General features: G+C 68.9%; 44 protein-coding genes, 1 tRNA gene and 4 pseudogenes (1 of these 49 only partly in view). 23 read left to right on the top strand and 26 right to left on the bottom strand.

Annotated elements, in window-relative coordinates; all coding sequences use genetic code 11:
• The first annotated feature begins 128 nt into the window (after positions 1-128).
• From ACIOGX_RS04350 to ACIOGX_RS04340, 3 genes are all read left to right on the top strand, one after another.
• The gene (locus ACIOGX_RS04350; RefSeq protein WP_401910543.1) at positions 129-875 is read left to right on the top strand and encodes an ABC transporter ATP-binding protein; all 747 of its coding nucleotides are present in this window, start codon (positions 129-131) and stop codon (positions 873-875) included.
• A 143-nt stretch (positions 876-1,018) separates the two neighbouring features.
• Complete coding sequence (locus tag ACIOGX_RS04345; RefSeq protein WP_240045988.1) at positions 1,019-1,558, top strand: helix-turn-helix domain-containing protein; 540 nt, start codon at positions 1,019-1,021, stop codon at positions 1,556-1,558.
• On the top strand, positions 1,555-2,079 hold the full coding sequence (locus ACIOGX_RS04340) for a GNAT family N-acetyltransferase (RefSeq protein WP_401910188.1): 525 nt from the start codon (positions 1,555-1,557) through the stop codon (positions 2,077-2,079). Before ACIOGX_RS04345 ends, ACIOGX_RS04340 begins: the two co-directional genes overlap by 4 nt.
• Positions 2,080-2,217: 138 nt before the next feature.
• Here ACIOGX_RS04340 and ACIOGX_RS04335 read toward each other — a convergent pair whose 3' ends face one another.
• From ACIOGX_RS04335 to ACIOGX_RS04325, 3 genes are all read right to left on the bottom strand, one after another.
• A complete protein-coding gene (locus ACIOGX_RS04335) occupies positions 2,218-3,096 on the bottom strand; it encodes a sugar phosphate isomerase/epimerase family protein (protein ID WP_401910185.1) in 879 nt (292 codons plus the stop codon).
• Between the two features lie 17 nt (positions 3,097-3,113).
• Positions 3,114-6,638, bottom strand: coding sequence for a ThuA domain-containing protein (locus ACIOGX_RS04330; protein WP_401910182.1), 3,525 nt, complete (start codon positions 6,636-6,638; stop codon positions 3,114-3,116).
• 345 nt (positions 6,639-6,983) lie between these two features.
• Positions 6,984-7,841, bottom strand: a complete 858-nt coding sequence (locus tag ACIOGX_RS04325; RefSeq protein ID WP_401910179.1) for an aldo/keto reductase — start codon at positions 7,839-7,841, stop codon at positions 6,984-6,986.
• Between the two features lie 290 nt (positions 7,842-8,131).
• Between ACIOGX_RS04325 and ACIOGX_RS04320 the strand changes: the two genes are divergently transcribed.
• A complete protein-coding gene (locus ACIOGX_RS04320) occupies positions 8,132-9,139 on the top strand; it encodes a LysR family transcriptional regulator (RefSeq protein WP_401910176.1) in 1,008 nt (335 codons plus the stop codon).
• Here ACIOGX_RS04320 and ACIOGX_RS04315 read toward each other — a convergent pair.
• The 3 genes from ACIOGX_RS04315 to ACIOGX_RS04305 all read right to left on the bottom strand — a co-directional run bounded on the left by ACIOGX_RS04315 (position 9,111) and on the right by ACIOGX_RS04305 (position 11,602).
• A complete protein-coding gene (locus ACIOGX_RS04315; RefSeq protein ID WP_401910173.1) occupies positions 9,111-9,623 on the bottom strand; it encodes a DUF664 domain-containing protein in 513 nt (170 codons plus the stop codon). The genes ACIOGX_RS04320 and ACIOGX_RS04315 overlap by 29 nt on opposite strands.
• Before the next feature lie 265 nt (positions 9,624-9,888).
• On the bottom strand, positions 9,889-10,791 hold the full coding sequence (locus ACIOGX_RS04310; protein WP_401910170.1) for a transketolase family protein: 903 nt from the start codon (positions 10,789-10,791) through the stop codon (positions 9,889-9,891).
• 109 nt (positions 10,792-10,900) lie between these two features.
• Complete coding sequence (locus ACIOGX_RS04305; protein ID WP_401910167.1) at positions 10,901-11,602, bottom strand: transketolase; 702 nt, start codon at positions 11,600-11,602, stop codon at positions 10,901-10,903.
• A 138-nt stretch (positions 11,603-11,740) separates the two neighbouring features.
• Here ACIOGX_RS04305 and ACIOGX_RS04300 point away from each other — a divergent pair.
• A tRNA-Pro gene (locus ACIOGX_RS04300) sits at positions 11,741-11,814 on the top strand.
• 99 nt (positions 11,815-11,913) lie between these two features.
• On the opposite strand, the gene ACIOGX_RS04295 is transcribed toward ACIOGX_RS04300, so the two are convergent.
• The 3 genes and pseudogenes from ACIOGX_RS04295 to ACIOGX_RS04285 form a co-directional block, all read right to left on the bottom strand.
• Entirely contained in the window at positions 11,914-12,273 is a 360-nt protein-coding gene (locus ACIOGX_RS04295; protein WP_401910164.1) for a tyrosine-type recombinase/integrase, read from the bottom strand.
• A 73-nt stretch (positions 12,274-12,346) separates the two neighbouring features.
• Positions 12,347-13,129 (bottom strand): hypothetical protein, encoded by a 783-nt coding sequence (locus ACIOGX_RS04290; RefSeq protein WP_401910161.1) that lies wholly within the window; start codon positions 13,127-13,129, stop codon positions 12,347-12,349.
• 1,512 nt (positions 13,130-14,641) lie between these two features.
• Positions 14,642-15,268 (bottom strand): annotated as a pseudogene (locus ACIOGX_RS04285) (transposase).
• 22 nt (positions 15,269-15,290) lie between these two features.
• On the opposite strand from ACIOGX_RS04285, the pseudogene ACIOGX_RS04280 reads away from it, so the two are divergent.
• The 6 genes and pseudogenes from ACIOGX_RS04280 to ACIOGX_RS04255 form a co-directional block, all read left to right on the top strand.
• Positions 15,291-16,475: pseudogene (locus tag ACIOGX_RS04280) on the top strand (mobilization protein); the annotation flags it as partial.
• Between the two features lie 83 nt (positions 16,476-16,558).
• Positions 16,559-17,005, top strand: a complete 447-nt coding sequence (locus tag ACIOGX_RS04275) for a hypothetical protein (RefSeq protein ID WP_401910159.1) — start codon at positions 16,559-16,561, stop codon at positions 17,003-17,005.
• Between the two features lie 79 nt (positions 17,006-17,084).
• A pseudogene (locus ACIOGX_RS04270) lies at positions 17,085-17,774 on the top strand (hypothetical protein); the annotation flags it as partial.
• Positions 17,775-18,178: 404 nt separating this feature from the next.
• On the top strand, positions 18,179-18,919 hold the full coding sequence (locus ACIOGX_RS04265; RefSeq protein WP_401910157.1) for a hypothetical protein: 741 nt from the start codon (positions 18,179-18,181) through the stop codon (positions 18,917-18,919).
• A gap of 174 nt (positions 18,920-19,093) precedes the next feature.
• On the top strand, positions 19,094-19,567 hold the full coding sequence (locus ACIOGX_RS04260) for a hypothetical protein (RefSeq protein ID WP_401910155.1): 474 nt from the start codon (positions 19,094-19,096) through the stop codon (positions 19,565-19,567).
• The gene (locus ACIOGX_RS04255) at positions 19,564-20,043 is read left to right on the top strand and encodes a hypothetical protein (RefSeq protein WP_401910153.1); all 480 of its coding nucleotides are present in this window, start codon (positions 19,564-19,566) and stop codon (positions 20,041-20,043) included. Before ACIOGX_RS04260 ends, ACIOGX_RS04255 begins: the two co-directional genes overlap by 4 nt.
• A gap of 56 nt (positions 20,044-20,099) precedes the next feature.
• Here ACIOGX_RS04255 and ACIOGX_RS04250 read toward each other — a convergent pair whose 3' ends face one another.
• Positions 20,100-21,335: a WD40 repeat domain-containing protein gene (locus ACIOGX_RS04250; protein ID WP_401910150.1), complete on the bottom strand. Its 1,236-nt coding sequence runs from the start codon at positions 21,333-21,335 to the stop codon at positions 20,100-20,102.
• Positions 21,336-21,780: 445 nt separating this feature from the next.
• Here ACIOGX_RS04250 and ACIOGX_RS04245 point away from each other — a divergent pair, with 445 nt between their 5' ends.
• Complete coding sequence (locus ACIOGX_RS04245; RefSeq protein ID WP_401910147.1) at positions 21,781-22,650, top strand: hypothetical protein; 870 nt, start codon at positions 21,781-21,783, stop codon at positions 22,648-22,650.
• A 90-nt stretch (positions 22,651-22,740) separates the two neighbouring features.
• Positions 22,741-24,504, top strand: a complete 1,764-nt coding sequence (locus ACIOGX_RS04240; protein WP_401910144.1) for a PQQ-binding-like beta-propeller repeat protein — start codon at positions 22,741-22,743, stop codon at positions 24,502-24,504.
• Between the two features lie 643 nt (positions 24,505-25,147).
• Here the strand turns inward: ACIOGX_RS04240 and ACIOGX_RS04235 are convergent.
• The 3 genes and pseudogenes from ACIOGX_RS04235 to ACIOGX_RS04225 all read right to left on the bottom strand — a co-directional run.
• Positions 25,148-25,303, bottom strand: a pseudogene (locus ACIOGX_RS04235) (IS110 family transposase); the annotation flags it as partial.
• A gap of 92 nt (positions 25,304-25,395) precedes the next feature.
• Positions 25,396-25,935: an SMI1/KNR4 family protein gene (locus tag ACIOGX_RS04230; RefSeq protein WP_356518245.1), complete on the bottom strand. Its 540-nt coding sequence runs from the start codon at positions 25,933-25,935 to the stop codon at positions 25,396-25,398.
• Between the two features lie 18 nt (positions 25,936-25,953).
• Complete coding sequence (locus ACIOGX_RS04225; RefSeq protein ID WP_401910141.1) at positions 25,954-30,651, bottom strand: DUF6531 domain-containing protein; 4,698 nt, start codon at positions 30,649-30,651, stop codon at positions 25,954-25,956.
• Positions 30,652-30,850: 199 nt separating this feature from the next.
• Between ACIOGX_RS04225 and ACIOGX_RS04220 the strand changes: the two genes are divergently transcribed.
• Positions 30,851-31,666, top strand: coding sequence for an IS5 family transposase (locus tag ACIOGX_RS04220; protein ID WP_401910138.1), 816 nt, complete (start codon positions 30,851-30,853; stop codon positions 31,664-31,666).
• A 224-nt stretch (positions 31,667-31,890) separates the two neighbouring features.
• Here ACIOGX_RS04220 and ACIOGX_RS04215 read toward each other — a convergent pair whose 3' ends face one another.
• Positions 31,891-33,297 carry an IS1380 family transposase gene (locus ACIOGX_RS04215; protein ID WP_401910136.1) on the bottom strand — a complete coding sequence of 469 codons (1,407 nt, stop codon included), beginning with the start codon at positions 33,295-33,297 and terminating at the stop codon, positions 31,891-31,893.
• A gap of 213 nt (positions 33,298-33,510) precedes the next feature.
• Between ACIOGX_RS04215 and ACIOGX_RS04210 the strand changes: the two genes are divergently transcribed.
• The 4 genes from ACIOGX_RS04210 to ACIOGX_RS04195 all read left to right on the top strand — a co-directional run bounded on the left by ACIOGX_RS04210 (position 33,511) and on the right by ACIOGX_RS04195 (position 40,842).
• Entirely contained in the window at positions 33,511-35,031 is a 1,521-nt protein-coding gene (locus ACIOGX_RS04210; RefSeq protein ID WP_401910133.1) for a hypothetical protein, read from the top strand.
• Positions 35,018-35,164, top strand: coding sequence for a hypothetical protein (locus tag ACIOGX_RS04205; protein WP_401910130.1), 147 nt, complete (start codon positions 35,018-35,020; stop codon positions 35,162-35,164). The genes ACIOGX_RS04210 and ACIOGX_RS04205 overlap by 14 nt, the downstream gene beginning before the upstream one ends.
• Positions 35,165-35,551: 387 nt before the next feature.
• Positions 35,552-36,445 (top strand): hypothetical protein, encoded by an 894-nt coding sequence (locus tag ACIOGX_RS04200; RefSeq protein WP_401910128.1) that lies wholly within the window; start codon positions 35,552-35,554, stop codon positions 36,443-36,445.
• Positions 36,442-40,842 (top strand): caspase family protein, encoded by a 4,401-nt coding sequence (locus tag ACIOGX_RS04195; protein WP_401910125.1) that lies wholly within the window; start codon positions 36,442-36,444, stop codon positions 40,840-40,842. The genes ACIOGX_RS04200 and ACIOGX_RS04195 overlap by 4 nt, the downstream gene beginning before the upstream one ends.
• 570 nt (positions 40,843-41,412) lie before the next feature.
• Here the strand turns inward: ACIOGX_RS04195 and ACIOGX_RS04190 are convergent.
• Complete coding sequence (locus ACIOGX_RS04190) at positions 41,413-41,859, bottom strand: MarR family winged helix-turn-helix transcriptional regulator (protein ID WP_401910539.1); 447 nt, start codon at positions 41,857-41,859, stop codon at positions 41,413-41,415.
• Positions 41,860-41,954: 95 nt separating this feature from the next.
• Here ACIOGX_RS04190 and ACIOGX_RS04185 point away from each other — a divergent pair, with 95 nt between their 5' ends.
• Positions 41,955-43,220 (top strand): amidohydrolase family protein, encoded by a 1,266-nt coding sequence (locus ACIOGX_RS04185; RefSeq protein ID WP_401910123.1) that lies wholly within the window; start codon positions 41,955-41,957, stop codon positions 43,218-43,220.
• 6 nt (positions 43,221-43,226) lie between these two features.
• On the opposite strand, the gene ACIOGX_RS04180 is transcribed toward ACIOGX_RS04185, so the two are convergent.
• A complete protein-coding gene (locus tag ACIOGX_RS04180; protein WP_401759713.1) occupies positions 43,227-43,964 on the bottom strand; it encodes a MerR family transcriptional regulator in 738 nt (245 codons plus the stop codon).
• A gap of 47 nt (positions 43,965-44,011) precedes the next feature.
• On the opposite strand from ACIOGX_RS04180, the gene ACIOGX_RS04175 reads away from it, so the two are divergent.
• Entirely contained in the window at positions 44,012-44,488 is a 477-nt protein-coding gene (locus tag ACIOGX_RS04175; protein ID WP_387012142.1) for a DUF6194 family protein, read from the top strand.
• 7 nt (positions 44,489-44,495) lie between these two features.
• Here the strand turns inward: ACIOGX_RS04175 and ACIOGX_RS04170 are convergent, their stop codons facing one another.
• Together ACIOGX_RS04170 and ACIOGX_RS04165 are read right to left on the bottom strand one after the other, a co-directional pair.
• Positions 44,496-45,476: a D-cysteine desulfhydrase family protein gene (locus ACIOGX_RS04170; RefSeq protein ID WP_356510739.1), complete on the bottom strand. Its 981-nt coding sequence runs from the start codon at positions 45,474-45,476 to the stop codon at positions 44,496-44,498.
• Positions 45,477-45,526: 50 nt separating this feature from the next.
• Complete coding sequence (locus ACIOGX_RS04165) at positions 45,527-46,102, bottom strand: GNAT family N-acetyltransferase (RefSeq protein ID WP_356510737.1); 576 nt, start codon at positions 46,100-46,102, stop codon at positions 45,527-45,529.
• Positions 46,103-46,228: 126 nt separating this feature from the next.
• Between ACIOGX_RS04165 and map the strand changes: the two genes are divergently transcribed.
• The gene (gene map / locus ACIOGX_RS04160) at positions 46,229-47,011 is read left to right on the top strand and encodes a type I methionyl aminopeptidase (protein ID WP_383971501.1); all 783 of its coding nucleotides are present in this window, start codon (positions 46,229-46,231) and stop codon (positions 47,009-47,011) included.
• A 238-nt stretch (positions 47,012-47,249) separates the two neighbouring features.
• Here map and ACIOGX_RS04155 read toward each other — a convergent pair whose 3' ends face one another.
• The 7 genes from ACIOGX_RS04155 to ACIOGX_RS04125 all read right to left on the bottom strand — a co-directional run bounded on the left by ACIOGX_RS04155 (position 47,250) and on the right by ACIOGX_RS04125 (position 55,923).
• Complete coding sequence (locus tag ACIOGX_RS04155) at positions 47,250-48,344, bottom strand: glycoside hydrolase family 5 protein (RefSeq protein WP_401759708.1); 1,095 nt, start codon at positions 48,342-48,344, stop codon at positions 47,250-47,252.
• Positions 48,345-48,636: 292 nt separating this feature from the next.
• Positions 48,637-50,313, bottom strand: coding sequence for a hypothetical protein (locus ACIOGX_RS04150; protein ID WP_401910117.1), 1,677 nt, complete (start codon positions 50,311-50,313; stop codon positions 48,637-48,639).
• A gap of 287 nt (positions 50,314-50,600) precedes the next feature.
• Complete coding sequence (locus tag ACIOGX_RS04145) at positions 50,601-51,152, bottom strand: HPP family protein (protein WP_383963496.1); 552 nt, start codon at positions 51,150-51,152, stop codon at positions 50,601-50,603.
• A 227-nt stretch (positions 51,153-51,379) separates the two neighbouring features.
• A complete protein-coding gene (locus ACIOGX_RS04140) occupies positions 51,380-51,751 on the bottom strand; it encodes a hypothetical protein (protein ID WP_387011888.1) in 372 nt (123 codons plus the stop codon).
• A 37-nt stretch (positions 51,752-51,788) separates the two neighbouring features.
• Positions 51,789-53,597 carry a serine/threonine protein kinase gene (locus ACIOGX_RS04135; RefSeq protein ID WP_401910114.1) on the bottom strand — a complete coding sequence of 603 codons (1,809 nt, stop codon included), beginning with the start codon at positions 53,595-53,597 and terminating at the stop codon, positions 51,789-51,791.
• Positions 53,598-53,740: 143 nt separating this feature from the next.
• Positions 53,741-54,607, bottom strand: a complete 867-nt coding sequence (locus ACIOGX_RS04130; RefSeq protein ID WP_401910536.1) for an endonuclease/exonuclease/phosphatase family protein — start codon at positions 54,605-54,607, stop codon at positions 53,741-53,743.
• Positions 54,608-54,900: 293 nt separating this feature from the next.
• On the bottom strand, positions 54,901-55,923 hold the full coding sequence (locus ACIOGX_RS04125; protein WP_401910111.1) for an LLM class flavin-dependent oxidoreductase: 1,023 nt from the start codon (positions 55,921-55,923) through the stop codon (positions 54,901-54,903).
• A 224-nt stretch (positions 55,924-56,147) separates the two neighbouring features.
• Here ACIOGX_RS04125 and ACIOGX_RS04120 point away from each other — a divergent pair, with 224 nt between their 5' ends.
• Positions 56,148-56,315: a hypothetical protein gene (locus ACIOGX_RS04120; RefSeq protein WP_356510719.1), complete on the top strand. Its 168-nt coding sequence runs from the start codon at positions 56,148-56,150 to the stop codon at positions 56,313-56,315.
• 67 nt (positions 56,316-56,382) lie between these two features.
• On the opposite strand, the gene ACIOGX_RS04115 is transcribed toward ACIOGX_RS04120, so the two are convergent.
• The gene (locus tag ACIOGX_RS04115) at positions 56,383-56,907 is read right to left on the bottom strand and encodes a TetR family transcriptional regulator (RefSeq protein ID WP_356510717.1); all 525 of its coding nucleotides are present in this window, start codon (positions 56,905-56,907) and stop codon (positions 56,383-56,385) included.
• A 199-nt stretch (positions 56,908-57,106) separates the two neighbouring features.
• Between ACIOGX_RS04115 and ACIOGX_RS04110 the strand changes: the two genes are divergently transcribed.
• Positions 57,107-57,671: the beginning of an FAD-binding protein gene (locus ACIOGX_RS04110; protein WP_401910107.1), read on the top strand. 1,013 nt of this gene lie beyond the right edge of the window; 565 of the gene's 1,578 nt are visible here — the first part of the coding sequence; it begins with the start codon at positions 57,107-57,109; the stop codon falls past the right edge of the window.

Below are 57,671 nucleotides of genomic sequence, written 5' to 3'. Positions count from 1 at the left end.
GGGATACGACACTCCGGAAGCCGGCCGCCACGAAGGGCGGCGCCCTCGCGGCAGGGAAGACCGCGGAAGGAAGGACCGTGGGAGACGGTACGGGGGAAGGGCGGACGGCGGCGGTCGGCCTTGAGGACGTGGCCGTCCGCTTCCGTACGAAGAAGCGTGATGTCACAGCCCTGCACGACGTCTCGCTGGATGTCGCGATGGGGGAGTTCGTCGCGATCGTCGGCCCCTCGGGGTGCGGCAAGTCGACGCTCCTCAAGCTGGTCGCGGGCCTCCTGAAGGCGTCCTCGGGCGCCGTACGGCTCAAGGGCGAGCGGGTCGACGGACCGCGGCACGACATCGGATACGTCTTCCAGCGGGCGGCGTTGCTGGAGTGGCGTACCGCCCGGCGCAACATCCTCCTCCAGGCGGAGATGCGCCGGATGCCCGCGGAACCGGCGCGCCGGCGCGTGGCCGAGCTGATCGAGATGACCGGTCTCAGCGGGTTCGAGGACGCGTATCCGCATGAGTTGTCCGGTGGGATGCAGCAACGGGTCGCCCTGTGCCGGGCGTTGCTGCACGAGCCGCCCGTCCTGCTGATGGACGAGCCGTTCGGTGCGCTCGACGCCCTCACCCGCGAACAGATGAACATGGAGCTGAACCGCATCTGGCGGGAGACCGGCACCACCGTGCTGCTGGTCACCCACTCGATCTCCGAGGCGGTCTATCTGGCCGACCGGGTGGTGGTGATGAGCCCGCGCCCCGGCACGATCACCGAGATCATCGACGTGGGTCTGGAGGCCGAGCGGGACTATACGGAGACGCTCGGACGGCCCGAGTTCCGGGAGGCGGCCGGGCATATCCGGGGACTGCTGGGGGCGGCCTCGGCGCAGGAATGACATCGAGGTGAGCGACGTCCCGCATATGGGATACCGTTCCATATGTGAGAGAGAGCGATCCCGGACACACCTCCGGACACACCACCGGCCGCGCATCCGGCCCCGCATCCGGACTCGGCCCCGGGCCCGACCCCGTCGACGCACTGCTCGCCGCTCGCCTCGCCGAACTGCGGGGCGAGCGCGGCTGGTCCCTGGAGGAACTGGCGGGACGCAGCGGGGTGAGCCGCTCGACGCTGTCGCGCGCGGAGCGGGGCGAGATCAGCCCCACGGCCTCGCTGCTCGGCAGGCTGTGCGCGGTGTACGGACGCACGATGTCGCAGCTGCTCAGCGAGGTGGAGGCGGAACCGGCCCAGCTGGTCCGCGCGGCCGACCAGACCGAATGGAGGGACACCGCCTCCGGCTTCGTCCGCCGCTCGGTCTCCCCGCCGCAGCCCGGCCTGCGCGCGGAAGTGGTCGAGGGCACCTTGTCCGCCGGTGCGGACATCGCGTACGAGCGGCCTCCGGTGCCGGGTCTGGAGCAGCACATCTGGGTGCTCGAAGGCTCGGTCGAGTTCACGATGGGGCGCGAGCGGCACACCCTGGACGCGGGCGACTGCCTGCGGACGCGCCTGTGGGGACCCACGCGGTTCCACTGCCCGGGGCCCGCGCCCGTACGGTACGCGGTCGTGGTGGTCCACTCATGACCCCCGAGGTGACGCGGCTCTCCGCCGATGAACTGCTCGGCGCGCTCGACGACCTCACGGAGCTGCTGACCGACACCGTGGCCGGGGGCGCCTCGATCGGTTTTCTCGGTCCTCTCGACCCGGCGGACGCGGCGGCCTGGTGGCGGGCGCGGATCCCCGCCGTCCGGGCGGGCCGGCTCTCCGTACAGGTCTCCAGGGACGGCGGGCGCATCACGGGGACGGTCGGCGTCGTGTTCGCGGACAAGCCCAACGCCCGCCACCGCGCCGAGATAGTGAAACTGATGGTCCATCGCGACGCCCGCGGCAAGGGTCTCGGCCGGACGCTGCTCAGTGCGGGGGAGCGGGCGGCGGCCGAGTGCGGAGTGACGCTGCTGCTGCTCGACACCGAGACCGGCAGCCCCGCCGACACGCTGTACCGCTCCGCGGGGTGGACCGAGATCGGGGTGGTCCCGGGGCACGCGGCGGACCCGGCGGGGACACTCCGCCCGACCACCTTCTTCTACAAGCGGCTGAAGGACTGAATGAGTTGGATGGCTCCCGACCGTCACTGACGGCCGGGAGCCGCGTGTCGTCCGGCCGGGAGCCCTACGGACGACGAACGCCGGTGCTCAGCACATACGGCGTTGTGCTCGGTACGCGCTCAGTACGTCGAAACGCGCTCAGTACCGCAGCGACGACAGATAGCGGTAGCTGTTCAGCGCGCTCGCGAACGGATCGGCCGGCGCGTCGTGCTCCACCAGCCACTGCCGTACGCCCCCGCTGCGCGCCGTGTCGAACATCGCCGGGAAGTCCAGCACACCCGAACCGACGTCCTCGAAGCCGCCGTCCTGCGCCATGTCCTTCACATGCAGCACGGGGAACCGGCAGCGGTCCGTCACGAACAGCCGGCGCGGGTCGTCCCCGCCCTTCGCCGCCCAGTACACATCCAGCTCGAAGCCCACCAGCTCCGGATCGGTCTCCTTGAGCAGGATGCCGTACAGACTCTCGCCGTCGACCACGTCGTGATCGCCGTCGTGATTGTGGAAGAGCACCTTGAGCCCGGACTCCCTGGCGACGCGCCCGGCTATGTTGAACTGCCGGGCCGCCTCCCGGTATCCGGCCGGTGAGTGCATCTCCGGGGGCAGGCTCGGTACGACCACCCATGAGCCGCCCAGCGTGCGGACGTCCTCGATCGCCTGCGGCAGGCCGCTGCCGGTGACCGTGGTGTAGGCGACGTGTTCCAGGACCGCCTTGAGCCGGGTCTCGTCCAGCATCCGCCGGATCTCGGCGGCGCTGTGGCCGTGTCTGCCGCTGACACCGACCGTCGCGTAACCGATCTCCGCCAGACGCTCCAGCGTCCCCCGGAAATCCGTCGCGAGCGGGGTGCGCATCGTGAAGAGGTGCATACCGATCCCGGACGGCGGGATGCGCCGCCGCCGCCGACCGGGGCCGGTGGTGGGACGGGTGGTGGCAGCCGCCGCGGGGGTGCTCATGCCCAGTGCCGCCAGACCGGCCGCCGCGCCCGCCGTGCCCAGGAACGCTCTTCGGGTGCTGTTCATCGTCACTGTCTCTCCTCTCAGCGTACGTGGACCGGGACCGAGCCGGTCGTCGTGTCGCCCTTGTCGTCGGTGACGGTCAGACGCGCCGTGTACGCGCCCGGCCGTGTGTAGGTGTGGGCCGCGCTCGGCCCCTCCGTACCCGTCACCTTGGTGTTGTCACCGAAGTCCCAGTGGTACGAGGCGATGGTGCGCCCGGCCACCGGTTTCACGGTGCTGGTGAGCTGTACGGCCAGTGGCGTGCTTCCCTCGGCGGGCGTCGCCTTGAGCGACACCTTCGTGGCGGGCTTCTTCTCCACTCCGGCGCCGTTGAAGTGCAGCCAGTCGACCGCGAACAGATCCGGCTTCTCCGCCGACCAGGCCGGGTTGGTGAACACCGCGTACAGCTTCACCGTGCCGCCGGGGCTCTTCAGCGAGACCGTGGGGGAGACCACATTGCTGAAGCCTCCCGTGTTGGGGATGGTCACCTTCCCCAGCAGGGGGCCGGTCGGTGAGCCGTTGCGGAACTCGATGTCGCCGCCGAGACCGCCCGACGAGGCGCCGACCGTCACGGACTTGATGCCCTTCAGGTTCACCGGGTCGAAGGAGATCCAGTCACCGTCCTCGATCTCGGTCACCCGCTTGCCGCCCGAGGAGTCGGCGCGGTCGGCGATCACCGTGCCGTCGTGCGTGCCCCCGGTCGCGGTACGGTGCTCCGCCTCCCGGAAGGTCGTACGCAGCGTCAGCGACGTCGAGCCCGTCAGCGCGGGCACGCCCTCGGCGCCCTTGTCCTCGTACTGCGCGGTGATGCCGTAGTAGAGGTTCTGCCCCGGGCCGTGGCTGTCCCCGGCATCGGTGACGATCTCCCCTGTACAGCCGGTGTAGTTGTCGAGCGGATGCAGATGGCTGTCATGGCCGAGCTGGGACTGTACGACCACGCGCGAGCAGTCGATGCGGCCGTCCGGTCCGGTCCTGCCGTCCTCGCGGTCCGTCACCTTCACGGTGAACGGGATGGTGTCGCCGAAGCTGAACATCCCGCCGTTCGGGGGCTGTTGGAGGGTGACCACCGGTCTTGTGTTGCCGACGGTGATCTCCTGGACGGAGAGCGCGGTGAGCCCGTCGGGCCCGGTGACGGTCAGCCGGGCCGTGAACCGGCCCTTGTCGCCGTAGACATGGGTCGGGTTCGGCTCGGTGGAGTCGGTGGTCCCGTCGCCGTCGAAGTCCCACGCGTAGGTCACCGGCTTGCCTCCGGGCAGCCCCGACCCCTCGCTGGAGAACTTCACCTTCAGCGGCGCCGGGCCGCTGTCCGGGGTCGTCGTGGCCTTGGCGTCGGGCAGCCGGCCGTCCGCGACATAGTCGATGCGGTAGATGCCGGAGCCCTCGTTGCTGCCGCCCCGGCCCGTACCGCTGCCGAGCCCGAAGTCGATGACGTACAGCGCTCCGTCGGGTCCGAAGTCGGCGTCGAAGGGCTGGTTCCACTTCAGATCGCCGAAGACACCGTTGATGGAGTGGAGATCGCCGGCCTTCGCCGGAGCGAAGCGCGGGTCGGTGAACGTCTGATCCTCTCGCTGGAACGAGAAGGCCTTGAACCAGGTCCTGGTCAGCTCATAGTTGAGCCATTTGCCCTCGAAGTACTCCGGGAACTTCGACGGATAGGTGTTCGCCGGGTCGTAGTCGTAGACGGGACCACTCATCGGTCCGCCGCCGCCCGTGCCGAGTTCGGGGAAGTCGGGCGAGGCGGAGTACGCGTACCAGACCGTCGCCGGCTTGGCCGCGGGCAGCTCTCGCAGACCGGTGTTGTTCGGCGAGTCGTTGACCAGCTCGGCGCAGTCGAATTTCGCGCCCGAGGTCCCGGTCGTGAAGTCGTAGTCATTGAACGGGGTGTTGTCGCCGGTGCAGTACGGCCAGCCGTAATTGCCCGCCTCGGTGATCCTGTTGTACTCGACCGTGCCCTCGGGCCCCCGGTCGGCCACGGGCTCCCGTGCGTCCGGCCCGTAGTCCCCCACCAGCAGGGCGCCGCTCTGCGGGTCGGTGGTGATACGGAACGGATTGCGCATGCCCATCGCGTAGACCTCGGGACGCGTCTTCTCCGTTCCCGGCGCGAAGAGGTTCCCGTCCGGGATGGAATAGGTGCCGTCGTCCTCCGGCGTGATCCGCAGAACCTTGCCGCGCAGATCGTTCGTGTTCCCGGCGGTGGTCTGGGCGTCCCAGGCGCGGCGTCCGGCGCGTTCGTCGATCGGGCTGAAGCCGTCGGAGGCGAACGGATCGGTGTTGTCGCCGGTCGCGACATACAGATCGCCGTTCTTGTCGAAGGCGATCGAACCGGCCATATGGGAGTTGGCCCGGCCCTCGCCGCGCAGTGTCGGAACGGTCAGCAGCCGCTTCTCGGAGGCCGGATCGACGGTGTTTCCCGTGACCGTGAAGCGCGACAGATTGAGCCGTTTCTCGACCTTGTCGGAGTGCAGCAGATAGAGCCAGTTGTTCGCCGCGAAATCCGGGTCGAGCGCCAGTCCGAGAAGCCCGTCGGACTGGCTCGTCATCTCCGGGGTGTACGCGAAGTCCATCGCGGTCGAGACCTTGAGCGTGGTCTGGTCGATCACCTTGAGCTTGCCGGTGCGCTGGATGAAGAAGACCCTGCGGTCCGGGGCGACGGCCAGCTCGAAGGGGTCGGCGAGATCGCTGGTGGCCAGCGCGGTGCGCTGGAAGGCGCCCGTCTTGGTGGCGGTGCAGTCGCCGGGCTTGTTGCCCGCGGCCCACTGGATCCCGCCCAGCAGGTGCTTACGGAAGGCGTCCTCCTGGAAGGCGGACGAGTCATGCCCGCCCGCGGTGAACCAGGAGCGTCCGCCGTCGTAGTTCTGGCACCACGACCACGGGTGGTCGACGCCCTCGTCCAGCCCGTCGACGCCGTCGTTCACCTTGATCTGGGCGAGCGTGTGCACCTTGCCGGTGGGGTTGGTGCGCCAGTTGTACCACTCCTCCGTACGCTCCCAGAGCTGGGGAAGGCCCTGGGTGGAGGGGTGGGTCTGGTCGAGTACCTTCACCCGGCCGGTCTGGACGGCGGGGTGCTTGTCGAAGATCGCGCCGACCAGCCCCTCGTACCAGCCCCAGTCACGCTCACTGGCGGACGCGGCATGCAGACCGACCCAGCCGCCGCCCGCCCGGACGAAGCCCTGGAGGGCGGAGCGCTGGTCGGCGTCGAGCAGATCGCCGCTCTCCGGGGTGGAGTTGGTGTTGTTGAAGACGATCGCCTGGAACCGGGCGAGATTGTCCGCGGTGAAGGCCGTGGCGTCGTCGGTGGCCTCCACCTCGAACCCGTTCTCGCTGCCGAGCTGCTCAACTGCCTTGATTCCGGCGGGTATCGAGTCGTGCGAGAAATTCGTGACCTTGGAGAAGACCAGGACGCGGAACGGAGCCGCGTCGGCGCGGGGCGGCGTGGCCAACCCGAGACCGAGGACGAGCGCCAGTAACGCGAAGATGACGAGGAAGGGAGAGGAAGACCGGAACGGGGACGGGGACGGCGCTCTGACGGACGACGTCCTTGCGGGCGTTCTCAAGGGTGTTCTCATGGGCGCTCCCGGTGCTGGTGAGCCGAGCTGCGGGTTAGAAAGCGCTTTCCGAAGTACGTCGCACAGCGTAGGTTCACCTGTTACAGGGGGTCAATGGGTCGGAAGGGCCCACTGTGATAAGGGAGTTGGCGCCGTTCCTCGCCATGTTCCGCCCGGACATACGGCTGACCCGCCCCGGGCCATGGTGCCGGGGCGGGTCAGTGGCGCGTGGGGCCGGACGCGCGTGGGGTCAGACGGGTGGCCGGTTGTGTGGCCAGTAGGGCCGGTCGCACGGCCAGTCGTGTGGCCAGTCGTGTGGTCCGTGTGGTCCGTGTGGCGCGGGTGCTTCCGTGAGCGCGGGCGCCGTCAGGCCGCGTCCAGCTCCGCCACCTCGGCGGAGGTCAGTACGAGATCGGCGGCGGCGACCGAGTCGAGGATGGTCTCCGGGCGGCTGGAGCCCGGGATCGGCAGCACGGTGGGCGACTTGGCCAGCATCCAGGCCAGGCACACCCGCTGCGGGCTCACGCCGTGGGCCTCCGCGATCCGGGCGAACGGCGCGTACGAGGAACCGAGTTCGCCCGCGCGCTTGATACCGCCGAACGGACTCCACGGCAGGAACGCGATGCCCAGCTCCGCGCAGAGTTCGAGCTCGGGCTCGCTGGACCGGAAGGCCGGCGAGAACTGGTTCTGCACGGAGGCCAGCCGGCCGCCGAGGATCTCGTGGGCCGAACGGATCTGATCCGGGTCCGCGTTGGAGATGCCGGCCTGGAGGATCTTGCCCTCGTCGAGCAGCTCGCGGAGCGCGCCGACGGACTCCTCGTAGGGAACCTCCGGGTCGGGACGGTGGAACTGGTAGAGCCCGATCGCCTCCACGCCGAGCCGCCCGAGCGACGCCTCGCAGGCGCGCCTGAGGTGCTCGGGGGAGCCGTCCAGCGTCCAGGAACCGTCCCCGGGACGCAGGTGACCGCCCTTGGTGGCCACCAGCACCTCGGAGCCCCGGCCGTGGGAATCCAGCGCCTTGGCGATCAGGGATTCGTTGTGGCCGACGTCGTTGGCGTTCTGGTGGTAGGCGTCCGCCGTGTCGATCAGAGTCACCCCGGCGTCCAGCGCCGCGTGGATGGTGGCGATGGACCGGGCCTCGTCGGGCCGTCCCTCGATCGACATCGGCATACCGCCCAGACCGATCGCGCTGACCTCGACGGTTCCGATGCGGCGAGTCTTCATGGTGTGGCGCACCTTCCTGCTGCGGTGTCCGCCGGATCCGGCGGACACCTTCCAGCTTCGTCGCCGGCCCGTGAGGCGTCCAATAGAAGAAAACGAACGCATTGAGCGATGGGGTTTCTCAATCGGGCCGTCCGGCGGATCGCCTCGATCAGGCCCGTACGTCTCCGTACATCTCTGCACGTCCCTGCACGGTCCTGCGCGCCCCTGCACGTCCTTGCTCGTCCCTGCCCGTCTCCGGCTCGTACGTCTCCGCTCGTACGTCTCCGCTCGTGCGTCTAGGCTCGTACGTCGTGGAACTCCGACACCTCGAATATTTCGTCGCCGTCGCGGAAGAACGCCACTTCACCAGGGCCGCCCAGCGTCTGATGGTCTCGCAGTCGGGACTCTCGGCATCCGTCCGTGCCCTGGAACGCGAGCTGGGCGCCCGCCTCTTCGTCCGCTCCACCCGGAGGGTCGAGCTGACCGGCGCCGGCCACGCCCTGCTCGTGGAGGCCTCGCGCGCGCTGGCGAGCGTACGGGCGGGCCGGGAGGCGGTCGCTGCGGTCCAGGGGCTGCTGCGCGGCACCCTGTCCGTCGGCACCGAGCAGTGCGTCGCGGGCGTGCACGTACCCGGTCTGCTCGCGCGGTTCCGGTCGGAGCACCCCGAGGTCGAGATACGGCTGCGGCAGGCCGGTTCCGCCTCGCTCGTGGACGATGTGGCGGACGGACGGCTCGACCTGGCCTTCGTCGCCGTGTCCGGGGCCGTGCCCGAAGGGGTACGACTGGTGCCGCTGGCCAGCGAGCCGATGGTGCTGCTCTGCCATCCGGATCATCCACTGGCCGGGGCGGAACTGGCCGAGTGGGCCGAGCTGGGCGGCGAGGTCTTCGTCGACTTCCACGAGGACTGGGGCGCCCGCGGCCTCACCGACGAGGCTTTCGCCGCCGCCCGCATCGAGCGGCGGGTCGCCCTGGAGGTCAATGATGTGCACAGTCTGATCGACCTGGTGGGGCACGGCCTCGGCATCGCGGTGGTGCCCCGCCCGATCGCCCGCAAGGAGCAGGCCGCGGCGCTGAGGACCATACCGCTGGCCGGTGCGGAGGACCATCTCTGGGAGGTCTCGGCGGCCGTTCCGGAGGATCAGCGCACCGGCCCGGCCGCGCGGGAACTGCTGTCGTATCTGACGCCCGCCGGAGCACGGACCCCCGCACCGGACGTTCCCCGGAGGCCGTCGCCCCGAGCCGTCGCCGACAGGACGCGGGACCGTCCCGGGTTCGGGGCCGCTCCAGGATTCAGGGCCGCTCCAGCCACCCCCGGATGAACGCGGCCTGCCCGGCGTGCTGGAGATCGTCGGAGATCACGCTGACCAGCCGTACGCCGAGAGTGACGGCCGGGGTCCACGCGTCGTCGACGACCCGGCCGAGGTCCGTGTCCTTGAGCGTGCCGAGGTACTTCACCGTCCGTTCGTGAACGGCTTCGTGGTACTCGATGAGCAGTTCCCCGGAGATTCCGTCGAGCGAGGACACGTCCTTGGCGGAGTGGCCGTATCCGGTGGAGCGGCGCGAGAACGGCAGCTCGAACCTCTCCGACCACTCCTGCGCGATCCACACCTGTTCCGTACCGGCCGCGTCGGCGATGTGATCGTCCTGGATCCGGGTGAGATGCCAGATCAGCCAGGCGATCGAATTCGCCCCGTCGTCCAGCCGTACGGCCAGCTCATCGGGGGAGAGGCCGTCCACCGCCTCGTGGACGGTCTCGCGGATACGGCCGAAGGCGTCGATGAGCAGATCACCGCTCGCGGTCATGGCAGGCTCCACTTCTGTCCGTCATCACTTCTGTACGTCTGCCCGTCTTCCGTGGTGCCGTGCCTTCGATGCCGGCCGTTCCCGGATCGGCGGCCACGGTCCTCTCCAAGGTTGCCTCGTGCGGCCCGGCGATGCGCTCCGGGGACCGATCCGGACGAGACCGGTTCTCCGTACGTCTCTCGCACGCTTCTTGCCCGCCTGGCGCCCGCCTCGTGCCCGCCTCACGAAGCGCCGCGAACTCACCAGGGACGGTGTCAGGGGCGTGTCAGGGGCGCGTCAGGAACCCCGAGATCCGCTCCCGCAGCGACCGCGCGTCGAGGCCCTGCCCGGCCAGATGCTCCTCCAGCTGCCCGTAACGGCGCAGCTCGTGGCGGGCCACCCCGAGCCCCAGCACCCGGTGCGGGGTCTCGGCCAGCGCGTCGTTGGCCGCGGCGGTGGAGGTGCCGGCGAGATACGGCTCGACGAGCACGACGTCCGCCACGTCACCGCCCGCGACGGCCCGGCGCAGCCCCGCGCCGTCGAAGGGCCGCACGGTCGTCGCGTACAGCACCGTCGTATCCAGGCCCTCCGTCGCCGCCAGCACGTTGTCCAGCATCGGCCCGACGGCGACCACGACCCCGGCGCGCCCCTCGCGTACGGTGCTGAACCCGGCGCCCGCCACCGGCCGTGCCCGCTCGTTGCTCTGCATGGACAGCCGTACGTAATCCCGTCCGTCCCCGGCGGCGGCGCGCCGCAGCAGCGCCTCGGCCTCGTCGGGATGGCCCGGCACATGCACCGCCCAGCCGTCGAGCGTGTCCATCAGCGCCACATCACCGGGCGCCATATGGGTGAAGCCGCCCGCGGGCCAGTCGTACGAGGCCCCCGCGCTGACGAGCACGCCGCCCACGCCCTGATGGCCGAAATCCAGCTTGACCTGCTCGAAGGGCCGCTCGACCAGGAAGCTGGCGAAGGTGTGCACGATCGGCCGCAGCCCGGTGAGGGCGAGCCCGCCGCCCACCCCGACCAGCAGCTGTTCACGGATCCCGACATTGATCACGCGGTCCGGATGACGTCTCTCCGCGGCGTCGAAGCCGTCCCGGCTGATCTCGGCGAGGACGACGGCGAGCCGTGGGTCGTCGTCCAGCAGCTGGGAGGTGGTGGAGATGAAGCGGTCGCGCATGGTGTCCATGGAAATACCCCTCGGTACTGTGGCGGGCGCTCTGCCCGCGTGCTCTGCCCGGGTGTGTTGCCGGGTGCTCCGGCGGGTGCTCCGGCCGGTGGAAGGCGTGGCGCGATGGTCAGGACTTGGGCTCGACACGGGCCACGACCGCCCGGGGCCGGCCCGCGTGCGGCGTGGTGAAGGCCGCGTACAGCGCCTCGTGGTCCCTGCCGTCGACGGTCTCGGCCGACCAGCCGGCCGCCTCGAACCGCGACGCGATGCCGCCGGGCCAGCCGTAGGTCGCGGACGCGTTGTCGATCACCAGCGTGTGGAGCTGATCGAGCCCCGCCGGCCCCGCGTAGGCGAGCGCCTCGTGGTTGCTGCCCTCGTCCAGCTCGGCATCGCCGATCAGCACCCACACCCGCGGATCGGTGAGCCCCTGCGCACGGAGCCCGAGCACACTGCCCACGGCGAGCGGCAGTCCGTGCCCGAGCGAGCCGCTGCCGATCTCCACGCCCGGGATCAGGGTCCGGTCGGGGTGATGCCCGAGCGGCGAGTCGTACGAGCCGAAGCCGGGCAGCGTCTCTTCGGCGAGGAACCCCTTCGCGGCGAGAACCGCGTAGTACGCCATCGGCCCGTGCCCCTTCGAGAGCAGGAACCGGTCCCGCCCCGGCGCGTCGACGGTCCCGGGCGACACGCGCAGGACCCGGTCGTACAGCACCCACAGAGCGTCCAGCGTGGAGGTCGCCGCCGGTCCGTGCTTCTCGTCGCCCGTCATGAGGGCCAGCAGCCGGTTCAGATCCTGATATCCCGCTACGGAGGTCATCTCTGTCGTCGTCATAGGACCCAGGCTGCAACTTCAACCACGCTTGAGGTCAAGCGCCCGATCCGCCCGGAAAGGGATTCGTGACCACCGGTCCGAGTGCGGTATTGTTCTCATGCGCGTTCGGGCCGGGGAAACCCCAGGTCAGACGGGCATCGGGACGTGGCGCAGCTTGGTAGCGCACTTGACTGGGGGTCAAGGGGTCGCAGGTTCAAATCCTGTCGTCCCGACTGGAGACAGTCGCAGGTCAGGGCCGATTTCGGAGGTGTCCGAAATCGGCCCTTGATCATTCCTGGGGACCAGGTGGGGACCGGGGCCCCTGACCGCGGTCAGCGGGTCACGACGATCGGGCTCGGCAGCGAGCGCGGTGCGCGCAGCACGCTGAGGTGCGCGGAGAGCGCCGCTCCGGCGGCCGTGATCTTGTGTACGTCCGGGTGCAGGTAGCGCTGGGTGGTGGTCAGGGAGCCGTGGCCGGCGATCCGGCGGAGGACGTGGACCTGCACGCCTGCGTCGGCGAACCAGGTCAGTCCGGTGTGCCGGAGGTCGTGGCGGCGCAGGTGCTCGTAGCCGAGCTTGGTGACCACGTCGTCCCAGTGTGTCGCGTCGCGCAGGACGGCGGTGGAGATGCGTCCGCCGCGCGGGCCGGTGAACAGGCGGGCATCGGGATTCGGGCCGGCGGACGGACACACTGAGCGACGAGGGGACGGATCTCCTCGACGATGGGAACCCTGCGAGCCCGCTTGCCCTTGGTGCCCTTGTCGGTCAGCCCGCCGGGCGCGGGTGTGGTCTGGCGCCGTACGGTCCAGATCCAGTGGTTGGTGTCGATGTCCCCAACGCGGCAGCCTGAAACCTCGCCGATCCGTGCGGCAGTGCACGCGGCGAAGATGACCACGTCTCCCCAGCCGCGGTACTGGTCGGGGAGGCGGCAACGAGCGCGTCGGCCAGCGCGACGAGGGTCTCCCAGTCTGGCAGGGCCAGCGCCCGTGGGTCGTGGAGTTCGTCCTCGGCCTGCTTGTAGAGCTTCTGCCAGCCGGTCACCCGGGCGGGGTTGACCTTGATGATGCCGTCGCGGACTGCCTGCTCCATGACGCGGACCAGGACGGCGATCGTGTTCTTCACCGTGGAGCGGCTGTGCTCGTCCGCGATCCAGTTCTGCACGGTGCGGTCGACGACACCATTGGTGATCATCCGCACCGCGAGGTGGCCCAGGGCGGGGACAACGCGCATCCGCCACCCTGACAGGTAGGGGTCCAGTGTTTTCAACTCCAGGCCACGCAGGGCGAGGTCCATGTTCGCTTCGCCGTATTCGGCGAGCTTCATGGTGGCCAGCGACGGGCTCAGGCCAGCCTCTGCGGCCTCGATGATGGCCTGGAGCCATTCCTGGGCCTCTTCTTCGCTGTCCTTTCCCTCGGACAGTGACTGGCGGCGCTTGCTGGTCGGATCGGTCCACCGGACACGCGCCCGATACGGAGTGGGGCGGTCAGGACGGTACTCGATGTCGGTCGAGAGCCGGACACCGACAGGAACGTTGGTCTTATCGGCCATTGAGTCCCTTGGTCGGGACGGTACGTCGGTGGCGCAGCCATTCCTCGACGTCAAGAACGCTGTACATGACGACGCGTTCCGAGACCGTGACGAACGGTGGCCCCTGGGGTGGCTGGGTGGTGCGCCAGCGGCGCAGGGTAGAGGCGTCGACTCTCAGGCAGGCAGCGAGGTCACTGGTTGAATACCAGGCGCTGGTGAGGAGGGGCGCTCGGCTATCAGGTGATGCGGCATGATGGTGAGCAACTGCAGGGTCCGCTGTGGACTCCTTCTCGCGATGCGGTTCGGCGTTGGCAATGGTTGCTATCGGTTCATTGAGCAAGTGCGGCTATTCTCCGGGGAGTACGGAACACTAGACGGATCTGCGGAAGAGTCCAGAGACGGACAGCGCAGTTCGCGAACGGAGAACGCGCGGCGGACTTCCAGCAGGCAGCGGCGACGTGCCTTCGCCATCGCTTCGATCTGTGGTTGTGCTCGGGTATGGACGTTGGTGCATTTATCGTCTCCGGAAACGCCGGTTTGGCTAACCGGCGTTTCCGGGCTATGTTGCCGCCGCGTCGGATGGCAGTAGACGGGACTTCCGTCACACCAAAAAGCCGAGGTCACGACTTATTGCGGGCTTGACGAGTGCTGCCACCCATTTTGCGGGCCTCTCCATGATCTCCGGATGACGCTGGCTCACGGCAGGGACACCGCCACGGACGACGAGGAGGGCGGCACCGCTATCGGAAACGCCCGCCAGCCGTAGGGGGCTCCCCGCATCCCCTCGTTGTGAACCCTCGTGGGCTGATGACGGCCAGGTTCGGCTCCGGCGGCTGGGGCGGCAGGTGCTTGTTGCGAAACCTTTCGGGCTGATGACGGCGTGAGGAGGCCGTCGTGTCCGTAGACCCGTGGGCCGTGTTGCGAACTCTTACCGGTAGTTCGTTAAATCCGGCAGTAGAGGTCAATGCCGTGTCCGGTGGTGACCGCGTCGATCAGGGCCTGGAGCTCGGAGGGTGGGTTCTTGTCCGTCCAGGCTCGCCACCACCGGTTCAGGGTGACGGCGGGGGTGAGCCAGGAACGAATGGCTCGTAAGGCCATAGGCCAGCAAGGCTGTTGGGGCTGGTGGGACGGGGCTGGTCCCCCTCTCTGACCCCTCGTCGGGGCACGGGTCCGGCGCGGTGGAATCCAGGGGTCCGGGTGGGGCGAACCACTGATCCCAGCAGAAGGAGAAGGCACAGTTGACCAGGGTCTGGTGGCGACGGATGGCTCGGTCGGGGCGGACCTGGAAGTCGGCCCAGCCGAGTTCATCCTTGATCTGTTTGTAGCTCTGCTCGATCCACGGCCGCAGTCCGTAGGGACGGACGATCTCGGCGAGGTCGGCTGGCGGGTGCGGGCCGGTGGTGGCGTGGGGTGGGGCAGGTTGGTGGCCAGGTACCAGGTGGCTTTCTCCGGCAGGCTGGCTGGGTCGGTGGTGGCCACGACCAGCCGGCAGGGTGAGGTGGGGCCGTAGCCGCCCAGCCGGGCATCGGCGGCTCACCAGGTCTCGGTGTGCCCGTCGCGGAAGTGACGCTCCACGGGCGTCCAGTCGCCGGGATGCTTGGCATCGCGCCAGTTCAGAGCTGGGGCGGCTTCGATGGGGGTGTGCGGCTGGTCGGCCCGGGCCCAGTTTCCGCGGTGCGGCTTGAGTGCGACCACGTAGGCCAGGCCAGCCTCACGCAGCGCGAGATACCAGTCGTCGCTGACGGAGTAGGCGCAGTCGGCGACCACCGCCTGGCAGCCGAAACCCGCAGTCTTCCCGCGGGCCGCGAGGGCAGCGGCCAGCTGCGGTTTCGTGCGGAAGGCCGGATCGGATCAGCCGCGGGTGAAGTGATGGGCAGGGGTGTAGGGCGTCGCGTGCAGTGGGTAGTACACACGGCCGTCGGACCACACCGTGGTCACCGTGACGATGCCGTTGCCCGTCTTTCCCAGCTGGCCCAGCCACTGCCGGCCCACGTGCGCGGTCGCCGTGCCGTCCTTGCGGTCACCTGAGTCGTCGATCACGATGACCCCGCCGCCATGCGGAGCCGTCGTCGGCTCCTCGCGCAGCAGCTCAAGCCGCCGGTCGTTGACCTGCTCGGACTCCCAGGGCGACTCGGACAGGAAAAACTGCAGTCGCTGCACCCCCGGTATCCCCGCGCCGGTCACCGGCTCCGCCGAACGCCACAAGGCCGTACGTCAGGGCCGCGAGCGCACCGCGCGGGAGGAACTGCGCGAGACCGTACGCCGCGCGGTGGCCGGCGCGCAGAGCGAGACCGAGTTCTTCGACCGGCTGGCCGCCGCCGGGCTCCTGATCCGCACGCGTGCCGCCCCCTCCGGTGATCTGCTGGGCTACAAGGTGGCCCTCCCCGACGACCGCAACAAGGACGGCGAGCCCGTGTTCTACCCCGGCGCCCGCCTCGCCCCAGACCTGTCCCTGCCCAGGATCCGGGAGCGCTGGTCCGCCGGCATCCGCGGCCAGGACCCCTCGACGGATACTCCCGTCCGCGCAAAGCCAGACAGCCCGTCCGCCGCCCGCCGACGAACCGCGTCGGCCGCCTGGACCGCGATCACGATCGTCGAGCACGGTGACGACGCGGTCGCCGCCGCGCACATCGCGGCGGCCGGCGAGGTCCTGGACGCGCTCGCAAAGACATCCGCCGCCCACACCCGCCGCGAACTGCGCGACGCGGCATTCGCGTTCGAACGAGCCTCCCGCTCCCACGTCCGTGCCGAACGCGGCCACGACCGGGCCCTGCGGCAGGCCGCCCGCGACCTCGTCCACAGCGGCCCGGCCCTCGGCCGGGGCGAAGACGGCGCGACGACCGCGATGGCGATCGACATGCTGTTCTTCCTCATCACCGCCGCCGTGCACTGGCACGCGAAGAAGGGCCACGCGCAGCAGGCCGCCGCCGCCCGCCAGGCCGCCGAACACCTGCGCTCCGCCTACCAGGCAGCCGCCGCCCAACCCCTCGGCACCCTCTTCCAGCGCGGCAGGCGTCTGGGCCGCCCTCTGGTCCAGCGGCAAACGTCGGTGCTGCGTGAGGCGGTGCCGGAGCTGGCCGAACAGATCCTCGCCGAGCCCGGCTGGTACGCGCTCGCCGCCACCCTCGCCGACGTCGAAGCCGCAGGCCACGACCCGGCCGCCCTCCTGGGCGACGCCGCGGGACGACGGGAACTCGACACAGCGGACTCCGTCAGCGACGTCCTCGTGTGGCGGCTGCGGCGGACCGCGGGCCTGCCCGCCGACCCCAGCGACAAGGTGATCAGTGCTCACGCGGAAGAGCGCTCGACACACCAGACGGGACAGCGAGCGCCGGGACGGTCCGGGCGCCGGCGCGGACGGCCGTGACTGTGGACTTCGTGAATTGAAGAGGCCGGGGACATGAGACACGATCATGACGTGTGCAGGATGAGACGAGGGAGGACGCCAACGTGTTCGAACGAATACGCCGCGGCCACGCGGCGGAGCCCAGCGAGATGCAGCGCCAGCACTACGACATGTGGGCGCGGCTGGAGAGCCAGGTACCGCCGAAGGTCGAACAGATGCGGGCCGAACTGCAGCCCGCCGAGCCAGCCGCCGTTGTGGACGACTTCCTCCCGCCGGAGCTGCGCGTCCCGAGCCACGACCAGCTCGATGGCCGGATGATGCCCTGGAAACAGCCGATCGTCCTCGACGGCGAGATGGTCGCCTGCGTCGAGTGCGGCGCGTACCGGGACTGGCTCATCCTCTCCACCCGCGACCAGATCTGGCTGCGCTGCCGGACGGGCCACCAGCAGCGCGAGACGCGTCTCGACACCGCCTGGTACAACCGGCACGCCGGCCCCGCGGACGCGACGCACGCGACGTTCGAGGACTGCCTGCGCCACCTCGGCCACTGACCCCCACTCCGACGACCCCACCGGGCCCTCGGGCCCGTACTGACCACCCGTCGCCTAGCACCAAGGGGTCAGTTCCGCCATGCGCGTTCGCGTCGCCACCACCGCCCTCGGCCTCACCGCCGTCACGCTCCTCGCCGTGCCCGCCTGCTCCACCGAAACCACCGAGGCTAAGCCCGACACCGTCTCCTCCGCCCGGGCCGGGAAGCCGGCCGGTGCCGGCCAGAACGACACTCCGCTGTCGTCGGCCGCGCTGGAGGCTCGTCTGCTCGACGAGAGTGACCTCGGCAGCGGCTACCTGCGCAAGCCGGAACGTCCGTCCCGGCACGACGACGTGACCGTCATCGGCTGCCCGGCCCTGAGCGAGCTGGGCGGCGATGCGGCGACCGGCGGCTCGCTCACATTCCCGCGCAAGGCGAAGGCCACCTTCACCTACACCGGAGGCAGCAACTCGGAGGTCACCGAGGAGTTGTACAGCGACCGTGCCGCAAAGCTGTCCGACGGCATTCGCCAGATCTTCGACGCCATGACCGGGTGCCCCACCTATCAGGTCGTCACGGGCGGCACCGCAATCGACATGGCCTCGCAGAAACTGACCGCACCCCGCCAGCTCGGTGACGAGCAGTGGAGCCAGATCCTGACGTTCTCCACCGGTGGGCAGAACACCGTGGTGAAGCAGACCGCGATCCAAGACGGCGGCGTTTTGCTGATCGTCTCCCGCTCCCCGGCCCTCGTCGACCGTCACCTCGACAAGGCCCTCACCAAGGCCACAGGAGGCCGCTGGCAACAAGCCACACGGCGACACCGGCGCCCCCGCCCATCGTGGTCGGGGGCGCCGGCGCATCTGGTCCCTGCGATGCCCCACGAAAGCAAGCACGGTGTTGCTATGAGTGAAGCGGGTCTGGACAAGCGCCTCCACAGCATCGGGATTCGGCCCAAACAGGATCGGTCCACTGCCCTGTTCACCCTCGCGACCGAGCTTCCCGCCGCGATCCTCGCCCGGATGCTCGGCGTCCATATCAAGGTCGCCGTCCAGTGGCAGAAAGCATCGGCCGGGGACTGGGCCGCATACGCCGCCGACGTCAGTCGGCGTTCCAGACGGGAGATCACTGAAATGAACGAGGGATTTCAACCACCCGACTCATCACCGGCGGGAACCTCAGGCAGGGGCTGCTGATGATCGCGGTGGTATCGGCTGTGATCGCCGTTTTGGGCGCGGTGTTTACGGCAGTCCTGGGGCATCGGCTGCAGGCTCAGGCGAAGTCCCGCGACCGCAGGGACTACATGAGCCGATACCGGGATGCGCTGTTATGGGCAGCTTTCGATCTTCAGAGCAGGATCTTCAACATCCTCAGGGGTTACCAAGTCGACCTTCGGGGGAGGAGGGGTTTCACGAGTGCCTTCCTCCTGGCGGGCACTGAGGAGCAAGCTCTTTACGTGAAGAGGAGCACTGCGTTCCTGTTCGCTGAGTACCTGGGATGGGCCGAGATCTTCCGCAGGGATCTTCAGTTCCTTGACCTCGGGAGCAACCGGGCGAACCAGCGGATCATGTTCACCCTCAACAGAGTCAGCAGGTCCCTCGGAGACGCGCACACGTCGGATGCAGAGTGCTTCCGGATCTTCCGCACGGATCAAAGAGCGATTGGTGAAATCATGATCGATCCGGACAGCGAGCCAGGTGACCGCCGATGCATCGGCTACGCCACATTCTGCGCCCAGCTCACTGTTGAAGGTGCGTTCTCCGAGTGGACGCAAGAACTCCTCGATCACGTCGAGCTCGCAGCCCGTGAGCCGGACAAAGCCCGTGACCGCCTAGTCCGGATCCAGCACCAGCTCATTGACCTGATCGACCTCCTCGACGCTGAAGGGCGACGCTTCCCTTCAGCGGAACGCTCACGCTTCGTGCCAACGGAGTGAGTCAGCCGTCCCGCCTACTGAGGTTGAACGCGTGGTGTCGTGTCGTTGTTCAGGCGGGTCGGATGGTCAGGCCGGTCTGAGGCATTCGGACAGTTCCAATACCCGACTCCACCATTAGGAACATCAGCCTCCGGCTTCGCCGACGAGGTCGCAGCGGACAAGGCCGTCGCCCTCTTGGACTACGTCGAGGATCTCTACCACGACTGGAACCAGGGCGGCCGGTCAGCCGGCGGCGCCGTCAATCGGGTCGAGGCCGAGTTCGACCGGATCCGGGCCGAGCTCGGCGACCTGCCAGGGGCCGTCGCAAGCCCAGAGCGCTTGCGGACGATGCTGCGGCACCTGACCCGCACCCTCCACCCAGGCGCGCTCAACGACTGCTTCCACCACGCGGAGACCGCCGTGTGTGGGAAGCGGGCCAAGAACGTCAGGCAGCCGCTGCCGATGCTGAACATGTGCTTGAGCTGCCCGAACTCGCGCCGGTCGGCAGTCCACATTCCGCGGATACGGCTCACCCGCGACCTGGCACACGAGGAGTTCAAGGACATCCGAGGCGTGCCGCTGCTGCAGGAAGCCGCCATCCGAGAGTTCGAAACCACCCTCGATGCCATGATCGCCGAGTTGCACGCCGAGGAAGGCAGCCCCCTGTGACCGGTCCCCGCACTACCCAGACCGTCTTCGCCCGGCTCTCTCGCGAGCATGAGCTGTCCGACAAGGACCGCGCCATCATGCGGGCCTTCGAGCAGCTGCTGGATGGCCGCCCAGAGATCACCGACGGCTGCGTCAACGTGGTCAACATCGCCACCGAGGCGGGCGTCTCCCGAGCGTCCTACTACCGGTCCTCGGTCGCCGGCGCCATCAAGGAAGTCCTCGCCGCCCCCAGTACCAAGCGGCCAGAGGTCGACGAGCTCAAGGCCGAGATCATCCGGCTGCGGAAGGAGCTTCGCGATTTCCGCCGGGAGAAGGCCGCGGAGGTCCGTGATCTGAAGGCCACCGTCGCTACCTATGCGAATCAGATCCAGGTCCTGGCCCTACGCAATGCCGAGCTGGAGGCCGACGCGACCACCCTCCGCGGCCAGATCGCCGATGCGACCAGTGGCACGGTCCGGCCGCTTCGCAACCCGTGAGCCTCACCGATCCTCAGGGCCCGGCGAAGGGGTCGGTCCCAGAAGTCGCTGTCATGTCACGGCAGCTTCCACAGGGCCACGTCGCTCAAGAGTCCGGCGGTGACCATGGTTCCGTCCGGGCTGATCCGCATCGGATGCGCGGAGTGCAAGTCCGGGCTGTCCTGGTAGGCGCGCGTGTTCTCGATGTCGATGAGCTTTCGAGTGGAGACGTCCCACCGCACGATCAGGGGGTCGCCGTCGACCGAACCGATTACGGTCTCGCCGTCGGGACTGAATTGCACGGAATTCACATACCGGACGATGCGCTCTTTACGGGGGATGGCCTCTCCGGGGGTGGTGACGTAGGGCACCGTGAGGGTCGCGACTTCCTTCTGGCTGTCCGCCGACCACAGCTTGACCTGCCCGTCCCTGGTGCTCAAGCTCGCGGTGCCACCGGCCAACAAGGATCCGTCGGGGCTGTAGGCGAGTTCGAGTACCGGCAGTTCGAGGCCGTCGATCGTGCTGATGATTTTGCCGGCGGAGGCGTCCCAGACGCGTACGTTGCGCGCCTCGTGACTGGTTGCGATCGTGCTGCCGTCGCGGCTGAAGACGACCGACTCGACCGACTTCTGCTGGCTCTTCGTGTAGCCGATCGGGTCGATCAGCGTCGCGAGTTTCTCATGAGTGCCGGTGTCCCACAGATTGACCGTCGCGCGCATATTGGCACAGGCCAGGACGTCGGCGTGCGGATGGAACGCGAGTGACTGCACCTTGACGGGATCGATCTCGGTGTCGGTGAGCGTCGCGATCTCCTCGCGTGCGGCGACGTTCCACAGAGTCGTGCTCACGCCGTCGCAGCCGGCGAGCAGCGTCCCGTCTCTGCTGAAGGCCAGGTCGCGGACCCCGTAGTACCGACCCCCGTAGTACCGTTCGCTGGGCTTTCTGAGCTTGATGGTGGGGGTCAGGGTCCTCGGGTCCCAGAATTCAATCCCTCCGTCGCGCAGTCCGACAGCGAGGATCTTGCTGTCCGGGCTGAACGCCAGGGCGCGCACGCCTCTGAAGTTCGTTTTTACGATCAAGGGGCGAGGCAGTCGCTGTTGGCTGCGTGGTCCTTGGGGCCGGGAGGGCGGGGCGGGATCCGACCGCCCGGAGGACGACATGGTAAGCGCGGTGGGTACGGCGACGGCCGCAGCGGCCACGGTCCCGAGCGCGCCCAGGAGGAGGGTGCGTCGGTTCGGCCGCCGCGCCGGACGGCCGGTTCGGGGCCGGGGTGTACCGGCGGCCGCATCGGTCTGGTCCACGTCGGGTGTCATGGCCCTACCTCCGCTGTGTCGCCTTTGCAGGTGTCCGTGGCGGACGGGCATCCCTGATCTGTCATGTGCCCGCCCTGAGGGACGGGCAGAACTAACTCATATGACATGACGGCACGATATGTTGCGGGGCGGCAGGCGCGTGTCCGCGAGGAGGACCTTCACCTTCCCACACTCGGTACCGGGCAGGCGACGCGGATTCAGTATGCCTTGTGAGCAGGGGTTGGGGACACGGTAGAGGGTACGGAGCAGTACCTGGAAACGGTACGCGCGAATACCGGACCGGCCGCTACGCTCGATCTCGCCCGGGGCTCGTGGAGTAGGAGTACGCGTACGGGACGCCGGGCCGGGGCCTGGGAGCGGTGCCAGTCGGCCTGACCGTGGCAACAAGGGGATGCGTGAGTCACCGAGGGGCGGGGGACGGGTGAGGAATCGGACCACGTTACGGGTGGGTTCGCGTACGTCACGGCCCGGCACGTCAAGCGGGACACCGGATACCGCCGCCGAGCCGTGGTGGAGGAAGCACGGACGGCTGCTCTATCTCGGGGTCGGCATACCTGTGATCGGCGCGGTGCTGACCGCCCTCGCCCTCAACGGCCTGGGCCTGGGCGGCGAGTCCGAACCTGCCGCGCCCGCCGCTGCAGGCAGCCCCTCGGCGAGCCCTCCGTCCGCGCCGTTCACCGTGTCCGCCCGGCAGGACGGCGATGACGGCGGCTGCACGGCCCTGGAGGACAGGATCTCCTTGCCGCGGGATCGGGCGGAGATCGTGACCGGCGGTGACGTGGCCGGGGTCGTCCGGCGTCATCGTGGCGCACGGGCCGGTGAACTCACCACCGAACTCACGATCGAAGGCGGTACGCAGCCGCTCACCATCACCTCGATCGATATCGAGCCCGAACAGCCGGGTCCCGCACCGCCGTTCGCCGGAACGCTGCTGTGCGAGGCGAGCGCCGGAGGTGAGCCGAAGATCCAGCTGTACGCGGACCTGGACAGCAGCCGGCCGGTGTTCTTGACCGGGAAGGGCTCGGCCGATCGATACTTCGACGAGCACGTCGTCACGCTCGCGCCGGGCGAACAGGTCAACCTGTCGGCGACCTTCGTGGCCGCGAGGGGGTCCCGCGAGTTCCGGCTGGTCGTCCACTACGTGCGGAACGGGAAGCAGGGCGCGGTTCCCGTGCCTGCCCCGAGCGGGAGCCTGTATGCGGTGACCGGGTACGCCGCGGAGTACGGAGCCGTGTACTCGGGCTCGCCGAACGGAGGGTTCCGGCGCGAGGACGACTCCCGGCCCTGCCGATGGTCGCCTGCGGCACCGTGCTGACCGGCACGGTGCCCACCGCTCCGGGGAAGGCCCGCAAGAATCTGGGAAGACCCGCAAAGTTCCGGGAAGTTCTGGGAGACGGGGAGTGGGATGGCACGTCGGAGTTCGCGTACGGAGCTGCGTGCGGCGGGAGCGGGCCTGCTGGTCGTCGTCCTGCTGGTGCTGCTGATCGGCGACGGAAGGACCGTCGGCAAGCCGTCCGGGCCTCCGAACACGCTGGAGGTGGCCTGGTCGTACGTGGCCACCGGGCGGGCGCTGGACTCGCGCGACGTGCCACCAGCCCTCAGCGACGAGGCGTTGGCGGTTCCGGTGGGCCGCTCCGTCCGCGTCATCGACACCCGGAGTGGCCAACTCCTCTCCATCGTGAACGGCTTCGCGGAGGAGTCCCCCGACCTGGGGCTGTCGGGCGGTGTGCTCTTCCTCGTGGACACGCAGGACCACTTCAAGGACACCCTGCGGGCGTACGATCTCGCGACCGGGCGCGAGCTGTGGCATCGCAGGGCGACGGCACCGGGGCCGGACGGGAAGGGGGCCGGTGACTTCGTCGTCAAGGGCCTTCTCCTGGCGGAGTGGGGACCGGTAGTCATCGAAGGCGGCCGGGCGCTGGCCCTTGAGCCGCGTACCGGCACGGTCCGGTGGAACGTCCCGTTGGACACCCAGTGCGACAACCCCCGACCCTACGTGGACGTGCCCTACGAGATGGTGGCGACGCCGACCCGTCTCTTACTGCTCCGTGAGTGCCCGGGCGAGACTGCGGAACTCCAGGCGGTGGACGAGCGGGACGGCAGGTCCGTATGGCGGAAGCGGCTGGGGCGTGCGGAGAACGTCATGCTCACTGCGGCGGACGGGGCCCTCGGCGTACGCATGGTGCCCGGGGAGTTCCGGTTGCTCACGGAATCGGGTGAGGAGATCCTGAAGGCGGGGGACGGAATTCCGCTGGGGGAGGAACAGGGGGTCGTCTACGCGAGCGTCGGCCACGAACTGCGGGCCTTTCGGGCGGATACCGGGAAGCCCGCCTGGAAACGTGCCCGCCCTCTGAAGGGCTTCGCCTTCATGACGGACGGCGTGATCGTGGACGACACGACCACGGACGGCTCGTACTCCGGAGACGTGCGCTGGTCCGTTGGGGACGCCGGCGGGCAGGGGCCCGGAGCCAGCACGTTGGTGGATCTTGACGGCCGCCGTACAGCGTCGGTGCCCTGGCCGGTCGCCGGGAAGCTGCTGGGGGCGAGTGGGGAACTGCTCGTGGTCCGCAGTGAGGAAGCGAAGGGAACCCGCTACACCGGACTGCGACCGGAGCATCGCGCCAAGGATGCGGCCCGGCCCATCGCACTGGGGGGAACGGAACCACCGCACTGGCCCGACGGCTGTGGCCTGGTGGACCCCGGACTACTCTCGGAACTCGCCCCGGACTATCTCGCGCTGCCGGAGAAGCGGAGCCGCACGATGCACGGAGTCCGGCTGCCGCACCCGAGTGTGTGCCGCTTCGCCACGGAGTCCGGTGACGGCAGCGACGTCTTCTCCGTCACCGTGCGCTGGGTCGCGCCCGACGCGACGGCCGCCCGGACGTACGCCGCCAGCGCCATGCCCTGGGGCTGCGCCCCGTCACTCGGCGGGTGCGTGACTGCCGAGATCGAGAGACCGCGGAGCGGGGCCTGGCTGTACACCTACCGGACGGGCTTGGAGTCGAGACCTGTGGCCCACGCCACCGTGGTGTCCGGCCGGTACGTCCTCGGGGTTGCCGCGGGCGAGGACAAACCGGCGCACAGGGCGCTGGTCCGACGGGTCGCCCTGCACCTGTCCGATCGGGGCGATCGCTTCGAAAGACGTGCGGAAGCCTGGCTTACTTCGTGAGATCTGGCGGAGCGCGGCCACGCGATCGGCGAGCGGTGCGGAAGGCATCGCGGCCAGACCGATCAGCTCGTCGACCGCGTCCGTCGTCTCCCGCGCCAGCTGCCTCCTGTTCCCTTGCGGCCCGATCCACGCCAGGGTCCGTGGCAGGGTCTTGACGTGGGCGCCGGGAATGAGACACGAAGCTCTGGGACGCGAGTTCTGCTTGCATAACGCAGTTAGGGCAGAAGCCGTGCTTCGCCTCACCGGGGAAGGTCTCGTACCAGACTCCCCTCGATCGGCCTCTGACCTGCGGGGACGGGTCTTTCAGGGGCTTTCAGGTTCCTGCCGCGTTACGTAGACGATTCTCCCCTAGCACTCCCCGGCGCTGTCCGTACTCCCCAGATTCCCCCCAGGGGAAGCCCCCGTCGCAGGCAGATGCGACGGGGGTGTGGACGGTCGTCGGGTGAGGCGCAGTGATTACGGCGAGTGGCTGTTGGAGGTGAAGCGGTGGGGGAGTGTTCGTTACCCCGGGGCCACCCTGGCGTCATGGACGAGGAACTTGTCGCGCCAGGTCTACGGCGCCGATCACGTTTGTCGAGGGGTGCCTCTATGTCCTTCGTGAAGGCACCCCTGTCGATTTTGGGGTGATTTGGTCTTGCTGGGGTCATGCGGCGAGATCGGCGTCCGCGGGCGTGCGAGATTCGTAGAAGGTGCCGTCGCGGAGCATGGCGAACAGGACGCTGATGCGTTGGCAGGTGAGGCGGAGGAGGGCCTGGGTGTGGGTTTTGCTGCGGGCGCGTTGCTTGTCGTAGTAGCTGCGCTGTGGTTGATACTTGCTGATGGTTGGTTGCTGAGTTTGGTGGTGCCGGAATGAGGTGAGGAGGATGCGCTTGCGAAGTGGCGGGGGAGGGGCTAGGGGGTGTGCGTGAACTTGCGGAAGTCATGCGGGCTGGAGGGAAACGCCGATGAGAGGATGTCTGACTGGATCTCGCTCTGCAGTACCGCAGTCAGGTATTCGGCGAATCCTAGTTCGTGGAACTCCCAGCGGTCACCGCGTGCTTCGTTGATCAGTACGGCGAATTCGGCGGGTTCTTGTCCAGGAAGGATCCGCCAGAAGAGCCACTCTCCGTTGTCGGTGGTGCCCCATGGGACGATGCGGCTTCCGGCCGGTTCGAGCTGGGCAGGTTTGTCCTCGATGTCGAAGATATCTTCGTAAGCCTCTTCGCGCTCGGCGGACGACTTGGCGAGATCGTAGTGCTGGTTCAGAGAGGACGGCGCGAGGATGTACAGGTAGCCGTCGACCCACCCGCCGCCTACTCGCTCAATGAATTCCTTGTAGTCATCGGGGAGTCGGACCTGGAGTTCCGACTCGACGCCGGACCAGTCCTGCTGCTGTGGTGCCGTGGCATCCGTATCCAGAACTTCGATCAGACGACGTACGTGCTCGTTCACTGGCCTGCCCTTTTTGTTTCAGTTCCTGGGGTCGTTGGGTATGTAGATCCGGTTGGTGCCGGTGGTCGCTCCTTTGGGCATGAACTGGAATCCGTCGGAGCCTTGTGCCTCCAGCCAGACGCCTTCGGGGATGACGCTGTCTCCCTTGTATACGGGGGTGGCGGAGTATTCAATCACCTCGCCCTTGTCCACGGCCTTGCGTACCTGGGTCTCGTAGCGCCTCATCATGGGGCTGTTGGCGTAGGCGTGCATGGTGACGAAATTCCGCGGGTCCTTGTTGGATCCGCCGATCTGGGCGCCCAGAAGATGGGCCCGGTTGTATCCCTTGTTGCTCTCCCATCCGGCTGGGGCGACGCCGGGGTCTGTCTTTCCACCCATCATGCTGCGGGTGAGGGTGGCGGTGACTCCCTGGGCCCGTCCGCCGGGGCCGAGTTCTCGGTAGTGGACACGATCGCCCCAGGTGACGTCCTTTTCGTCGCAGGGGGTCAGGCCGTGCGGGTCGAACTGTGTGTGAGGGTTGTCAACGTAGGCGACGGGATTGGGCGCGGGGGTCAGGCCGAGCGGGTCGGGGGCGGCGTAGCGGCCGGTTTCGGGGTCGTAGTGGCGGAAGTAGTTGTAGTGCAGGCCGGTTTCGGGATCGGCGTACTGGCCGGGGAATCGTAAGGGGGTGTAGGCGGTGGCGTCGGCGTTCCAGGTGGTGGTGCCCCACACGGTGGTACGGGTTTGCCAGGCCACGTCGCCTTGTTCGTCGACGAGTTCGGTGGGCGTGCCGATGAGGTCGGTGACGATGGCGAAGAATCGGCTGTCGAATTCGTTCTGGGTGCGGGGTTTGCGTTCGCACTGGGTCAGGGGCCGGTATCCGTCGTATTCCCACGACACGAGGGTGCCGGTGGCGGTGTTGGCCTCCTCGGCCAGCCGGTCGCCGTCCCAGGTGAACTGGATTTCTTCGGTCACCTGGCCGTCGGCGGTGAAGCGGCATTTGGCGGTGCGGCGCCCCAAAGGGTCGTAGCGGTAGCGCCAGAGGGTGCCGTCGGGGGTGGTGCAGGTGGTGAGTCGGCCTTCCGGGTCCCAGGTGTAGCGCCAGATGTCCGGCTTGTGGGAGAGGCGCCTTTTGCGGCGCTCGACCAGTCGGCCGGCCTCGTCATAGTGGTAGGTGGTGCGTCCTGCGGCCAGCATCCGGGTGCCGTCCAGGGAGCGTTCCCCTGCGGAGTCCGGTGCGGCACGGCTGCTCGGCCATTCGGCGAAGCTCTGGTTGCCTGCCGGGTCGTAGCGGTATGTCTCGGGCTGTCGTGATCCAGTCCGGGCAGCCAGGGGGCGGCCTAGCGGATCCAGTTGGAACTGTGTGGCGCGGCTGGTGGCGAAGTCGTCGATGCCTGTCAGCATTCCGTCGGCGCGGTAGCTGAAGCGGCGGTCGCGCATCCGGTGGTCGCCGGCGCGGAGAGTCTGGCTGGTCAGCCGGCCCAGCTGGTCCCACTGCGAGGTGATCGCGGCCTCCGGGCTGAGGATGCGCTGGATCTCGCGGCCCAGCAGGTCATGTTCGAAGGCCAACTGGTGTGCCTGGCCCAGCCGCAGTCCACTACGGTTGCCGACGGCGTCCCAGGTCCCCTCGCTGACCGCTCCGGTAGGAGTGGTGCGTCCCGTGCGCTGGCCGAGGGCGTCGTAGCGGTAGCGCGTGGTGCGCCCGTCGACGGTCTCGGCTATGACACGTCCGGCGGCGTCGTAGGCGAGGGTGAGCTCCGAGGTGGCGGTTCTGGCGTGCTCCAGCCGCCCGGCGGCCCCGTAGGAGTAGGTGGTGCGTGCCCCGTTCACGTTCTTGGTGACGACCCGGCCGTTCCCGTCGTAGGTGAACGTCCACGTGTGACCGTCCGGCATACGGCGCGAGGCCAGTTGCCCGGCCGCATCGAAGACACTGGTGATGCCTCGGCTGTCAAAGTCCGTCTCCTCGACGAGCTCGCCGCGTTCGTTGTAGCGAAGGTTCCAGGTCAGGCCCCTCGGATCGGTGACACTGGTGAGCCGTTGTTCGGTGTCATAGTTGAGGGCGTACGCGGAGCCGTCCGGCAGCAGGCGCGAGCGCGGCAGATCGAAGGGACCGTACGTGTAGCGGGTGGATGCGCCGAGTGCGTCGGTATGTTGCAGGCAGTTGCCCTCGCCGTCCCAGCGCCAGGTCTCGCGCGTGCCGTCGGCCGCCGCGCGTTCAAGGAGGCGACCCTCCGCATTCCAGATCAGGGTGGTGGTGGCGCCGAGCGCGTCGGTCAGCGAGACGACCCGGCCGAAGGCGTCGCGACGGCACACGGTGCGAGCATCGTGAGCGTCGGTGAGGGCCAGCGGCAGTCCGGCCGGGTCAGCCTCGATTGTCAGCACCGACCCCAATGCGTCGGTCATGGTGGCGGGGGCGCCCGTTGAGTGATGGGTGTAGCGGGTGACGGTGCCGTCCGGACCGGTCAGCGAGGTGCGGTTGCCGCGTATGTCGAATTGCTGATGGATCTGTGAACCGTCCGGGCCCGTCCACCGTGTCGGCAGGTGCAGGTCGTTGTACTCGATGTGGCTGACGGCGCCGTCGGGCGCGGTGACGGCGACCAGGTCGCCGACGGCGTCCCACTCCCAATGAGTGGTTCGGCCCAGTGGGTCGGTGCGGGTGAGCAGGTGGTCGTAGCGGTCCCAGTGCTGGGTGGTGGTGTGCCCGAGAGGGTCGGTGACGGCGGTGATCTGGCCAAGCGCGTTGGCGCGGTAGAGCGTGGCATGCCCGAGGGAGTCGGTATAGGTGACGGTGCTGCTGCCGTTGTCCTGCGTGTCCCCGTACATAATCTGCGAGTTGAGGATGCCGTCGGTACCGCGGGTTTCGACCACCCGGCCGACGGCGTCGTACACGTAGGTGAACTCGGTGCCGTTGGAGTCCCGCCATCCGGTGATGCGGTGCGCGTCGTCGTAGGCGTAGTGCGTCGTGGCGTCGTCCGCGTTGCGCGCCCAGGCCATGTTCCCTGTTTCGTCGTAGCCGAAGGTTCGCAGCCGGACGGTGCTCTCATCCAGGGCTGCGGACAGGCCGGTAACACACCCTCGTTCGGCGTCGGAGTGGACATGAACGCGATAACCGCCGCTGTGACTGACCGTGAGAGGGAGGTCATCCTTGTCGCGCTCCACGGTTACGGTGTTGCCGTTGCGGTCTTCGACGCAGACGAGCCACCACAGGCCGTCGCGGGAAGCAGCGGCTTCGAAGTGGCGTACGAGTCCGGTGCGGAAGTCCTGGACGGTCAGGACATAGCTACTGCCACGGGTGACATAGGTGAGCGGCATCCGCGTGCCCGCAACCGGAGCCACCCGGTCACCGGGAACATCCGGCAGACGGGCGTAGGCCAGGGCGGAGCCGTCCTCCCGGTACCACCAGAAGCCGCCCAGCGCCGCGTCCTGCTCCAGACGTTCGTCCAGCGTGCACGCCCAGGACGGCCCGAAGGAGCGACCCGCACTGTATCCGGATAGGTGAGTCCGGCGCAGCACCAGCGGCAGCACGCCCGGGAGGTCAACATCGGTCTGATCGAGCACCATCTGGCCACTGGCCATGTCGATCGGATCGCCACAGAGCTCCTTGTCAGCCAAAGCACGTGCCCGCTGGGACAGCTTCGACGCGTTCAAGTTCAGGCGGTCCGCGGGCTTGCGGGCAGATCCGGAACCGTCCGTCGGCCTGCGGGCAGATCCCTCGCTGCCCTTCTTCCCGTCAAACCCTCCGTCGTCGCGGCGGTCGCCGCTGGTGATCTTCTTGATGCGGTCGTCGACGTCCAGGTCGGTGTTTCTGTGGTTCTTGGAGCTGAGGCCGATGGCGTCGGGCAATTCCTTCCCGACGTGCTTGCCCATGTGGTCGTGGCCCTTGGCCAGCTTCTCGACGACGCCTTCTATGGTGGAGTCGAGGACGGCGGTGAGGGAGTCCTTCCCCTTGGCCCGGCCGTGATGGCCCTTGGCCCTGCCTATCTTGCCCGCGGCACGGGTGTTCATCGACACCTGCACGCTCGCGAGTTTCCCGCCGGTGCTGCCGTGGGCGTCATGGTCGATGCCCAGGCCACCGCTCGGACCGGTACCGCCACCGGCCGAGTTCAGCTGGAGGCCGTCCTTGCCGGCCCGGACAGCCTGGCCGGCGTTGACGCCGTCCTGCTGACCTGTCACGTTCATCGCGGTCTGGATCGCCAGATCCGTCACGATGCTCTCCAACGCCGCCACCGCGGGCTGCATGAGGATCGCGGTGATCTCCGAGACCGCCGCCTCCGCCATCTCCTTGAGGATCCTCTTGAACGCGATCCGGGTCGCCGCGATCTTCGCCCCCGCGATCAGCGTCGACAACCCGGCCGTGACCGGAGCGAAAGCCAGCGTGATCCCCACCGTGGCACACAGATCAGCGAGTTCCGCCACGGCGGCGATCTTCCGGGCGACAATGATGTCCGCCACCCGGTCAAGAGCCCCCGCGATAAGGCGCGCCGCACCCGCCAGGTCCTTGTTCTTCCCCTCGACCTTCTTCCAGTGCGTGTCCAGCGCCGTCAGCGACTCACTCCGACCCGTCGACAACAACCGCTGAATGTGCCCATGCGCCGTGTGACCGTCATCGTCCACGTCCTCCGCGAACTCCCGCAGCGCATCCGCCATATCCCGGTACGCGTCCTCATCGACATTCGGCCACCCCACCCCGACCACGTCGAGCATCGTGTCGACACCCTCAGGAATCGTGTATCCCACCGGTCAGTCCCCCGCACTGCTGTCACTCACCACCGACCAGGTCTACGCTGTCATGCTTCGCTCGGCTTACCCCAGGCAGATATCCGCTATTCTCACCAGCCTTTCACCTGCCCCCGCACGATCTGGACAAGATCGAAACGGACTGAGCTTTTGAGGATGTCTCACGTGGTGCTTGGCTTGTCCGGCATCATGAGCGGTTGTGGGTGCTGATCTGTCGCAGCGGCTGGTCCCTGACGAACTCTGGGAGCTGGTCGCTCCGTTGCTACCGTCGTTCGCTGCTCGCCCGCAGGGCGGTGGGGCCGCTCCGTGTGACGAGCGTGCGGTGTTCACGGCTGTGGTGTATGTCCTGACCAGCGGTTGCGTCTGGCGGCATCTGCCGCCGACGTTCGGCACCTCTTCCGCGACGGCGCACCGCCGGTTCACGGCGTGGACCGAGGCGGGCCTGTGGCGTCGGCTGCACCGGGCGGTCCTGGATGAACTCGGGGCCAGGGGTGAGGTCGACTGGACCTCGGCGATCACCGACGCAGCGTCCGTCCGTACGAAGAGGGGGACCGCTGACCGGGCCGAACCCGGTCGATCGCGGCAAGAAGGGCAGCGAACTGCACGTCCTGTGCGACGCTCAGGGCATCCGCCGACCGTCGCGGTGTCTGGGGCGAACCTGCACGACAGCCAGACGTTCAAGCCGCTGATCCTGGCGGTACCGGACATCCGCTCCCGGCGTGGTCCGGGCCGACGGCGACCGGTCAAGATCCGTGCGGACAAGGCGTATTTCTCTGCGGACCACCTGGCCTGGCTCCGTGACCGCGGCCTGATTCCGCGGATCGCACGTCCGGGAATCGAGTCCGGCGAACGGCTCGGACGCCACCGCTGGAAGATCGAACGGTCGATCTCCTGGCTGTTCGGCTACTGCCGACTCACCGTCCGATACGAACGCAAGGGCAGTCACTTCCTCGCCTTCCTCGGCCTCGCCGCAGCCCTGACCTGCTACAAGAAGCTGGCAAAACTCACCACATGAAACATCCTCCAAGCCCTCCAAGAGAGTGAACGCGCTGTCGTCGCGCTGCGAGAACTGGACGGTAGACGCTAACCTCGCCGTTTCGGTTGGGGTGTTGAGGCGTCGCTGAGGGACAACTGCCGGATGACCGACGCGATTTCGGTGCTCGGACATGGTGGAATCCCGGCGCGGTGGTCGGGTTCTCCGGAGTCCTTCGGGTCGTGGGAGGGCAGGGTGGTTTCCGGTCAGCTGGCCGGACGGGGCAGTGCGGCGAGACGGTGGAAGGCCGCGACCAGTTCGTTTCTCCATGGCCAGGTCGCCGATATCCGCAAGCGCAGGCGTCGGCCGCCGCGGGTGAGGCGGGCAGCGACGTGCAGCAGCCGGTAGCGGAGCTTCTTCGGCTCGGCAGTGGCCAGCTCCCCGTCCAGCAGCAGGACGCGCGTCCAGGCCAGCAGATCGATCGCTGTGAGGCTGAGTTCGAGCCAGACAGCGTTGACGCCGAAGCCGCGGGAGGGGAAGCGGCCGAAGCCGGTGGTCTTGCCGCACCGGATGTGGTCCTCGACGGTGGCATGCCCGCGGTGGCGGACCTCCAGGAACTGGGCGGAGCCACCACCGGAGTACGGGGTGTCGGTGAGGAACACCTGATGTCGCAGGCCCTCGTCCTGATCGAACAGGGACATCTGGGCTCCGGGGTGCGGCCGCTCGCGGCGCACGATGATGCGGGTGCCGGCCGGGTAGCCGTCCAGATCGACCAGCCCGGTCAGCTCAGCAGCCTCTGCGCCATCACGCAGCGTCCCGTCCTGGTCCAGGGCGGGATGCCAGAGGCGGTCGGGCACCGAGCGGATCGCGCGGCGGACGGGCTCGGTGATGGCGTATCCGACTGAGAAGGAGGTACGGATTCCTCGTTTCCGCAGGTCGCGGACGTGAGTGAGGAAGGCTTTCGCGGATCCGGCACTGTCGGCGCGGACCAGGATGTCGATGCCGTGCCGGTGAGCGTCGGGGATCTGCGTGAGCGCCTGGTCGAGCATCGCAATGTGATCGGCGGCAGTGTTGGCTCCGGAGTTGCCGGGCCGCAGCCGTCCCGACACGGCCTCACCGGTGTTCGCGAGGAAACACAGCAGCGGATGGAAGCCGAAGCCGCCCTTATAGTTCGGGGCGGCCTGTTCCTTTTCCGAGTGACAGGCGACCAGCGTGGCGTCGAGGTCCAGGACCAGGCCGGGAAGTTCTTGTCCGCCGGCCCGAGCGGCAGGTATGCCCTCGCCGGTCTCGGCGGCCTGCATCCAGGCGACTTCCCGGGCCGTGGCGCGAGCCGCTCGCAGCGAAGCGAGTGCGGCCTCGTCGGTGTCGGCGAGCAACCGCCAAGCCGTGGGTGTGGAGGCGACCGGACCGAACACCTCGCCCTGGTCCCGCAGCACGGCCAGATCCGCGATCGCCTCACCGCCGTCGGCGAGCATCACCGCGAGATCGGTGGCGACCCGTCCCGGGTCGTGCCCGGTCCCGCGCGGCCGAAGCGGCCTGAGAGCGGCGGAGTACGCGGCGCTCAGACCAGTGGCATCCGCGAGATCCGCCAGCAACCGTGCCCCGGCATGCCCGACCACCCCCGAACCATCGGCACTGACATGGACCCTGGGACGCAACCCGATACCCTGCACGTAGAAAGTGCCCTCCGCCTGGACCGACAGAACCCCTCAGCAAGGTTCATCGTCCCAGGTCAGGAAGGGCACTTTCGCGTTTCCGCCCCCACGCCAGCCGTACCCAAGTGAAACGGCGAGGTTAGTCACTGGCGCGGCGCGGGACGGAGCCTGCATCGGGCACAGGCCGCCCTTGCTCACTTTCCCTGGCTTGAGGAGTGGGCGAAGCCGTCAGTGACGGTGAAGATGCGGTATCTGGAGACGCTGTGGGCGCAGGCGGCGCGGTTTGTAGACCCGGAGGAGCTTGTCGTGACTGCTGCCGCAACGGCTCTCCCCATGCCCGAGGTTCCGCACGCGGATCCGGCTTTCGCGGTGCTCGGTGGCAACAGTCGGGTGTCCAGAGCGCTGGTGGACCTGTGGCACCGGTGGCAGAGCGCGGCCGGGCGGCTCTGGGAAGGGCCGGGGACGCGTGCGTACCTGTCGTACGAGATCGTGCGAGGAATTCGCAGCAATCGGAAGGGCTATGACGAGGTCCGGGCCGAGACGGCGCGCCTGATTGCCTCTTGGGAGGAGCAGGCCCGGGCGGCAGCGGCGCCGGCGGACCGGGCACCGAGATGCCGGCTGACGGCGCAGATGCCGGAAGCATCCGAAGCTATGCCAAGTCATGGTGTCCGCGATTTCCTGGACGGGCTGGATACGTGGACGCTCGGCGTGCTGCTCACGTGGACCGTTGATGCCGACTGGGGCAGCGGAGTCCTCACCCTGGAAGTGCCTGATCTCGTCGCCGAACGGCTACTGAGCTCGGTGAGCAATCGTCCGTGCAGTCCCGCCGCTGCGGCGCGGGATCTGCCCGAACGTGACCGCGGTCCGGGAAGGCAGCAGGGCATCGTTCGGCCGGGTGTCTTCGATGACACCCCGGTCTTCGACCGTCGCCCGGTCACCCCCGATCACATCCGTGCGCTGCGCACACTTGGGCCAGGTGCCCACGAGCTTTACCTTGTCTTCTCGGCGGGCGGGGGAGCGGAAGTACTGCCTCTGGACACCATCGAGAAGCGGCTGGCCAAGGGGTGGCTGGGCGTCCTCATCGCAGGGGCCCGTGACCTGCCCGGAAGCGTGCTTGACCCGGAGGAGCCGAAACAGAGTCCCGAGCCGGAGGCGAGTGAGGCCCAGCTGTCCGGTCGCGGCGAGGGCGTCCACGATCTGCATTTCGGCGAAGGACTCGGTCTTGCCGATGGCACACGCCGGACCCTCCGCCAGACCTACGCCACCGAAGACCGGAACCTGAATCTTCGCCTGCTGGCCCTGGCGCGCAGCGCACACGACCTGAGAAGCCTGGACGCCGGACAGCCTGGAGGACTGCCGACGGCCGTATGGCACGGCCTGTTCACCGAGGACCGCCTCAGCCTCGCCCCTTTCCGGCAGCCCGGCAGTGATCGTTGGCGAAGCGGTAGCGGCCTCCCTCTGGGGCCCCTGGCTGCAGTCCAGGTCTACACCACCAATGCCAGCCCTCTGATCGAGGGCAAGGGCCACTCGCCGCTGTGTCGGCATGCCCACGAACGCGCGGTTGTGGCCGGAGATGACCTCCTCACGGTCGCCGACCTCATGGCGCGCACGGACTTGGACTGGTGCAGCAAGTGCGGGCGGCTATGCCATATGCAGGCTCAGCGACACTCAACTGTCCTACTACCGTGCGGCTCACCAACTGCACGACATCAAAAAGCGGCTCGACGGCGGGACTGGAGTGGCCGACACTGAGACCTCCACGGTGATCACCCGACTGGAGGAACTGGCGGCCTGGTCGCCGGTCGACGAGGAACAGTGGCGGGGCAGCGATTCCTGGCAATGGCGGGACACCATCCGCGAGCTCAGACGCAAGGTCACAAGGTGAGCCGCTACGGGATCGGTGGAGGCTCTATGCGTTGACTCCAACCGTGGTTTGGGGCTGGAGTTGAGTGTAGCGGGTGGTTTCGTCCTCGTGGGGCGGGACGTCTCCGATCCCGCTGTGGAGGCGCTTGTTGAACCAGTCGACCCGTTCCACGGTGCCGAGTTCTTCGACCGCAGCCCGCTGCCATCCAGAGTCGAAGTCTCCCTGGCCCCAAGCCCGTACGCCGCCTGTACGCCCTGTAGCGCCCCCGCGCGGCTCTCTGGCTGGTGCCTGGCCGAAGGGGTCGGCGCCGGAAGGGCGTTGGCAGGGGGCGTCTCGGACCGCTGTGTCCCATCGGTAGGATCTCGGGCCTACTCGGCACTTGACGGACCTGCGGGGGGAAGCAGACCGATGGCAGCTATCGTGATCGTGCACGGCGTCGGAAACCAGTACCTGGGCAAGTACACGCTGCACAGTAGCGTCGCGCCCGCGCTGCTGGACGGCGTACACCTGGCCGACGGCCCGCCGCTCAAGCCCGACGACGTGGAAGTCGCCTTCTACGGACATTGGTTCCGACCGCCCGGCACCACCTCCGCCAAGGGCGAACCGGCGTACGCCCACCGTGATGTGACGGATCCGTTCGAAACCGAACTGCTGCTGGCTCTCTGGCGGGAGGCGAACCGGCTGGAGCCGGACCGGGTGCCCGCGCCGGACCCGACGGGCACCGGCACGGCACGGAGCAAGGCCGCCGTACCGTACTCGGTGCAACGAGCGCTGTACGCGCTCAGCAGGTCGTCGTTCCTGGCGGGCGTGGCCGACCGTTTCCTGATCGGGGTCTTGAAACAGGTACACCGCTATCTCACCGACGACGTCGTCCGCGCAAGCGTCCAGCGGGAGATCGCCGACTGTGTGACCTCCGAGACCCGCGTGCTCGTCGGCCACTCCCTCGGATCCGTGATCGCGTACGAGGCGCTGTGCGCCCACCCGGAGTGGCCCGTCACGACCCTGGTCACCATCGGCTCTCCGCTCGGCATCCCCAACCTGGTCTTCGACCGGCTGCGCCCGGCACCCCGGGCGGGCCGGGGCGCGTGGCCCGGTGGGGTGCGCCGCTGGCACAACCTGTGCGACCGACGGGACGTCGTCGCCCTCGCCAAACGGCTCGCCCCTCTGTTCCCGGACCTGACGAGAACGGTCGACGACGTCCTCGTCGACAACGGCTGGCGGGCCCACGCCCTCGAACACCACCTCACGGCCGCCGAAACCGGCGCCGCCATAGCCGAGGGCCTGGCCGGGGGAGCGCGGTGACGGACACCGCCGTACCCCGGTGGGCGCTCGTCGTGGGAAACCGGGAGTACGAACACCTCGATCAACTGCCGTACGTCGACCTGGACCTCGACGTCATGGTCGGAGTGTTGTCCCGGCTCGGTTACGGTACCGCGCGCCGGGTCTCCGGCTGCACGACCGAGGGACTGCGCACGGAGCTGGCCGACTGGGCCGAGTCCGACGACGACCGAGGCGAGGGCACTCTGGTCCTCTACTACACCGGCCACGGCGACCGCAGCGCCGACGACCGCCACTACCTTCTGTGCAGGGACAGCCGCCCCGGGCGCCTCAAGGGCACGGCCCTGGCCACTGAGGACGTCGTCGGCATCGTGACGGAGACGGGCCTGCGGCGCCTCTTGCTGATCATCGACACCTGCTACGCCGGTCAGGGCTCCGTTGATGCCGTCCGCGAACTGGCCCGCAGCCTGACCGCGACGCGCGAGGCCGACCAGCACCGCCTGACGTCGTTCTCCGTCATCGCCGCCGCCCGGCCACTCGAACTCGCCGCGGACGGCGCCTTCGCCGCGGCCCTGCGCGACGCCGTCGACGACCCGACCCTCGGTGGCCCGCGCCAGCGCAAGCTGTTCGTGGAACAGGTCGTCGACCGGGTCAACGAACTGCTCGCCGAACGCAGCCCCGGCCAGCACGCGACCTTCGGCACCCTGTGCGGCGACGAGGTCTCGCTGTTCCCGAACCCCCGGTACGCACCGGACGTTCCGGCGGAGGGCGTCGACCTCTCCGAGCAACGCGTCGCGCTCAGCGCGGAAGGGCGACGGCGACGGGAGGAATTGGTCAGCCACTTCGGACCACGGGGTCGGGGAACCGAACGGGCGGCCGAGCGGGGGACGTACTTCACCGGGCGGCATGAAGCGTTGCGAGCCCTGACGGCGTGGGTGCACGGGAAGGAGGACGACGACGAGTACGTCATGCACAGAATGGTGACCGCGGACATCCGGCCACGCCGGATGGTGTTCAGTGCCCAGCGTCAAGTCGTGGTAACCGGCAGCCCAGGCGTGGGCAAGTCCGCACTGCTCGGCCGCCTTGTCGTGGAGAACTCCGAGGTCACCCGTCGGCCCGACCTGAGCGAACTGAGCGAACGGACCGGCCTGGCCGATCCACGAGACCTTGAGTGGCTTTTCGGCGTCTTCCAGGAAAAGAGGCGTATCCACGCGGCGATCCACGCCCGTCACAAACTGCTGTTCGACCTGGTCGCGGCGGTCGCGGACGCTGCCGGGCTGCCGGGCGGCACCGGTCGGGAGGAACTGCTGCATGCTCTGGCGGAGCGGTCCGAACCGCTCGTCCTCGTGATCGACGCCCTGGACGAGGCGGGCACGGCGAGCGGCGACGGCAGGGGCGGCGAGGCCGAACACATCGCCTCGGTGCTTCTCGCGCCCCTTGCGGAGATCCCGTGCGTACGGCTCCTCGTCGGCACCCAACCGAGGGTTGTCGAAACCCTGGGCCGCCGGTTCACCACCCTGGACCTGGACGACCCGCAATGGGGCAGCGTCCAAGACGTGGCCGATTACGCGCACAAGCTGCTCCGGGCCCCCGACGGTCTCGGCAGTACCGGAGCGTACGAAGGCGTCGCCGGCTCCCGGCAGGTCGCCGAGGCGATCGCCGTGCACGCCGAGGGCAACAATTACCTCGTCGCCCGCTTGATCGCCCGGGCTCTCGCCCACCGCCCCGATCCTCTCGACACCAAAACCCCTGGCTGGCGGCAGCAGATCCCGCGTCCCACGGACAGACCGTCCCTCACAGCCGGCCCCGCCTTCCGCTGGGCCCTGCGCGACCAGCTGCACGAAGACGCCGACCGAGCCCGTTCCCTGCTGCTTCCCCTCGCCCTGGCCCAGGGTGCGGGGCTGCCCAGTGCCACGGTGTGGCCGGCGGTCGCCTCGGAGCTGACGGGCGTCCCGGTGACGGCGGACGACATCCGGTGGGTGATGCGGGCCGCGGGCGCGCACATCGTCGAGGAACTGGACGCCGACGGTCGCTCGGTCTACCGCCTCTACCACGAGTCGTTCGCGGACGAGTTGCGCGCGGACGCGGCACCTGGTGCCCTGCTCGCCGTCACCCGCGCCCTGCTCTCCCTCGTCCCCACCGGCGCCGCAGCGGGCCTGCGCGACTGGTCCGGAGCGGACCCCTACATCCTGGCCCACCTCGCCACCCATGCCGCGGGCTGCGGCCTCCTCGACGACCTGGTGTGCGACCCGGGATTCCTGGTCCACGCCGAACCGACGGCCTTGCAACGAGGGCTGCCGACCGTACGATCCACTCCGGCAAGAGCCGCGCGGGCCGTCTACGAGCAGGTGGGGCCGGAGCTGTCCCGGGAACCCGATCCACGGGCACGGCTGGCCCAACTCCGGCTGTCCGCGCTCCAATCGGGCGCCCATGAGCTCACCGAAGCGGCAGGGGCCCGGGGCGGCGAGCGTCCGCCGTGGGACACCGAGTGGACCCTGCCCCTCGACGACAGGGCCGCGGGCTACCGGGCGATCGGCAGTTACGAGGGTGAGGTGACTGCTGCCGCCCTGCTGGAGTTCGACGGCCGGAAGGTGGTCGTCACGGCGGAGACCCCGAACCGGGTACGGCTGTGGGACTTCGCCACGGGAACGAGCCTGGGCGAACTGCCGGGCGCCGCCGCTCATCCCGTTCGGGCCCTCACCCCGCTGCCCGGAGCGGAGTCCTCGCGGCTCCTCGTACTGTCCGGTGCCCAGGAGGGGTTCGGTTCCCGGGCGGTGCTCGGGCTCTTCGATCTGCGTACCCTCGCCCCCTCAGGACCCTCGGTGCCGACTCGGGCGTTCGCGTGGGCGGTCACAGACGTCGAGGGCCGGCCCGTCGTGGCGCTGCTGGAACCCGGGGCGATTCTCCTGGTGGATCCGACCGACGGCAAAGGACTGACGCGTGTCCCGGTGCCCCACGTCGGACACACACCCCTGTGGTGGTACGGATCGCGCGGCGGCTGGCGGATCGGCATGGGCATGCGCGCGGGGCGACTCGTGGTGGTGATCGCTGGCAGTGACGTGGACAGCGTGGGCAACGGACGGATCTGGGAGTGGGCCGTCGACCCGGGTGCCGGGTGGCAGGTGACGAGGTCCTCCCCTCCACGCCGTGCCAAGGGCCACCTGATCCTTTCCGTGGCTGTATGGGAGGACAGGACGTGGGTGGTTTCGACGCTCGCGAATCCGCCGCTGGCGACGGATCGGCAGCGCCAGCGGATCGTGCGCAGCAACAACCTGGCCGAGTGGACGGAATACCGGCGGTTGAGCTGGGCGGAGCTCGTCTCGGCTCCCGGTGAGAAGTTCCTGCTCTGCTACGGAGAACCCGACGACGAGCTCGGTGTCGTCGGGCTCGACGGCCGCCTGCGGGCTGCCGCCACGGTCAGTGGATCCCCCGCGTTCTTCCGCCATGTCCGGACAGACACCCAGGGACATCACGTCCTGTCCTGGCAGGGCGACAGCCCCGCTCCGAGGGTGTGGACCCTGCGGTCACCGACGGGTCCGCCGAGTCGGCGTAAACACCGCAACAGGCTCCGGCCCACCCTGAGCGCTGGTCAGTACGCCGGCCGCCAGTCGTTCTTCGTCCTCGACAGGTTCCTTGACGCCGCCACGGGGGACGATGTGACTCCCCCGCGCGGGCACGCGGCCTCGAACCACCGCACAGTCGGCCACCGGGAACTGCCACCCCTGCGATACAGCTGGCAGGACATGTTCTGGGGCCCGACCCACGTGACCTTCCTCGGCAAAGACCCGCTCGACCTGCGGCTCCCGAACCGTCTGACACCAGGACTCGGCCGGCTCCAGGGCAAGGACGTGATCGTCGGCCCCCACAGCGACTGGTTCAGAGCATGGTCGTTGGACGGAGAGCTGATCGGGCAGTGGAGCACGCACGGCAACGGGGTACCGGTGCAGTACGTCGAACACGAGGGAAACCTGCTCGCCGCGGTGCCACACGCACAAGGCGGTGGGATCCAGGTCTACTCCTTCCCGGACGGCGCGCCCGGTTTCTCTCTGCTCAGGTCCTCCGTCCCTCGGCTGAGTGGCCATCACCTGGGCCTGTGGCGCGGCGAACCGGTGATCGGCGTCCTGCTCGACGGCGGAATCTCGGTGTTCCACGCCCTCTCGGGCAAGCCGCTGTGGCGCTACGAGGACATGAGCCACCGCCGGGCTTACCCGATCCTCCGGCTGCTGACCGTGCACGGCCGCCGCCTCGCACTCGTCGTCCGCCCCGACCAAAGCCTGACCTTCCTGGACGCCGACGCTGATCGAGTGGCCTTCCGTGTCCATCCCGGCGCCAGGGTGGACGCCGTTGCCCTCGCGGGCGAAGACCTCCTCGGTGTCCTCACCACGAAGGACTTCACCTGTCTCCGTCTGCCCGCCCACTGAGGCGACACTTCACCGGCCTCGCCACCTCACCCCGTTCCAACGTCCCGGATACGGCCGGATTCCGAGAGCCCGGCCGCCCCACCCTCGTCCAACAGACACGACTGTCGGATGAGTCACCGTTGCGCGGTGTCGTCCTTGCTGCTGTGGCGATCGCTGGCCAACGGAACGTGCCCCATGGGGACCAGTTGGGGACCACACGGTGTCCGCACACCTGAACGGCACGCACGTCGCCCCGCGCCATGCTCCCTAATTTCTAGCTGTATGTGCAGACAAAAGGGATGACCCCTGCTCCTGGGGGTCAAGGGGTCGCAGGTTCAAATCCTGTCGTCCCGACCAGCGTTTTCGCAGGTCGTAGGCGGTATCGGAGAAATCCGGTACCGCCTTTTCCGTTCTTCTGGGGACCAGTTGGGCGCCAGTTGGGGACCATGCGGTCCAGCGGCGGGGCCGGAGGCCGGCAGGACGGCCAGGCTGACAGGGGCGCGGCGGCGATGGCGATGACGTCGCGTCCGGCGGCGACGTCATCGAGGAAGGCTGTGGTGCGCCGGCCGCGCTCGATCGCTGCCGGTGGCGCTATTTCTGATCGGCGAGTTCCTGGTCGAGATTCGCGAGAAATCTGCGCAGCAGACTCTGCAAGGTCTCGATCTCCTGGGCGCTGAAGCCGTCGAGTGCCCGGTTATTGGTGTCCAGGAGTGCCGAGCGGGCCTGGGGCAGCTTCGCCATGCCCGCGTCGGTCAATGAAATCAGGCTCACGCGCCGGTCGTCGGGATCGGGTGCGCGTTCGATCAGTCCGTCGCGCTCCATGCGTGCCAGCAGCTGCGCCATGGACGGCTGTTCGATCCGGGCCAGTCGGACCAGCTCCTTCTGGGGGAGCGGGCCTCCCGTCGCCAGTGCGGCCAGCACCGGCACCTGTCCGAAGCTCAGCCCGAGCGGTCGCAGTCGGCGGTCGTTGAGCCGGGCCAGCACGCGGGCGGCGGTGTTGACCAGGGAAGCGGGCGGCGAACTCGGAGTTGGAAGCATCACGTGCACATTGTATAGGTGCCTATGTATGATGGATGCATAGGTGCCTATGTAATTGACCCTGACCTACGGAGACGCAGATGATCATTCGGAACGTGACTGTCGTCGACGGCACCGGCAGCGCTCCGCGGGCCGGGATGGATGTCCACATCGCGGACGGACGGTTCACGGACATCCGCCCGTCGAGCACTGAGAGTGCACCGACGCCGGCCGGCGAGCCGGTGCTCGACGGCCGTGGTGGCTATCTGCTGCCTGGCCTGTGGGAAGGTCACACCCACCTGAGGGACTACGGCGCGTCGCTCCCCCGGCCCGAGCGGACCGCCCACTTGCGGGACGTGCTTGCCGGATATCTCGCGGAGGGCGTCACGTCGGTGTGCGATCTGGGGGGTATGCCGGAGCTGAGTCCCGAATTGCGCGACGTGAGCAAGGCGGACAGCGCCATGGCGTCGCTGTTCACCACTGAAGTGGCGTTCACCGGTATCGACGGCTGGCCTGTGACCGGCCTCAAGGGTGACCGTTCGGGGGTCATGGAAGTGGGCAGTGCCGACGATGCACGCCGCTGCCTTCGGGGACTGCGGCTCAGTGAGGTCGACTACATCAAGTGCATGTTCGACGGCAAGCCCGGAGGCGGCCGACGACTGCCCCCGGAAGCGCTTGAGGTGATCATCTCCGCCGCACACACGGCAGGCAAAAAGGTATTCGTGCACATCGCGACGGGCACCGACATGCGGGAGGCGATCCAGGCGGGCGCCGACTGCATCGAGCACTCTCCGATCCCGCGAGACCCCCGCGACCTGAGCGAAGCCGAGCAACTCGCCGCCCTCATGGCCGAAGCGGGAACGCTCTACTGCCCGACGATCGCCACCTGGGAGCAGCTGGCTTTCGGCGCGTACCCCGATTACCTGGACCGGCTCGACACCGACGGCATTCTCACCCCGGACGAGGCCAAGGAGATCGCCGCACGTCCCACCTACGGTCAACCGTTTCCCAAGCACCCCGCGGACGAGTGCCGGATCCGATTCGACTACGCCATGCGTACGCTGCCGATCTTCCAGGAAGCCGACGTCAGACTCGTCGCGGGCAGTGACATCGCGAGGGTCATGCCCACACCCGCCCGCGCACTACGGCGTGAGCTGCAATTGTTCGCGAAGGCCGGCGTGCCGAACTGGGCGGTCATCGCCGCCGCCACCAGCCGGGCGGCAGAGAAGGTCGGTCAGCTTCCCACGAGGGGAACCATCACCGTGGGAAGCGTTGCCGACGCCCTCCTCCTGGACGCCGACCCCCTCGCGGACATCTCCCACCTGATCGACCAGCGACACGTCCGTGCCGTTGTCGGCTCCGGCCGCATCGCCGCTCGCTAGAAGCCGTCATTGTCCGGCGGGCGCCACGACGGCTGCCAAGTCCGCGCCCGCCCGGAGCAGCGCCACGGTCCGCATGGCGATCTGGTCCAGACGTCGCCGCAGGATGTGCTGGGCCGCTTCCAGACCGTCGAGCCGGTGCAGGGAGTCCATGATCTCGCGCACCGCCGGAATGCCGTAGCCGGCGCCGCGCAGGGCCGCGACGATTCTGGCCGCCCCGATCGCCGAGAGACCGTAGCGACGTGCCCGCAGTGACGTCACGCGCTCGGGGATGACCAGCCCTTCCTGCTCCCAGAACCGCAGAGCCGAAGGACGTACATGGAGCGCTCCGGCCAGCTCCGTGATCGTCATCGCGTCAGTCTCCCGCTCGAACGCGGATGTGTCCGCCTCGGCCTGGATCGCGCGCAGCGCATCTTGCGCCCGCAGGGCCTCGTCCCGTTCCCGCGCGAGCCGGACATGCACCGCGCTGATCCCCGCGGCAGCCTCCGCGATCGTCTTGGTTCGCAGCTCCGCGAGCAGCTGCCGGGCCTCGACGGGACCAACGGCACCGGCGAGTCCTCGATAGGCGCGAAGGGCGTGCACGTGAAGCGGCGTGTAGGAACGGTAGCCGTTGCTCGACCGAGCGGCTGGAGGAAGGACACCCAGCCGTTCCAGGTCGCGAACCTGCTGTACGGAATACCCCGACTCCCTGGCGACATCGACTGTTCGGAGCGGCCCCTGTTGTGGACCGCTCACCGGCTTCCCCATCGGCCAACCCCACATAAGCACTTGAAGGTGATGCTTGAACCATGAGTATGGAACAGATCATCGCGGCCGTGCGAAGCTTCGACGGCGCACTCGTCTTCAGCCCGGAACCGGGAGGCGACTTCCCCGAGCTCGTGTGGGGAGACGCGTTCTTCTACTACGCCCCCGACGGGCAGATGCCTCGGAACGTCCAGCCCTACGGGACGATCGTCACCAAGAACTACCCCGACGACACCGCTTCCGACCTTGATCATCCGGGCCGCCGGCGTGTGAACGTGCACGTCGACCGGACGACGTTCCGGGAGCTGACGGGGGAGGAGCCGCGCGGTCTCAGCCGCCCTCGCGACTACGCGGCGGCCGACAGTGTGGTGCCGCACCCGGTGTACGGCGCGCTCGGCTGGATCTCCGTCGTCAATCCCGGTGAGAGGACGACGGGCACGGTCGTGCGGCTTCTGCGCGGCGCCCACGACGCCGCGCGTGCCCGGTTCGAGCGGCGGCACGAACCGGGGGAAGCCGCCGGAGAATGAACCCCGCTCACACGGGGTCGTAGGACCGCAGCGCTGTGACGGATCGGTGCACGGTCTCCGCGTGTCCGAACAGCCCCGGAAGCCCCCCGGTGTGGAGGAACACGGTGCGCTCGCCCCGGCGGATGTCGCGATCCCGCACAGCGGCGATGAGTCCGGCCATGGCACGCCCGCTGTAGACGGGGTCCAGAACGATGCCCTCGGTGGCCGCGGTTGTCCTCATCGCTTCCAGGACCGGTTCATGGAGGACCCCGTATCCCGCGCCGACCTGGTCGGTACGGATGCGCAGGGAATCGGGAGCGATGCCGCGTGGGGTGAGCGGGCCGGCGAGCGCGGCCACGGTGGCGGCCGGATCCGCCACCGCCCCGCAGTGCACGCCGAGCACACGTTCCGCCCCGAGCGCACCCGTCAGGCCGGCCATGGTGCCCCCGGACCCCACCGCCACGACGACATGGTCCACATCGGGCAAGTGGGAACGGATCTCCTCGCCACCCTCGACGTAACCTCGCGCTCCGAGGGGACTTGAGCCTCCGAAGGGGATCACATACGGCCGCGCTCCGTCGCGGCTCAGCCGCCGGCAGACCTCTTCGGCCACGTCGGCCATGGTGCCGGGACCGCCGTCGCCGGCCCAGAAGACGCGGGCTCCGAAGAGGCTGTCGAGAACAAGGTTGCCGGAAGCGTCCGCCGCGCTCTCGGACGTTCCGGGAAGGACGAGTACGACATCAAGGCCCAGCCGGGCGCCCGCGGCCGCGGTGAGACGGGCATGGTTGCTCTGTTGGGCACCAGTGGTGACCAGTGTGTCCGCACGCGCCGCCACCGCGGCGCCGACGGTCCATTCCAGTTTGCGGACCTTGTTGCCGCCTCCTCCGAGGCCGATCAGGTCGTCCCGCTTGATCCAGAGGTCATCCCCGTCCAGGCCCAGGGCCGCCGCGAGGCGAGGCATCGGCTCCATCGGCGTGGGCCATGTCGACAGGGCGATCTTGTCACTCATGAAGTCTCCGTCCGGAGTGGCGAGCACGGTCGTGGGCGAACAGGGATCGCTCAGGAGCCATCCATGATCATCCGCCGTATGTGCAGATGACCCTCGCGGGGAAACGAGGGCGGCGCCGCGGGCAGGACCGTGTCGAGGTGGTACCCGCTCTTGTGCGCCACGCGGCAGGAGGCCGGGTTGTCCACCTGATGCAGGAGTTCCAGACGCTCCAACCCGTCGGCCCCCAAGGCGCGGAAGGCCCAGTCGGTGAGAGCCTCCACAGCGCGCGATGCCACCCCCCGCCCGCGGGCATGCGCCGCGGTCCAGTAGCCCACCTCGGCCGACGGCTTGCCGGAGGATGCCCCCTTCAGGACCACATGGCCCGCCAACTGCCTGTGGGGCGAGGCGGGTTGCGTGTCGAGAACCGCGAAACCGAAGCGGTCTCCCGCCGCCCAGCTCTGCTCCATGGCCCGCACCCACCGCATCGCACCGGCCTCGTCTTCCACGGCCGAGCTGGTCCAGCGGCGCAGTGTGGGATCCCGGAACACTTCGACGAGTGCGGCAGCGTCCTCCATGCGCCAGGGGCGGAGGACGAGGGCGGGAGCGGACGGCGTGGCGCCCGCATGCAGGGTGACGGTCTCGTTCACCGGCCGATCGTACGCGGCGGCGAGGGCGGCCACGCGGCTCGTGAGTGGCAGCCCGACCATGCCTCCAATTCCAGTACCGGTACAGTATGGCCGGTATAGTTATTGGTTGCACGAGAAGGACGCCGCATGATCGAGATCCTGAACTCCACCCTCCTGGCCCGAGCGAAAGACACAGGCGCCCTGGTCGCTGACATCCTTCAGACGCTGAAGAGCCGTAGCGTGATCGGCACGAACCTTCTGGACATCGACCGGTGGGCCAAGGCCATGATCGTCGAGTCGGGAGCGCTGTCCTGTTACGTCGACTACGAGCCGTCCTTCGGGCGCGGCCCGTTCGGCCATTACATCTGCACGGCCGTCAACGACGCCGTGCTCCACGGGCGGCCGTACGACTACACACTCGCCGATGGCGATCTGCTGACACTCGACCTCGCCGTCTCCAAGGGCGGAGTCGCCGCGGACTCCGCCATCAGCTTCATCGTGGGCGACGCGCGGCCCCCGGAGAGCGTCGCCATGATCGGTGCGACCGAACGCGCGCTGGCGGCGGGGATCGCCGCCGCCGGGCCCGGGGCTCGCATCGGCGACATCTCGCATGCCATCGGTACGGTCCTCGGCAAGGCGGGGTACCCGATCAACACCGAGTTCGGAGGTCATGGCATCGGATCGACGATGCACCAGGACCCGCATGTTTCGAACACCGGACGGCCCGGCCGTGGATACAAACTGCGCCCCGGGCTGCTGCTGGCACTGGAGCCCTGGGTCATGGCGGACACCGCTCAGCTCGTCACCGATGCGGACGGGTGGACGCTCCGGAGTGCGACAGGCTGCCGGACGGCCCACAGTGAGCACACCATCGCCATCACCAAAGACGGAGCCGAGATCCTCACCTTGCCGAAGCACGCGCAGCCGTGAGGCCGGAGCGCCCGGCTTCCGTGGAGAAGAACTCGTCCTGGAACCCGTTGTTTCCCTGGAGCCGGTCGGACGAGATCGTGGTCGGCGGCGCCGGCGCGGCGAACCGCAACTCTCCTCCGGCCAGGCGCTGTTCGGGAAAGAGCCGGGGCCCTCTTCCCGGATCCGGATCCGGGAAGAGGGCCCCTCATGTGCCACTGCCGTCCGGGCAGGGTTCCAGGCGGGACTTTCGCCACACGCCCTAGAAGCCGCCGCTGCGGATCCGGTCGCGGATCCAGATACCGGCCTCCTTGAGGACCGAGGTGCCGGTCCACTGGCCGCGGGCGCAGGTGCCGGTCTTGAAGACGGCGCCGGACCGGTTGTCGTCCGAGTAGTTCCAGTTGGTCCAGCTGATCTTCTTCTGGGCCATCAGGTCGATGTACTGCTGCGACTGGGCGAAGTCGTTGGCGCCCTCACCCGCGTAGTTCTGGGTGCCGAACTCCGTGACGAACATGGGGATGCGGTCCGCGGCCCGGGACAGTGTGTTCAGATACTCGGACTTGTGGGACGCGGCGTAGAAGTGGAACGTGTACATGATGTTGGCGGCGTTCACCGGGTTGTTGACGACCTCGGTCTCGTTGGCGCCGTCGGAGACGCCGAGTGAGGACCAGGCGCGGGTGCCGACGAGGACGACGCCGTCGGGGTCCTGGGCCCGGACCACCGGGATGATGGTCTCGGCATAGCTCTTGATCTGCGGCCAGGAGACGCCGTTCGGCTCGTTGGCGATCTCCCACAGGACGTTGACCTTGTCCTTGTGGCGGCGCGCCATCTCGGTGAAGAAGGTGCGGGCGCGGGCGGTGTTGGCGTTGGGGTCGCCCGGGGTGAGCTGGTGCCAGTCGACGATCACGTACAGGCCGCGGGCGGTGGCCTGGTCGACGATCCGGCTGGCGAGGTCGGTGAACCTGGTCGGGTCGGTCTCGTAGCCGCCCTCCTGCACATAGGTGGAGACGCGCAGGATGTCGCCGTTCCAGTCGTTGGCGAGGGCGTCCAGTGAACCGTCGGTCACGCACTGCGCGTACCACTGGGTGCCGTGGGTGCTCATCCCGCGCAGTTGGATCGGGGTGCCGGAGGCGTTGCAGAGCTTGGTGCCGCAGACGCGGACCTTGCCGTTGACGCTGACCGGAGTGTCCGCCGCGGGGGCGGCCTGGGAGATACGGTCCTGGCCTGTGGCCGGGGCGGATGCGCCGGCCTGTGCGGTGGCGCCGGCCTGTGCGGTAGCGCCGAGGCCCAGGAACAGGGCTCCGGCCAGGGCGAGGGCGGCGGTGGGACGCAGTCTCTTGAGGAGCGATGGGGACATGGCAAGACCCTTCATGATGCGGACATGACAAATCCGTGGTGGGGGTCCATGGATGTGGTGCGCTCCACGGGGGTGGCGGTTAAAAGTTAGGATTGTTTACAGTTAATCGTCAAGGGCCGGGTAAAGACTTGGTACAGACCCCGGCGCCCGGGGCGAACTTCCGCCCCGGGCGCCGTCGTTGTCGCTGTTGCAGGCTCTGACCTGCGGACACACAGGTGTGCGTACGGGTCCCGGTGGCGCGTGGGACGCATGGGAGATCTGGGGCGGACGGTCCCGGATGTGGTCCTGCCGGTCAGGTCGGGATGGGCTTGGTCCGCGTGCAGTTCTTCCATTCGACCCAGGGCCGGGCGCCGCCGCTCTGCGGGCCGGTGGCGTAGGTCGGGTCGCCGGTGATCGTTTGTTCCTTGGATTCGTGGGTGATGTCGATGCCGAAGAGTTTGAAGCCGAGGCTGACCTGTCCGGCGGAGATGCCGAAGCCGATGCCGAGGGAGGCGTTCCACCAGTCGGTGTTGGCGTTGTAGTCGAGCCGGGAGAGTTTGCCCTTGTCGTGCATCAGGCGCTCGATGGGTCCCGCGTCGTCGTCCAGTGCTTCGGCGGCGTCGGAGGGGGTGGGGAGCGGGTTGCTGGCGGGGGCGTCGCCGCGTCCGCGGAGCCAGTCCTCGACGGCGGTGCTGTCGGTGTCGTTGTCGAGGGTGACCTCGGCGGACTCGGTGTGGATCTTCGACTGGACGGTTCCGCCGCCGCCCCCGACGTCGATCGTCACCGGACCGGCGTTGGCTCCCGCGCCGGTCTGGATGCCGGGGCCGTCTCCGGATTCCTGGCTGGTGGTGATCGTCAGCTTCTGCGGGTGGTGCGGCTTGTCGTCCTTCTCCTCCTGGTCGTAGGCCGCCGCGTCGTAGGTGACCGCGACCTGCTGCATCCTGCTGCCCTTGGCCTGGGCGACCCCGCCCGCCGTACCGCTGACGGAGAAGGTGTAGACGAAGGTGATCTTCCCGGCGTCCGGGCCGGTCTTGGCGCGCATGACGACCACGTCCTCGGTCATCGCGCCCGAGAGCCCCTCGAAGGAGATGCTGCCGAGGTCCTTGGGGCCGTCGGCGCCCTTGCCGTCCTTACCGCCCTTGGTGTCCTTGCCGCTCTTGCCATTGCTCTTGAAGGTCTTTCCGAAGCTCACACCACCGGACGCCTCGGTCGAGGTCTTGGTGATGTCGACATCCGGCGCCAACTCGGGATCGAGATCGGGTTTCTTGGTGGCGGCGTCCTGTTGGCAGGCTCCCATCGCCGCCCCGGGGTTGTACCCGCTCTGGAATTTGCAGCCGTCATTCGCTCTGAGGTACGCGGCGAACTTCTGCGCGTCTTCGAGGTTGGCCGCCAGATCCGCCTGGGGGTCGCCGCTCTTGTTCCCGTTGAAGAGCCACTGGCCGCCGTTTCCGCTGCCCTTCAGATAGCTTCCGCTCAGCGAGGCGCTGCCGCCCCAGTCCTTCAGTCCGGGGATGCCCGCGGAGATGCTCGCCGTGACCCCGCCCGAGGTCTCGTTCACCCGTTCCAGGGTGACGGTGCCGTCCGACCACTGCTGGAGCTTGACCGTCTCCGAGCTGCTGATCTTGATGAAGGCCACCTGGATGACGACGGTGGCCTTGGTCTGGTCCTGGGACAGCAGACACTTCGCGGGCTCGAACGGGTCCCCGTTGGGCACGAAGGGGTCGTCGGGCCCGCCTCCGCCGTCGTCGCCTCCATCGCCCCCGTCACCGTCTCCGTCGCCCGCGTAGTCGCCGGAGGAGCAGGCTTCGGCGCCGCTCAGCGGGTGAAGTATGCGGCACACCGCGCTCTTCAGCCCGGTCGCCTCGTCGGCGGGCACACTCAGCCCGACGATCCCCGCCACGACCAGGGACACCACCCCCACCATCGCCGCGTACTCGGCCCCGCTCTGACCCCGGTCTCCGCGCCGGCGCAGGCCCTGGCCACTCCGCACCTCATCATGCTCATGCCATATGCGGAGCCTGTCGGAGCCCTTCATCTGCTCTCCTCGCCAGCGTCATCACCCGTTCCCCCGAGCGACAGCAGCCTAAGGATGGGTCCGGGCCCAAACGCAGGGCCCGGGGGCCCAGTCGGGGGGCCCAGCCCGCCGACGGGCGTGGCCGGACAGCCAGTTGGGGACCGCGCGGTGTGCGCGGTGGCGCGCGGCGGGACTCGGCCGCACCCCGCACCGGGGAATCAACCAGCGGTTGCGAGACGCCGGTTGAGGCCGCTCTCTCCGGCTCACCACCAGGCGGTGGGATACACCTCTCGCTGCACACGGGAGGAGACCACCTGCACCAGGACGAGCAGCGCCGCGCCCGCGGCCAGCAGGGGTACGAAGCGGGTGGCCTGCGGTTCGGTGAGCATGATCATGACGGCGGTCGCCATGGCCGGTGGATGGGCCACCTTGCAGACGAGCCCGAGACCACAGGCCACGCCGCAGGCCAGCGCGGCGGCCCAGGGGCCGTGCCAGCCGAGGGCGAGGACCGCGAAACAGACGAGACAGGACAGCAGATGTCCACCGAGGACATGGCGGGGCTGCGCGAGCGGCGAGGCGGGAGTCGCCGTGACGATCGCCGTCGTGGCCGCGAGGGGCGGTATCAGCACCGTCTGGTGCGTGAGCGTCCCGACGGCCACCAGAACGGTCAGCGCGACCGATGTGGTGACAGCCGCCGACGCGACCGTACGCCGGGGTGGCCTCGGCTCGGCGACTCTCCACCACCGGGCCCGGGGCTTCTTCGCGGAGCGGGCGTCGTCGTCGGTTTCCCGTATTCCGGACTGGCTGTGCGTCATGAACGCGACGCCCCCGAGTCGGTCCGGACGTACGTGTTCAGGGCAGGCGAAATCGACACAGGACTCCTCGGAGGCGCCCCGCACTTCCGGCCCACGGCGGCTCGTCGTCCATCAAGTCGGGGAACGCTCCGACATCCTGACGTCCTGGATCACCGAGCGTCCAAGAGCGCTTCTCGATCGGTTGATCGACGCCGCCGATCAAAGACCCCGTCCACGGCCGGGGCCGGTCAGACCACCGTGCCGCCGCAGGTCCCGTGGCCGCCGCAGGAGTAGCACGTGTACCGCATGCATCCGGTGCACACCCCGATGTTCTCCAGGCGGTATCTGTCCCCGCAGCTCTCGCAGAAGGCGCGCTCGCGCAGCATGGCCGACCAGCCGTCGCTGCCACCGATGGCGTCGTACGAGGCGGCGACGTATTCCGCCCAGGTGATGTCGTGATCGGTCCAGTGCTGGAGATGCCAGGAGTACAGCGTGAAGAACGCCTTGCCGGTCACCAGATGGTCGCGGCCACGACCCTCACGGATCCACATCTCGGCGAGCTTCCCGAGCCGCTCCTCGATGGTCGGGCCGCAATCGAAAACCACGTGGTTGCTGTTCATCGCCGCATTATGCGGTCGGACACGCCCTCTTCGTGGCTCAGGCGTGGAAGCCGTTGCACACGATGGTCGTGTACTTCGTGGGTCCGCCTTCGACGTGGTACAGCACCACGGTCCAGTCGCCCCGGTCGTCTCCGACCGGGATCGCGTCGACGGTCCGGTTGTCGAAGTGGGCCCGGAAGTCCTTGGGGTAGCTGAGCTTGATGGTTCCGCCCGACGACCACTGGGAGTAGAGGTCCACGGGTTTGCTGGTGAAACCGATGCCCTTCGCCGTCGACCGGAGGGGGCGCCCGGTGGTGCGGTCGGTTTCGTGCGGGGGCCGTATCCCCACGGACACGTAGTACGGCGCGGGACGCTTTCCCTCGCCGGCGTCCTTGGGGCGCAGCTCCACCGAGGCCGTGTCCGAACCGGTGGTGTGCGAGACGGAGGACCGCAGGTCGGCCGGCGGAAAGGACTCGGTGAGACTTGCCAGGTCGCACGAGCCGATGCCCTGGGCGGCCTGTTCCGGATCGTCCGACAGGGTCCAGCGGTCCTGCGAGACGCGGTTGTTCACGATGTGGTCCGGCGGCCCCTCCGCCGGTTTCGCGGTGGCCGGCGGACCCTCCGCCGGTTCCCTGGTGGCCGGCCCGGACGCGGCGGCATCGGTCGTGGGTGTCGCGCCGGAGTCCTCGCCGTCCTCTCCGGGGAGCAGCCAGACCGCGACCGGCACGAGGAGCGCCACCACGCATACGGCGAACAGGGCTCCACGACGTCCGCGCCGGGCGGGCGGCCGGTGTTCCGGCTCGTCGTTCGGTGTGGTGTCGGAGTACGCCCAGAACGCGGTCCCCGCCGCCGGTGCGGGAGCGGGCTGCACCGGGCCGCGATCCGCGAGCGGTGCAGATGGTGCCGACGTGACAGGTGCGACAGGTGTGACCGTCCCCGGTTCACGCTCAGACGGCACGTGCGCGCCCGCGCCGGACGAGGACGGCGGGCTTTTCACAGGCCCGGACAGGGGTACCGGGTCGGTATCGCGGGCCACCGAGCGGTAATGGGCATCGGCGGCCAGCGCCGAGTCCACCGCGCATCCGGCGATCACCGCGGCCAGTGCGGGCCGTTGCGCCGGGTCCTTGGCGACGCACCGCCGGATCAGCGCGGCCAGATCGTCCCGTACGCCCGTCAGATCGATGTCCTCGTGCACGGCCCGGTAGCTCACCGCCGCGGCGTCGCCCACCCCGTACGGAGGCCGGCCGGTCGCCGTGTAGGCGAGCGTCGCTCCCAGCGCGAAGATGTCCGCCGCCGGGCCGACGTCGTTACGCATGACGACCTCGGGCGCGGCGTATCCCGGTGTCCCGGGGGCGAATCCGTCCCGGGTGAGAATCGTCTGTTCGAGTCCTCGGGCGATGCCGAAGTCGATCAGTTGCGGTCCTTGCGGCGCCAGGATGACATTCTGCGGTTTCAGGTCCCGGTGCGTGACCCCGTGGGCATGGACCGCGGCCAGCCCCTCGGCGAGCGCGGCGAGCAGCCGCAGAGCGCTCTCGGGCGGGAACGGGCCGTTCACGCCCACGGCGTCGCGCAGTGTGGGGCCCGGTACGTACTCGGTGGCCAGCCAGTACGGAGACGTGTCGAGCGACGCCTCGATCAACTGGGCGGTGTAGGCGCTGCGTACGGTTTCCACGGTCGCGGCTTCCCGCCGGAACCGGGCCAGCGCCTCGGGGTGATCGCTGATCTCGTCACGGATCACCTTCACCGCCACCAGCCGTCCGCCGGGCGAACGGCCGAGGTACACCTGTCCCATGCCGCCCGCACCGAGCCGGGCGAGAATGCGCCACGCGCCTATGCGCTCGGGATCCTGAAGTCGCAGCTCATCCACCTGCACGACTCTGCCATACCCCGGCATCCGGCGGACCCGAAGGAGGCACAAAAGCCCGGAGCCCGGCGGGGGATGGTCCCCGCGCGGCAGCCGCGCCGGGGGAGCCCCCGCCCCGACGCGCGCCAAGGCGACCGCGCCGTCCTTCAGTTCAGTGTGATCCGGGCGGCCACCGGCAGGTGGTCGCTACCGGTGGCGGGCAGGGTGCGGATGTGGCCGACGGTCCCCGAGCGGGCCATGACCTGGTCGATCCTGGCCAGCGGGAACGCGGCCGGGAAGCTGAAGGCGAAGCCCCGTTCCGCCACGTTCATCCGTGAGGTCAGCGGGGCCAGGCCACGGTCGTCGACGGTGCTGTTGAGGTCGCCCAGCAGGACCACGGTCCTCAGTTTCTCGGCGGCGACGGCCTCGCCCAGCAGACCGGCGCTCTCGTCGCGCCAGGAGGACGCGAGACCGCTCGCCCGGACGCGGACCGAAGGCAGGTGCGCGACATACGCCGCGATCTCGCCGTGCGGCGTGTGGACCACGGTCCGCAGCCCGCGACTCCAGTTCTCCGTGATTTCCCGGGGTTTGATGTCCACCGGCCTCGTGCCGGTCAGGGGATGCTTCGACCAGAGCCCGACGGTGCCCCGGACCGCGTGGTACGGGTAGTCCGGGGCGAGGGTCTTCTCGTAGACCGCCAGCGCGGGGGGCAACAGCTCCTCCAGCGCGACGAGATCGGGTTCGGCGTCGGCCAGGGTGCGTGCCGTGCCCGCGGGATCGGTGTTCTCGTCACTGACGTTGTGCTGCACCACGACCAGCTCGCGCGCGCCGGACGTCGCCCCGGGCAGGAGCAGTCCGCCGAAGAGGTACGTCCAGGCGGCCACCGGCAGCAGCAGGGCCACCAGCGCGAGGGCCGAACGGCGCAGCAGCGCCGGACCGAGCAGCACCACACCCACCAGGCCGAGCCACGGCAGGAACGATTCCAGCGAACTGCCCAGGCGGATGGGGGAGTTGGGCACGGCCCGGTGGAACATCAGCAGACCGGCCGTCAGCACCGCGAGCGCGGCGAGTACCCGCCCCCGCGTCCAGGCCGACCGTCCCCCGGCGTCTCCCCGCGCGTCCGCACCCGGAGCCCGCCGCCCCGCACGCCGGAGCGCCGCCCTCACCGTCGACGTCGCACCGCTGTCCGCCCGCGCCCGTACCACCATGGCCTCCCGTCCAGTCGCTGCCCTTGCCCCCCAGGACGAGTCACCGGGTGAATCGGTTTCCGCTCCTCGCCCGCACCGGCGTTTCCTCGCCCGCACCGGCGTCCCGGACGGCTTCCCGCTCACACGGCCGACGGCTCGCCGGTCAGCCCCAGCAGCCGGGCCAGCCGCGTGTACGAGTCGAGCAGCGCCTCACGGTCGTAGGTGCTGGTCGTGACCAGGAACTCGTCGGCCTCGCCGCGCGCCAGCAGGTTCTTGAGACCGGCCGCCACCTCGTCCGCCGTACCGTACAACTGACCCTGCCGCGCCTCCTCGAACAGTGCGCGTTCGCGCTCCGTCATGGTGGTCGCGAGAATCCTCTCGACCGGGGCCAGCGGCGGGAATTCCCCGTGGGTGCGGGAGTACGCCGTCGACCAGGCCTCCGGGAGCAGCAGTTCGTGAGCCTCCCGCGTGGTCTCCGCCACCGCGACCGTGCCGGACAGGACGACATACGGCCGCTCGCCCCAGGCGGAGGGGCGGAAGTCCCGGCGGTACTCCTCGATGGCCCGGAGCATCGCCTCCTCACCCCGTACGGCGGCGATGACCAGCGGCAGCCCCGCCCGCGCCGCGACCCGCGCGCCCTGCCCGGTGGCCAGGACGAAGACGGGGACCCGCAGCCCCTCGGCGGGGTGGGCATGGACCTGGGGGTGCGCGGTCTGGGTGCCGGTGAAGTATCCGAGGAGTTCGGCGAGCTGCCCCGGGAAGTCGGCCGCGTCCTGTTTGTCCCGGCCGAGTGCCTTGCGTATGCCGTCGGTGAACCCCACCGACCGCCCGAGCCCCATGTCGATACGGCCGGGGAAGAGGGATTCCAGTACTCCGAACTGCTCGGCGACGACAAGCGGTTGGTGGTTCGGCAGCATCACGCCGCCGGTCCCGACGCGGATCGTCGACGTGGCGGCGGCCACGGCTGCCGCGAGTACGGTCGGCGCCGAGCCGGCGACGCCCGGCACGCTGTGGTGCTCGGAGACCCAGAAGCGGTGATAGCCGAGGGCCTCGATCCGCCGGCCGAACGCCACGGTGTCGCGCAGCGCCCGCGGACCGTCGGACCCCTCACGGATACGGGAGCGGTCCAGCACGGAGAAGGGAACAGTCGCTGCGATACTCACACCTGGTGCAACAACCGTGCGGTACGAGGATTCCCAGGACCGGGACCGGGACCGGGGCCGGACGTCGCCGCTCCCCGGGCCGCAAGGGCTCGGGGCGGGGAATCCACCGGGCGCGTTCTTGACGTATTCACGGCGCCCCCGACGGCCGGGATCGTACGAACTCCCGCACGTGGTACGGGCCGACCGCTAATGTGGGCGACCATGTTCCACATTTGGGGGCCGCCGTGAGAGCGTTCTGGACCGTCCTGGCCATCCTCTTCGCAGCCCTCGCCGTCGGGTCCCTCGCCTCACTGAACGAGCGCGCCGGCACGTCGATCGGGATCGGCGACATCGCCATCGCCGCGCTGCTCGCCACGCTGGCCTGGGCCAGTTGGAAGAGCGCCCGGCGATGAACCGCCGTCCGGTGGCGGCGGCGGTGGCGGGACGGCGGGACCGACAGCGCCGGCCGTCACCGCCGGTTCAGCGCGGGGCGAGCGTGGCGAAGGCTTCGTCCAGGAGATCGACGAGGTCCAGGTGGCCGTCGGACGCGGTCCAGTGGTCGATGGCCACGTTCAGACAGTCCAGGGCGGCCGCTGCCTTCACCGACTGAGCCAGGGGTGAGGGCCCTGAAGGGCCGGAACGCTCGGCGAGCGCCCGAGCCAGGCCGGGCAGCCAGGAGTTCTGCTTCTCCCACTGCCGCGTGCACAGGGCAGGGGTTCCCACGACAAGCTGCGTCGTGGCGAGCGCCGTGACCGGATCCCGGTGCCAGGGCCCGACAAGGGCGTCCAGCGCGCGTCGCAGAGCCGTCCAGTCCTCCTCGTCCGCGGGGCGCGCCCGCAGCGCGGACGCCACTCGTTCGCCCTGGCCGTCGACGGCGCCGAGGACGGCGTCCTCTTTGCTGCCGAAGTAGCGCAGGAACGTACTGCGGGACACTCCGCAGGCCGCGGCCAGGTCGTTGATGGTGACGTTGTCGAATCCCTCACGGCGGAACAGGTCGAAGGCCACCTGGGACAACTCCTCCCTGATGGCAGACCGTGCGATGTCTCTCGTGCTCGTACGCGGCCCTCCGTCATTCACCCCGTGATCCTACCTCTCTCCTGAGTCCCGCTCACAGCTATGAGCTACAGTTTCCAGACTGACACTCGGTTCCACAATGTACTGGGTGATTCAAGTGTGACGCGTCAGCTCAATGAGGGAGAGAGTCATGAAGGGTCCGCAATGGGACGCTGAGGCCGATGTAGTGGTGATCGGATTTGGCGGCGCGGGTGCCTCCGCGGCGATCGAGGCCGCCGACCAGGGGGCGGATGTCCTCGTGCTCGACCGGTTCTCCGGCGGTGGCGCCACGCAGGAGAGCGGCGGGGTCGTCTACGCGGGAGGCGGCACACCGCAACAGCGGCAGGCCGGCATGGCCGACTCCCCTGAAGCGATGTTCGCCTATCTCCGGAAGGAGACCGCCGGGGTGGTCAGTGACGCGGTGCTGCGGCGCTTCTGCGACGAGAGTGCTGCCCATCTGGCCTGGCTGGAGTCGCTCGGCGTGTCATTCGACGGCTCGCTCAGCCCGTTCAAGACGTCCTACCCGACCAACGACTACTTCCTCTACTACTCGGGCAACGAGCAGTTCCCGCCGTACAGCGACGCGGCCGAGCCCGCGCCGCGCGGCCACAGAGCGGTCGCCGATGGTCTCGACTCGGGCAAGAAGCTGTTCGGGGCCCTGGCACGCGCGGCCCACGACCGGGGCATCCGGCTCCGTACGCAGGCGCGGGCCCAGC

The sequence above is a fragment of the Streptomyces sp. NPDC088147 genome (assembly GCF_044741565.1).
Classification (GTDB): Bacteria; Actinomycetota; Actinomycetes; order Streptomycetales; family Streptomycetaceae; genus Streptomyces.
Note: the sequence above shows the minus strand (reverse complement) of the source record. Positions and strands in the feature narration are given on the sequence as shown.

Coding starts and splice junctions, on each gene's coding strand:
- ACIOGX_RS04340 (WP_401910188.1), top strand. CDS start 1,555: ATGACCCCCGAGGTGACGCGGCTCTCCGCCGATGAACTGCTCGGCGCG.
- ACIOGX_RS04335 (WP_401910185.1), bottom strand. CDS start 3,096: ATGAACAGCACCCGAAGAGCGTTCCTGGGCACGGCGGGCGCGGCGGCC.
- ACIOGX_RS04330 (WP_401910182.1), bottom strand. CDS start 6,638: ATGAGAACACCCTTGAGAACGCCCGCAAGGACGTCGTCCGTCAGAGCG.
- ACIOGX_RS04325 (WP_401910179.1), bottom strand. CDS start 7,841: ATGAAGACTCGCCGCATCGGAACCGTCGAGGTCAGCGCGATCGGTCTG.
- ACIOGX_RS04315 (WP_401910173.1), bottom strand. CDS start 9,623: ATGACCGCGAGCGGTGATCTGCTCATCGACGCCTTCGGCCGTATCCGC.
- ACIOGX_RS04310 (WP_401910170.1), bottom strand. CDS start 10,791: ATGGACACCATGCGCGACCGCTTCATCTCCACCACCTCCCAGCTGCTG.
- ACIOGX_RS04305 (WP_401910167.1), bottom strand. CDS start 11,602: ATGACGACGACAGAGATGACCTCCGTAGCGGGATATCAGGATCTGAAC.
- ACIOGX_RS04290 (WP_401910161.1), bottom strand. CDS start 13,129: ATGGCCGATAAGACCAACGTTCCTGTCGGTGTCCGGCTCTCGACCGAC.
- ACIOGX_RS04265 (WP_401910157.1), top strand. CDS start 18,179: ATGATCGCGGTGGTATCGGCTGTGATCGCCGTTTTGGGCGCGGTGTTT.
- ACIOGX_RS04250 (WP_401910150.1), bottom strand. CDS start 21,335: ATGACACCCGACGTGGACCAGACCGATGCGGCCGCCGGTACACCCCGG.
- ACIOGX_RS04240 (WP_401910144.1), top strand. CDS start 22,741: ATGGCACGTCGGAGTTCGCGTACGGAGCTGCGTGCGGCGGGAGCGGGC.
- ACIOGX_RS04200 (WP_401910128.1), top strand. CDS start 35,552: ATGGCAGCTATCGTGATCGTGCACGGCGTCGGAAACCAGTACCTGGGC.
- ACIOGX_RS04190 (WP_401910539.1), bottom strand. CDS start 41,859: ATGCTTCCAACTCCGAGTTCGCCGCCCGCTTCCCTGGTCAACACCGCC.
- ACIOGX_RS04180 (WP_401759713.1), bottom strand. CDS start 43,964: ATGGGGAAGCCGGTGAGCGGTCCACAACAGGGGCCGCTCCGAACAGTC.
- ACIOGX_RS04175 (WP_387012142.1), top strand. CDS start 44,012: ATGGAACAGATCATCGCGGCCGTGCGAAGCTTCGACGGCGCACTCGTC.
- ACIOGX_RS04170 (WP_356510739.1), bottom strand. CDS start 45,476: ATGAGTGACAAGATCGCCCTGTCGACATGGCCCACGCCGATGGAGCCG.
- map (WP_383971501.1), top strand. CDS start 46,229: ATGATCGAGATCCTGAACTCCACCCTCCTGGCCCGAGCGAAAGACACA.
- ACIOGX_RS04155 (WP_401759708.1), bottom strand. CDS start 48,344: ATGTCCCCATCGCTCCTCAAGAGACTGCGTCCCACCGCCGCCCTCGCC.
- ACIOGX_RS04145 (WP_383963496.1), bottom strand. CDS start 51,152: ATGACGCACAGCCAGTCCGGAATACGGGAAACCGACGACGACGCCCGC.
- ACIOGX_RS04140 (WP_387011888.1), bottom strand. CDS start 51,751: ATGAACAGCAACCACGTGGTTTTCGATTGCGGCCCGACCATCGAGGAG.
- ACIOGX_RS04130 (WP_401910536.1), bottom strand. CDS start 54,607: ATGTTCCACCGGGCCGTGCCCAACTCCCCCATCCGCCTGGGCAGTTCG.